The organism is Saccharicrinis aurantiacus, from assembly GCF_947489045.1.
Lineage (GTDB): Bacteria > Bacteroidota > Bacteroidia > Bacteroidales > Marinilabiliaceae > Saccharicrinis > Saccharicrinis aurantiacus.
On the sequence record NZ_CANLCN010000013.1, the window covers coordinates 115344 to 157541 of the forward strand.

Below are 42198 nucleotides of genomic sequence, written 5' to 3' on the forward strand. Positions count from 1 at the left end.
GTAAACACATGCCTAAAGTTGAAATGAGCCTTGCCCTTGAGTTAACAGGGCATATTTAGCAAAAAAAGTGCTTGCCCTTAATGTAAACGCATGCCTAAAGTGGAAAAGAGCCTTGCCCTTGAGTTAACAGGGCATATTTAGCAAAAAAGGTGCTTGCCCTTAATGTAAATGCATGCCTAAAGTTGAAATGAGCCCTGCCCTTGAGTTAACAGGACATATTTAGGAAAAAAAGGTACTTGCCCTTAATGTAAATGAGCCCTTACAGCTTAAACTAGCTTGCCTACGGACTTTATTTGATGCCTTATGGCTCAATTTCCGTAAATATCTTACTAAACTTTGCGTGTATTGGGGCCGATATGCTGAGTGCTTCATTACTAATGGGGTGTTTAAACTCAATTTTAAGCGCATGCAAGTATAAACCCTTCCCCTTAAGGGCTAAATTTTCCTTGGCATAAAGTAAGTCGCCCAAAATAGGATTCCCAATATGTAACATATGCTTGCGCAACTGATGCCTTCTGCCTGTATGCGGTTCTAACTGAACCAAATTCAATTGCGCAAAACGAGGCGATGCTACACTTTGAATAACTTTGTAAGTGGAGTGCGAGGGCTTTTCGTCCACCGGCTCTTTTATTTCGCCACATGCTGATGGCATTGCTCCAATGGTGATGGCTAAATAGTATTTCTGAATTTCTTTGCGTTCAAACATCTTACTGAGCGCAATTACCATGCTCGCCGTTTTTGCAACCATCAGAACTCCGCTAGTGGGATAATCCAATCGGTGCACCGGTTGTGCTCGGTTTAAAGCATCTGATAAATTACTTTTTGAAATGTGATTGGATAGAGCATTTTCGAGCGTCCACTTTTTATTGCCGCTTACCTCAATTCCTGCAGGTTTATTAATTACAGCAAAATATTCATCTTGAAAAAGAACCTGAAGGGGAATATCAATTACTGGTTTGGGTTTTGATAATAAGGGTTCGAGCAGTTGAATACGCTCGCCACCGCTAACAAAATCGGATGTTTTTCCAATTTTACCATTCAATAGAACTTGATTCCTCTTGATGGCTTTTTTTATCCCACTATTAGTGGGATAAGTTTTAAACCTACCCAAAACATATTCAGATAAACGTTGCTTATCTGATAATATTTCAACTATGTGGGTTTCTATTATATTTTGTTTCGAAGCTTCGATAATTATGAGATTACACCTGAACCTATCAACTCATCCTCAACATACCAGGCGGCAAACTGCCCCGGAGCAATACCTCGCTGTGGCTGATCAAATACCACATACATACCATCCTCACGGCGATGAATGATCCCCTCCTGCAAAGGCTGACGGTAACGAATTCGTATTTGTAATCTTCGACTTTCTCCTACCTTTAATTCTTCATCAGGGCGAATCCAATGCAATTCATCTTTATCAACCTTTAAAACTTGTCGGTATAAACCTGGGGTTTGCTTACCCATACCAACGTATATTTGATTGTAATCGATATTTGTACCTATAATAAAAAGCGGCTCAGGAAAACCACCAATATTTAAACCTTTACGCTGACCAATGGTATAGAAATGCGCACCTCCGTGCTCACCAACTTTTGTACCATATTTAGGATGAAACATAAAAGGCTTCGATAACTCTTCTAATACCTCATCAGTAGGGTTATCAATGGCTTGCTGCCAATCTCTTTTGTAAAGATCAGAATCATTATCAATTAAAAAAACCTTCCCTTTTTTAGAAGTTAACTTTTGCTGTAAGAACACTGGCAAGTCAACCTTACCCACAAAACAAATTCCTTGTGAGTCTTTTTTATGCGCTGTAATTAAGTTCAACTCATTGGCAATTCGGCGTACTTCGGGCTTTACAATATCTCCAACAGGAAACAATGCCTTAGACAATTGCTGCTGCGATAACTGACAAAGGAAATAACTCTGGTCTTTATTGTTATCGCTACCTGCCAATAAACGATGGTATTCTTGTCCATCTTTCATAATGGTTTCCTTACGGCAATAGTGACCCGTAGCTACATAATCAGCACCTAATTCAAAGGCTTTATCTAAAAAAACATCAAACTTAATTTCTCTATTACAAAGCACATCGGGGTTTGGCGTTCTACCTTTCTCGTACTCGCTAAACATATAATCGACCACACGCGCTCTGTACTGCTCACTTAAATCGACAAAGTGAAAAGGAATATCGAGCTTTTTAGCTACTGACATGGCATCAAAACGATCTTCAAGCCATGGGCAATCCGACTCAAGCAAACCAGTTGTATCGTGCCAGTTTTTCATAAACAAGCCTATAACTTCATACCCCTGCTCCTTAAGCACGTACGCTGCAACACTTGAATCAACACCACCTGATAAACCTATAACTACCTTCTTCTTTTCCATGAACTTTACTTCTTTATTCTGATAATAAGCCATTAACAAACCAATACAACATGTACCTGTTTGAGAATTAGCGCACAAAGATACAATAATTGAACCAATTACAATCAGCAAGCTATATAAAAGAAAAAGCTTGCTCTAGAATACTAGCAGCAAGCTTTTTATTATCTTTTAAAAATAAGGATACTATTATTGAAGGTATGCAGCTACTTCCATGGCCGACTTTTGGTTAACCTCCAATGCCAATGTTTTATGATTTACTAAATCTACAATTGTTCCTATAAAACACAAACCTCCTGTAAAGAAATACAATAATCCCATTCCAATTTGATTTGCATAAAAACGATGAATGCCTGAAAAACAAACAAATCCGGCTAAAGCCAATAACAAAAACGTTTGTGGATCTTTTCTGCGTACACGATACACATTAGCAAAACTTTTAATTTGCTCATCGTCTTTGTCTTTTAACAAGTTATCTATGAACAGAGCTTCTTCAAGATCAACTTCAGGTAATAAGTTAATAATTTTCATGTTTTTTTTAATTGTTTAAAGTCCGCATAAAACAACCCAAACTTAAATACAAGCACCAACAAGTGCTCAATGGCTTAGAATTATTTCACGATGGTCTGTTTATTTATAAATAATGGGTTTTGCCTAAAAATAATAAAAATACGATACAATAACATAAGAATTGCAAAAGCTCCCAAGGGATGATAACTAAAGGCTTGCAAAAAATCGCCTCTTAATGTACTCGATATGGAATGACCGATACCACAACCCGGACAAAAGTCGAAACCTAAATTGCTTAATAAACAAAAGGTATAATGCTGCTCTGCCGTCGGATCCATATTAGCCAAACTTATCAGCGCTACTATCCAAATCAGTGCTTCAAGGTGAAAGCGCTTAGGTGTAAATTGTAGGTTACTTAATGTCATTTTTGGTGATTGTTTACTAGTAAGAAAAACTACTACCCCCTAAAAACTCCCTAATTATTGAAGTGGGTGGAATATTCTTCTCTGCCATCTGCTTAAAATAACTAAAGAAATAAAGCAGTCTGTTAGCCTCAGCAAATTCAGCTTTATTATTTTCTACCTCTAACAATATAGGCTCGGCATAATGCTTTAAAATTGATAACTCATACAACAAAGCTGTATTAAACATCACATCGGCTTCTTCTTGATAAGGGAAGATATGTTTTTCTTCTCCCCTTCGAACACTTTGCCACCTTGAAATGGTATCTGCCGCAGAATAATTTCGATACCTATAATCTCTTACTATTCGTCTGATTAATCGATTGTCGGTAGTGGGTATCCTATTATGGTCATCAATATTAATAGCCGTTAAAGCAGATACATATATTTTAAATTTATGACTATCCTTAATTGAGTGTGTTAACTGAGGATTTAAACCATGAATCCCCTCAACCACAAGAATTTCCCCTTCGTGTAGCTGCATTTTTGTACCATCGTAAAAACGCTTTCCTGTTTCAAACGAAAATTTAGGCACTTCAATCTCATCGCCCTTAAGAAGACTACTTAGATCGGTATTGAATTGTTCTACATCAATGGCTTCTAGTGCTTCAAAATCAAACTCGCCATTTTCATCAAGTGGTGTGGCTTCTCTATCTACAAAATAATCATCCAACGACAAATTCTTAGGGCGTAAGCCATTTACCATTAGCTGAACAGCAAGTCTTTTGCTAAAAGTTGTTTTACCGCTAGACGAAGGTCCACTTATTAAAATAATCTTCACCTCTTCTTTTCGCTCGGCTACTTTATCAGCAATCTGGCCAATCTTCTTTTCATGAAAAGCTTCAGATACTTTAATTAAAGTCTCAGAATCACCATTCCTGGAAAGCGCATTGAGATCATTGATATTTGTGATATTCAAAACCTTATTCCAATGGCTATACTCCTGAAATATTTCAAACATCTTATTCTGAATCACCAAAGGCTCCACCTCTTCTGGCGAGAAACGCTGTGGTAATAGTAACAAAATTCCTTTATAATATTTTTGTAAATCAAATACTTTCAAATATCCTGTGGAAGGAACCAAATGGCCATAATAGGAAGCCGCCTTTTCTTCTAATGTATAGTAAGTTGAATAACTTTGTCCTCGGCTAGTAATTAAACCAGCTTTATCAATAAATCCTTCTTCAACAAAGATATCTCTAACAGTACTTGCTTCTTCTTCAATACACTGAAAAGGGATATTGCGCTTCACCAAATTACGCATACACTCGTATACTTCAGCTACTTTTTCAATATCAAGTTCATCGGTGTTAGCCAACTTACAATACACCCCTTTGGATACGGAATGCTCAATTCGCAACTTAGCACCTGGAATGGTTTTTTCCAAGGCCACAAATAATAGAAACGATAAACTACGTATATACATGCGCATCCCATCAGGATGTGTTATATCAATAAACTCAATTGTTTTAGGATGAAAGAGCTCAAAATCTAATCGCTCTAACCTATTATTAACTAATGCACCCAGCATATCGCTTTGTAGTGTAATATTTTCTCTGTTAGCGATCTCTTTTAATGTTATTCCACGATCAAGCTCAATATAATTATTACTATTGATGCACTTTACTCTTATATTCTTTGCCATAGTTTAAATCATTTCATTTCAGAAAAACTTTAGAAAAGCAAATTACATAATTTTAGATAGTAAACGGGCAGCTTTGGCATAATTATATCGGTATAAGAACATATATGCCGCTAAACTTTCGCAGAATAAAAGAGCTTTGTACTTTTGCCCATCAAAGCTTTACTGACTGATGAAATAATTAAATCACAGTAAAGGGTAGTTGTAAATAATACCAGGTATCTGGATTTTACTAATTTTAGAGAGATGAGAAAAAGGGTTTTATTGGGTATGAGTGGTGGAGTGGATAGTTCGATGTGTGCATGGTATCTGCAACAAATGAACTTTGAGGTAGTGGGTATCACCTTTAACACACTTTCGCCTCTTTCTTCTGAAAAGTCAACTCAGTTTATTCAGGATGCCAAAGATTTGGCAGCCAAACTAAAAATTGAACATCACACCATTGATGTTTATGATGATTTTAAACGCGAAATTATTGACTACTTTGTTGATGAATATGCTCAAGGTCGCACACCAAACCCTTGTGTACGTTGCAACGTAACTATCAAATGGAAGCTTCTTTTAGAATATGCTACTACATATAATTGTGATAAAATTGCTACGGGCCATTACGTTGATATTGCTGTACGCAATGAGTTCTATCACATCAAAAAAGGTCAGGATCCTAGTAAAGACCAATCGTACTTTCTATGGAACTTATCGCAAGAGATATTAAGTCGCTGTGTTTTTCCCTTGGCTAAGTACAATAAAAAGGAAGTGAAATTGAAAGCTGCGGAACTAGGTTTTGCACGTGTATCTACAAAAAAAGAAAGCATGGGTGTGTGCTTTTTACAGGGCGAAGATTACCGAGATTACATTAAAACTAATAAACCTGAAAGTACGGGAAATATACCCGGCTGTATTGTTAATGAATCTGGAGAAAAGATTGGCACACATGAAGGAGTGGCACATTATACTATTGGACAAAAAAGAGGTTTAAACCTTGAGCAAAACCATGGAGAATACGTAGCCAAAATTAATGCCAACGAAAATACGCTTATTACATCGCCTAAAAATAAACTCATGTCTGATTCCATTATCATTGATGATTTTATGAGCTGTGATCCGAACTACTTTAATAGGGTACAAAAAGCTGATGCGCGTATTAGAGGATTAGATGCTGTAGCTCCAACGCCATGCACTATTAATAAGGTAGAGAATAAACTACATATTAAATTTTCTGAACCAGTTTGGGCTCTCACTCCCGGACAATCGGTTGTGTTTTATAAAAATGATATTGTTATGGGTGGTGGCTTTGTGAATGAGGTGGAATTTAAATAGATAGCAATTGAGATTACATAAAAAAAGGGATATCAACCGTTGTTGAATCCCTTTCTTTTAAAACAAATGTTGGTTATTCTATAGCTCTTCATTAGTGCCGCCAAAAGCTTTAATAACCTGAGGCCTCCGTCGTAAATTTGGTATTAGATCTTCTATTTTTAGGGATGGATGGAGCGTAATTTATATTTGCTTACCGGTAATTAACATCAGCTTATCTGTAATTTATATGAGATGGTTTGTTATGCTAATTAGCTTGCACATAAATCACATGAGCTGGTGTGTATTTTGTATTAGATGTTGCTTAGTTTGCACTGGATGGCCCTCAGTTTAAACTGGATGGTGCGTATTTTGTATTGGCGCTCGCCCTATAAACACTGGTTTTAATGAAAAATGGCTGTTTGCTCTTGTATTGATTATTGCTCGCAACTTATACCTAAAACATCATCAAATAATTGATATTACTATAGGATAGCTAATCTTTACTAGATGGCTTTTGCTAATGCTAAGGCACCAACTTACTGGCTTTATACCAAGTGGTAGCCCTTTTTGGTTTGGGTTTAGGTAGCTTTAAGTGGCGGATGCGACCGAAGGAAGCCCACGCACCGACCATATAAAAGCTGACAACCAAAATATCTACTATAGTGGAAAGCCCGTTAAACTGCCCTGTTAATTAATTTGAAAGGTAATTACTCGTTTTGTTTTAGCGGTAATTTTATATCTATCATCTCCTCTATCGCCAATAATCCATATAATATCACCTCCTGATAGCAATAACCAAGCATCTTCTTTTTGCTTAAGAGAGTATTTTTGATCAATAAAGAAGTCACTTAGTTTTTTAAAGTTCTTCATACCCAAAGGACGAAACTGATCGCCATGTTTCCAACGTCTCACAGTAAGAGGGTATTCTAGTAAATCGGCATCAAACTGGCCAATGGTTGAATCTTTTTTAATAGTATACTCGGCTGCTTCAATATTTGAGTTAATATCAATTTGAAGTGGATCTGTTATGGATTTTACTGAACTGTCAATAAAGAAAAGCGACTCGTCAATACCCTCTTCTTTTGGTAAAACGATGATATTGAAACGATCGATGATTAAACGATGTGTGCGCGAAAAAAATTGTTTACCTGAACTTTTGGTATTGAGGCAAGTGGCAATTTCTTTTATTTGGCTGCTATTAAAAGTAAGTGGTTTTAACAAATCGAATAAAAATAACAGCAAATGGTCTAATTCATTTAAGTGCTTGCGAGAGATGAGCATTTCGCCATCTTGATCAACTACAATTCTGTTGCGAATAGCCTCTATTGAAGAATCTTTTATAGCTTCTACTTGCGATAGAACATCCATGTTTTGCATCATGGTTTCGGCAAATGACGGATTTATTTGTTTGAACAGAGGGAGAATCTTATTTCTTATTTTATTTCGCGTATACACCGACTCAAGATTGCTAGAGTCAGTGACATATTGAATATGCTCTTGCTTACAAAATTCCTCGATCTGAGTACGTGTAAAGGTCAGTAATGGACGAATAATATTCCCAACTTTTGGCTTGATACCCATTAAACCCTTAATACCTGTACCGCGCGTTAGGTTTAAAAAAAAGGTTTCGATACTATCATCTTTATGGTGACCTGTGGCTATATAGTTGGCTCCCTCATTTTCAATTAATTTATTAAACCAAGTATATCGAAGGTCGCGGGCAGCCATTTCAATTGAAACTTTATGTGTTGCTGCATATTCTTTAGTTTCAAAATGCTTTACATATAATTTAATACCTCGATGTTTGCATTGAGTGCGCACAAAACCTTCGTCAGCATCGGATTCTGAACCTCTCAAATTAAAGTTGCAATGCGCTGCAATAACAGGAATATTGGCTTGCGACAATAGATGCAACAACACCATGGAATCAGCCCCGCCACTTAAGGCAACTAATACTTTAGCGGAGTCTTTAACTTGGCACGACTCATGGATATATTTTTTAAACTGCTGTAACACCTTCTGAAAATTTTATTGGTAAAACTACTTAGCACGCAACACTTCAAATATAGCTTTTGCTTTTAACAGACACTCTTCATATTCCTCTGCAGGATTGCTTTTTGCGGTAATTGCACTACCTACCATAAAAGATAAATATTCTTGAGCACTATTGTATAATATACTTCGGATAATTACATTGAAATCAAAATCTTGATTAGGTGTGATGTACCCCATAGCACCTGAGTAGGCCCCACGCTTAGTTTCTTCGTACTTCTCAATTAATTTGGTTGCTCTTAATTTTGGAGCGCCAGTCATTGACCCCATTGGGAAAGTGGCTTTAATTACATCGAATGCCGTATTAGAATGATTAAGTTTTGCGGATACGGTTGATATCATTTGAAACACCTGCTTGAAGGGATAAATTCCGCACAATTCATCAACTTTCACACTTCCTCGTTCTGCTATTTTTGATAAATCATTACGCACTAAATCCACAATCATTATATTTTCTGATTGCTCCTTAATGCTTTCTTTTAGTTTCGACTTGTTCGCCTTATCTACCTCAATATCTGCAGATCTTTTTGCTGTACCTTTTATTGGCTGAGTAATAACCTGCTGAGCTCGTTTACAAATATACCTTTCGGGCGATGCACAAATTATATGCTTATCCTTCATTTTAAAAAATGAAGAAAAAGGTGTTGGCGATACTGAATGTAAAGAGTTATAAATTGAAAATGGATCTATTTTAGTGTGCTCAGCATAAAACTCCATACAGTAATTCATCTCATAGATATCTCCTCGATGAATATGATCTAAAACTCCTTTAACTGATTTTAAATAAGCAGTTTTATTTACTCGCTGTTTTATTTTGATAGATTTATTTTCAGGCTCCTCTGTAACTATATTCTTAATTTCATCAATAATCGAGAGTACCTGAGCTTCTGTATTGTAGTCGTCTAAATATGAAAATTGCCAACTATTGCTATTACATAAAAACAAAAATCGTGGTCGAAAAAAGCTAGTATTCTCAAACTGTAAACCATCGTGATTAACTGAGTATATATGCTCTAATTCATTTTTTAAATCATAGGCAAGGTATCCTAAAGCCCAATCGCCTATATCAAAAGCTTCTTTTAATTTCTGTAATCCGCCAGTGAACGTTTGCAATGCTTCAAAACCCGCAATAAAATCATATGCAGAATAACTTTGAGATGATTTATAATTGCAACTATCATATATAGCAGAAATCTGATGTTTTTTAAGATAAAACAAAAGTTGTTTTTTGAACTGTTCAGAGTCTTCAACTATAAAAGAAACATATTTACGCATGCCGCAAATTTACTTAAAAATGGAGTTGGCACAATAGTTATGCAAATTGAATGCATAAAAAAAGCACCTACTGTAAAGTAGATGCTTTAATATGTATTAAAGATTATCTAATTAGTCTCTTTTTCCTAAATAATCTGAGATTCCTTCTTGTGAAGCTGTTAAACCTTCATCTCCTTTATGCCAATCAGCAGGACAAACTTCTCCATTTTCTTCGAAGAATTGTAAAGCATCAATCATACGTAAAGTTTCATCAACGCTACGTCCTAAAGGCATATCGTTAACTACTTGATGACGAACATCACCTGCTTTATCAATTAAGAAAAGACCGCGGTAAGCCATAGGTGTTCCTTCAAACACAGTTGCTCCTTCTTCGTCATAATCGTACTCACCAGCTAACACATCGTAGTTTAAAGAGATCGTCATTGCATTATCAGCAACTAAAGGGAATTTAACTCCTTTGATACCACCTTCTTTTTTCTCAGTTTGTAACCACTTCCAGTGAGAGAAAGCAGAATCAACAGATACACCAACAACTTGAGTATCTCTTTTTTCAAACTCAGCAATTTTATCTTGGAAAGCAATAATTTCTGTCGGACAAACAAATGTAAAATCAGCTGGGTAAAAGAAAAGAATTACGTTCTTTTTACCTACGAATTGCTCAAGAGAAAATTTCTCAACCATTTCTCCACCATTTACAACTGCTTCTGCACTAAATACAGGGGCTTTTTTTCCTACTAATACTGCCATAATTTCTATTTATTATTTTGTTTGTTAAATCTGTTCATTGTTTAATTACACTTCTCAAACAACACTATTTTGAAAATGTTTTTGTGAAATTCACTTTTTTACAAAAAAAATAAAGCCCTGAAATTATACCTCAACAAATCAACAAAATACACTGAAATTATTTTTGTGGTTGCACCGATAAATCAATAATTTTTAAAATAACTTCTACTGCTTTTTCCATACTTTGCAGTGGTACAAATTCAAAACGGCCATGGAAATTATGACCTCCTGCAAAAATATTTGGCGTTGGAAGGCCCATATAAGATAATCTTGAACCATCCGTGCCACCTCTAATTGGTTTAACCAAGGGATCAACACCTACTAATTCCATTGCTAGTTTAGCACTTTCAACAATCTGAAAAACTGGCTCAATCTTTTCGCGCATATTATAATACTGGTCGTTGATTTCTAACTTCACAGTGCCTGCACCATATTCTGCATTTACTTTATTTACAATATGCTGAAGTTCTTTTTTTCTATCTTCAAATCTATCCGCACGGAAATCTCTGATGATGTACGACATCTCTGTTTTTTCAACATCACCATTAAAATCCATTAAATGATAAAAACCTTCATATCCAGTTGTATGCTCAGGAGTTTCATGACGAGGTAGCATTGTAATAATTTGGTTGGCAATACGTATTGAATTACGCATTTTATTTTTTGCATAACCCGGATGAACCATTCTACCACGTACCGTGATTTTTGCACCCGCGGCATTAAAGTTTTCATATTCCAACTCCCCAATCTCGCCTCCATCAAGAGTATAGGCATATGATGCGCCAAACTTTTTTACATCAAAATAATCAGCACCAGCACCTATTTCCTCATCAGGTGTAAATCCAATTCTGATATCACCATGTTTAATGTGTGGATTATTCATTAAATATTCAGCAGCGCTTACTATTTCTGTCACCCCTGCTTTGTCATCAGCTCCTAATAAAGTCGTTCCATCTGTTGTAATAATGGTTTGACCTTTGTAATTATTAAGCTCTGGAAATTCAGATGGCGATAGGCATATATTCTTTTCTTCATTAAGAACAATATCGCCTCCATCATAATCTTCAACTACTTGAGGGTTTACATTACGACCCGAGAAATCAGGACTCGTATCCACATGTGCTATAAATCCAATTACGGGTATCTCAGCATTTATGTTCGATGGTATGGTTGCCATTACGTATCCATTTTCATCAATACTGGCATCACTTAAGCCAATAGCTTTTAGTTCTTCTACTAAATTCTCTGAAAATTTAAACTGATTGGGTGTTGAAGGAGTCAATCCGGTATTCGGATCAGACTGAGTGTCAATTTTTACGTATTTTAAAAATCTATCTAATATTGTTGTCATGATACAAACTATTATGTAATATTTATAAGGGGTTCGAATGTGTTTCGATAAATGATTATATAAAATTACTTGTTTAAGTAAGAAAACAAAAAAGGGAACAACATAATCGTTGTTCCCTTGATAAATATCATGTAAGTTATGATACTATTAGTATGCTTTTGCAAATAAAACGCGTTGCTCTGAAGGTTTTCCTGAATAAACACAAACACCAGGAGTTTTATCTCCCTCCAAAGGAATACATCGAATGGTTGCTTTAGTTTCCTCTTTAATTTTTTGCTCCGTTTCTGAAGTTCCGTCCCAATGCGCTAAGATGAATCCACCTTTTTCTTCAAGAACACTCTTAAACTCCTCAAAGGTTTCAACCGGAGTTGTTTTCTCTGCTCTAAAATCTAAAGCTTTTTGGTAGATAGTTTCCTGAATCTGCTCCAATAAATCAGCAACGTACTCATCAACACCATCCATATTAACCACTTCTTTGGTTAAAGTATCTCTACGAGCAACTTCTACTGTTCCATTTTCTAAGTCGCGCATTCCAACAGCCAAACGTACAGGAACACCTTTCAGTTCGTATTGTGCAAATTTCCAACCTGGCTTACGATTATCAGAATCATCAAATTTAACGGATATACCTCTCTTTTTAAGATTCGCAACTACAACATCAACCTTTTCTGTGATTTTAGCTAAATCTTCTTCGCTTCTATAAATAGGAACAATGGCTACTTGAATTGGAGCCAATTTTGGTGGTAATACCAATCCATGATCATCAGAATGAGCCATTATTAAGGCACCCATCAAACGAGTTGAAACTCCCCATGACGATGCCCATACATAATCTTCGTTACCCTCTTTTGTTGCAAATTTCACATCAAATGCTTTTGCAAAATTTTGTCCTAAAAAGTGAGATGTACCTGATTGTAATGCTTTTCCATCCTGCATTAAAGCTTCAATAGTATAAGTATCTAAAGCACCTGCAAAACGCTCATTAGCTGTTTTTACTCCCTGCACAACAGGAACTGCCATGAAGTTTTGAGCAAAATCAGCATATACTTGAATCATAGTTTGAGTTTCCTCAATAGCTTCTTGTTTTGTAGCATGTGCTGTATGCCCTTCTTGCCATAAAAACTCAGCTGTACGCAAAAATAAACGCGTACGCATTTCCCAACGAACCACATTAGCCCATTGGTTACATTTTATAGGAAGATCTCTATAAGATTGGATCCAGTTTTTATAAGTATTCCAAATAATTGTTTCTGAAGTTGGACGAACTATTAATTCTTCCTCTAACTTGGCCTCTGGATCAACTACGACTCCTTTGCCATCAGGATCATTTTTTAAACGGTAATGAGTTACAACCGCACATTCTTTAGCAAAACCTTCAACGTGATCAGCCTCCTTGCTTAAGAAAGACTTAGGAATAAATAACGGAAAGTATGCATTCTCATGACCCGTTTCTTTAAACATACGGTCTAATTCTTGTTGCATTTTTTCCCAAATTGCATACCCATACGGTTTAATAACCATACATCCTCTTACTGCAGAATTTTCTGCTAAATCGGCTTTTGCAACTAACTCATTATACCACTGAGAATAGTCGACACTTCTTTTTGTTAATCCTTTTGCCATCTATGTAATAACTTATTATTTCAACATTTCTAATCAACTTTTGCAATCTATATGCAAATGCGAAAAATAAAGCACAAAGAAACAAAATTTAGCGCACTAATTAAACCTAAGTGTTATATAAAAACATATTGCCAACATGATTACTCTTCATCGAGCTAACAAAAAGTTTAATTTAGCTGAAAATTCACCTTTATCCTTCTGCAATGTATATACGTAAAATAAAAGTAAGATAGTAACAAGTACTTTAGGCTGTTTTTATTTTCAATTTAATATATTTACATCGTTCAATGCTATAAATAAAAACCAATAACTTTATGTATATGGTATAATTATTGCATATAAACCAAATGAATCCTATTTTATTTGACCCAAAAACGAACGCTCATGAAAGTTAATTTCTACATATTATCCGTCATAACATTTACACTAGTAAGTGCTTGTTCATCTAGTTACAAGTACTCTTCTGGGGTATATGATGATGATCTATATTATAATGCAAAGGATAAACCTGTAACTGTAGCGGAGTCATATTCTCCTTTGCCAAAACCAGACAGTGAATTAAAAAAAGAAGAAAATCGTAATTATTCACAGCTCCAAAATGAATACTATAGCTCTGATAGAGCTGAAGAAAATGAAGATTTAAGGGATTTTACTGCTATACAAAGCGAATATGCATCTATATTAAATAATGATAGCATACAAGAAGTTGATTCACTTTTATATTACGATGATAATACGGGATATTGGGTAAATGAATTTAACGGATCGCAACAAGATAAAGATTACGCAGAAAGAATAGCTAGGTTCCATGGTCCTATGGTCGGAATACCATATTGGTCACCTATGTATAACGATGTAATATTTAATAGTGGCTTTAATTATAATGTTTATGTGGATGGAGATTACGCTTATGTTTCGCCAGACTGGAATAATAGATATTATAATAATTGGCGCTATGGACCTACATCAAGCTGGGGCTTTTATGGAGGCTTCAATTATGGATGGGGATATCCTGGCTATGGCTACGGTTACCCAAATTATGGATGGGGATATCCAGGTTACGGAATGGGATACCCGGGTTATGGATGGGGTTATCCTGGCTACGGATGGGGACACCCATATCCACCAATGTATGGAGGTGGGAATAATCTTATAGCAAGAGAAAGGGCTCCTCGCTATTCTTCAGGGGCAAGCCATGGGTCAAGAACATCAGGGACTGCTGCTACAAGAGGTAATAGAGTATCAACTGTTTCAAACAGCACGCGTACATCTTCAAGCACTCCATCAAGAGCTACAAGAAGTTCAAGTACGATGCAACAAACTAGGCAATCATCAAATGCTACAGGAAGAGCAACTCGCGCTTCATATACTCCATCAAGTTCAGTAACAAGAACTAGCAATAGTAATGCAAATAGTAGCAAAGCTAGAGTAGGTTATACACCTACCTACACAAGAAGTTCGTCTACAAACTCAAGGAATACGCGTAGCACTTACAATACAAGAAGTTCTAAATCAGAAAGTACTACCACAAGAAATAATAGTTCAACAAGACAAAGTAATAGCAATTACAACACTGGTAGTTCAAATAATTACCAACCTTCTCGCTCAAGCAGAAGTAGTAATACGAATAACTCTAATTCAAGTTATTCAAATCAAAGTAGATCTTCAAGCTACTCGAGTCCGAGTAGAAGCTCATACGGCGGTAGTTCTGGCGGATCATCAGGCGGATCTTCCGGTGGATCAAGAAGAAGTAGATAATAACTAAGTAAAACCTAAACAGTATGATGAATAAAATAAAAACACTAGTGTTGTTATGCATTTTAAGTGTATCTGCATATTCACAAACATATTTAGATGCTTTAAGATATTCGCAACCTCAATACCAAGGTACTGCCCGATTCATGTCGATGGGAGGAGCCTTTGGTTCTTTAGGTGGAGATTATAGTGCTATTGGGGTTAACCCAGCTGGTATAGCAACTTACCGCTCCTCTGAGTTTTCCTTTACTCCATCCTTAATTATAAACTCTACAGATGGTGATTTTAATGGTGGAGACATTACTACAGATGGGAAAACTACGTTTGCCATAAATCAAATTGGATATGTAGGCACCTTCAAGCCAATGCGCGAAGTTAAAAAAGGAATTGTTAGTACGCATTTTGCAATTGGATACAATAGAAATAATAATTTCAATTACAAATCAATGGCGTCAGCAGCTAATTATGGAAATTCAATGACAGATATGTTCATGATTAATGCTAACAATGGTAATTTTGACTATAGAACAGATCTTGCTAATAATACTTATTTGATTCCTTGGGTGGATGACAATTCTAATCCAAATGGAGGATATTATACGAACAACCTTTACGGAGATGATACTGTTGACCAGACACGCATTCTTGAAAAAAGTGGTAACAGTAGCGACCTAAATATTTCAACGGGCGTAAATATCAGCAACGTGTTACAGTTGGGTGCCTCCTTCAATTTTAATATGTTATCCTATAAAGAAAGGTCTAACTATTACGAGCAATATGCACAAAGCAATGGAGAACCTCATCCTGATGTATTTTCTCAATACCGCATGTACGATTATTTGGATGTAAGAGGCAATGGTATTTCTTTAAAAGCAGGATTTATTCTTAAACCTTTACCGTTTCTAAGAATAGGCGGATCTTTCCATTCTCCTACTTGGCACACCATTAATGAAGATTATGGAAGCCAAATTGATGCCGATTTCCATTCTCATACATCAGAAAGCCAAAGAAGTGATTTTTATACAGATTATAAATTTACCTCTCCATTAAAAGCCATTGGTAGCGCATCTTTAATCATAAGTAAATTTGCTATATTGAGTTTTGATTATGAATACATAGATTACACTGCTGCTCAATTTAAAAGTACTACTAACGATTTTGGAGAGATTCAGTATTTAGATAATATCAATAAGGTAATTGAAGACACTTACACTCAAACTAATAATTTTAGAGCTGGTGTTGAAATACGATTTAATCCTCAATTTAGCTTAAGAGGTGGAGCTTCGCTTCAAGCCTCTCCATTTAAAGATGAACCTTATGATAATGAAATCAAAAGCTACACTGGTGGATTCGGGTACCGAGTAAATAATTTCTTTATTGACTTTGCTTACGTTTATTCTCAATATGGATTCAGCCAATACAATTACAATTGGGATACTGAGTACGATGAGGGCTTTGGAGCGCCAACTAAAGGAAATTATAATTCCACCGACCATTATGCAGTGATGACAATGGGTTGGAGATTCTAAATTGTTATGTAACTGCTATAATCAACAAAGGGTATTCATAAAAATGAATACCCTTTGTTGATATAATACTATTTAATTCTAAATATGAATAACTTCATCATAAGCGGCCGCGGCAGCCTCCATAATTGCTTCTGACATTGTTGGGTGCGGATGAATTGCCTTAACCAACTCATGACCTGTTGTTTCTAGTTTTTTAGCCACAACCAATTCCGCAATCATTTCTGTTACATTTGCTCCTATTAAGTGAGCTCCTAGTAACTCTCCATATTTTGCATCAAAAATAAGCTTCACAAAGCCATCTTTATGACCTGCTGCACTTGCTTTTCCTGAAGCAGAGAATGGAAATTTACCAACCTTTAATTCATGCCCAGCTTCTTTAGCAGCTTTTTCTGTCATTCCAACAGAGGCAACCTCAGGTGTTGTATAGGTACAACCTGGTATGTTTCCATAATCAATTGCCTGCACCTTCTCTCCTGCAATTTTCTCGACACAAGTAATCGCCTCAGCTGATGCTACATGTGCTAAAGCCTGCCCTGGAACAATATCTCCAATCGCATACACTCCAGCAACAGAAGTTTGATAAAATGCATCTACCTTAACCTTACCTTTCTCAACTTCGACTCCTACTTCTTCAAGACCAATACCTTCAATATTTGGACTAATACCAACTGCAGAAAGTACCACATCAGCTTCATGAACTTCTTCGCCTTTTTTAGTTTTGATGGTTGCTTTAACTTTAGCACCACTTGTATCTACACTTAATACCTCAGAAGAAACCATCACATTAATTCCAGACTTCTTAAACGATCTACCTAATTGCTTAGATACTTCTTCGTCTTCGAGAGGAACAATATTAGGGAGGTATTCAACAAGAGTTACTTTTACACCAATTGAATTATAAAAGTAAGCAAACTCACTACCTATAGCACCAGAACCTACAACAATCATTGATTCAGGCTTTTTATCAAGCGTAAGTGCCTTTCTGTAACCTATAATTTTCTCACCATCCTGTGGTAAGTTTGGTAACTCTCTACTACGCGCCCCAGTAGCTAAAAGTATATTTTTTGCATTAACATCTTGTTTTGAGCCATCGTCTTTAGTAACCTCAAGAGTTTTACTATCCTTAAGCTTACCAAATCCATTGATAACATCTATCTTATTTTTCTTAAACAGAAACTGAATACCTTTACTCATTCCATCAGCAACACCTCTACTTCGCTTAACCATAGCATCAAAGTCTGCCTTTGCCTCACCTTCAAATTTAATCCCATAATCTTCGGCATGTTGTAAATATTCGAATACCGATGCACTTTTAAGTAAAGATTTTGTAGGTATACACCCCCAATTCAAACAAATTCCACCTAGCTCAGCTCTTTCTACAACAGCTACTTTCATTCCTAATTGAGAAGCTCTAATGGCTCCAACATAACCTCCTGGGCCACTTCCTAGTACTACTAAATCGTATTGCATATTATTCTATTTGTAATTATTTTGATTAAAATGATTTCCTCATTTTTGGGATATCAATAAATTAACAATGTGTTTATAAAAAGGTTGATTGATTTAATAAAAAAGTCGGGAGATTTTATATTTCCCTCCTCAATTAATCACAAGGTTAAGAGATCGCAATTTATATTTAAAAGTTAAACCTATTTAATTTTATTAGCAGAAAAAGTTAAAGAGATGCTAAAATACAATCTAGTAATTTGTTTTTCTGATGCTTTTAGTAGATTTGTGTAACTAATTCAAAAAAATAACCTCTTTGAAATAAAAGGTATTAGAAAAATAAAATCATATGAAACACCTAATTTTAAGCCTAATGGCTTTATTTATTGTGTCAACAACATGGGCACAAAGCGCTAAACCTTCATTCTCATTTAATAAAACGTTACACGATTTTGGTGCAATAAAAGAAGCTGATGGTAAAGTCTCTTACAAGTTTACCTTTAAAAACACTGGTGCTCAACCTCTAGTAGTCCATAACGTAAGAGCCAGTTGTGGTTGCACAACTCCTGATTGGTCAAAGCAACCTATTGCTCCTGGTGCTAGTGGTTTTGTGAAAGCTACTTTTGATCCGAAAAATAGACCTGGTAATTTTAACAAAACTATTACTGTTACTGCAAACACAGAACCTAGAAACACCGTTTTAAGAATTACAGGAAACGTACAACAGAGAGAAAAGACTTTAGCTGATATCTATCCAAGAGAACTTGGTCCTCTTAGGCTTAAAACATCTCACCTAAGCTTCACAAAAATCACTCCTCAAGGAAAAAAAACAGAAGAAATAGAAGTTATTAACGATTCTAAAGAGGCAATTAGTATATCTTTTGGTAGAGTACCTGATCACATCACGATAACTGCATCTCCTGCGAAATTAGCACCAGGTCAGAAAGGAAAGTTTATTGCAAGTTACGATGCTTCTAAAAAACAAGACTGGGGTTTTGTTTACGATCAAATATTTGTGAACATCAATGACGAAGTTGACTATAAGAAACGTATTAGTATTAATGCTAACATTCAAGAAGACTTTGCTAACTGGACGGATGATCAGAAAGAAAATGCTCCTAAAATTAGTATTGATAATAAAATATTTGATTTTGGCGAAATCAAACAAGGAGCCAAAGCAGAACATACATTTGTTATTACAAATAGCGGAAAATCAAACTTGATTATTCGTAAGGTTAAAGCATCTTGTGGGTGTACAGCCGTTACTCCGGATAAAAAAGTAATTGGTCCTGGAGAAAGCACAAATGTGAAAGCTAGCTTTAATTCACAAGGAAAAACAGGTCGACAAAATAAGTCCGTAACTGTTATTACCAACGACCCCATGGCTAGTAATATATTACTTAGGGTACAAGGTAATGTAAACTAAAACATCTTTTAAAACATAGCTTAGGGAGTAATACATTCTTGTGTATTACTCCCATTTTTGCTTTATAGTACAATATATTAATTATAGCATGTCAAAAATAAATATTGAACTTAAAAGGGTTTCTGAACTTCTCCTCCTTGAAAAAGAAGAAGACTTAAAACAGTATCAACATAAAATGGCGAGTACATCAATTGTGCAACGCCGAAAAGAAGGTGTATGTTGGTATCCCGTCAATATTGAGCGAACGAGCTATAATGCAGGAGAACGTCTTTTAATTAGAATTACCAGACCAATAGAACACAAAGACAGCCATATTTTTCAATCGGGTAAACTCGTAAGTCTTTTTTCTAATAACGGCACAAACTCCGAAGCTAAAAATGCAGTAAGCGGTGTTATTAACCGAGTAAAGAAAAATGAAATGATTATCACCATTAATGGTGATAATGAACCTGATTGGATCAGAGATGGCAATATAGGGGTACAACTCCTGTTTGATGAAAACGCCTACTTTGAAATGATGCGAGCACTAAATATCGTAATCAATACAGAAGACGAAAGATTAACTACTCTTAAAAAAATCCTCTTATCTGATTCCGAGGCATATTTTTCAGACGATTTTACCATAGAACAAACGGAAAATAAACTTAATAGCAGTCAAACTGCGGCTATCAACCTTGTCCATAAAGCTAAAGATATTGCCATAATACACGGCCCTCCAGGCACCGGAAAAACAACTACTTTAGTAGAATCGATAAAACAAACTTTGAATTACGAAAAGCAAGTGTTGGTATGCGCTCCTAGCAATGCTGCTGTTGATTTACTTGTTGAAAAACTTCATAATAAAGAATTAAAAGTAGTAAGAATAGGACATCCTGCACGAGTAACAGAGGAGATTTTAGACCTAACTATTGATGCTAAAATTGCCAATCACAATAGCTATAAAACACTTAGGGCAATAAAAAAACAAAGTAATGAGTGTTACAACTTAGCACACAAATACAAACGTAACTTTGGCTCTGAAGAGCGCGAACAAAGGCGCTTACTTTTAAAAGAATCTAGCAAACTAAAAGACGAAGCGAAACAACTAGAATATTATATCACTAATGATGTTCTGGACAAAGCGCAAATAATTGCATGTACTTTAGTTGGGGCTTCCAACTTTCAAATTAGAGATAGAAAATACAACACCGTATTTATTGATGAAGCAGGGCAAGGTCTTGAACCGGCTACCTGGATTCCGATTACAAAAGCGAATAAAGTGATTTTTGCTGGAGATCACTTTCAACTACCTCCTACCGTAAAGTGCTTTGAAGCTGCAAAAAAAGGACTAAGCGAAACCCTTTTCGAAAAAGCTATTAAACGAAATAATGCTGATGTAATGTTGCAAGAGCAATACCGAATGAATAAAAACATTATGCAGTTTTCGAACCAGTACTTCTATAATAATAAACTAGAAGCCAATGAAGCTGTACAAAACTGGAAGTTATTCCCTGAAGATTCTGAAATTGAATTTATTGATACAGCAGGTTGTGGATTTCAAGAACAATCACATAAAGAAAACAAGAGTTCTTTTAACCCCGAAGAAGCCAATCTATTATTAAAGCACTTTACTAACTATATAGAGAACCTTGAGGCGGTCAACTATGAAGAAGAAATTTCAATTGGAATTTTATCACCTTATAAAGCACAAGTAAATTACTTACAGAATATATTTGAAGGAATTAACACAATACATCCACAACTTAAACTTTCCATCAATACTATCGATTCATTTCAAGGTCAAGAAAAAGACATAGTTTATATAAGCTTGGTAAGAAGCAACGACAAGTGTGAGATAGGATTTCTATCGGATTACAGAAGAATGAATGTAGCTTTAACAAGGGCAAAAAAGAAAATGGTAGTTTTAGGAGATAGTGCGACTATTGGAAATGATAAGTTTTATGGCGCATTTCTCGACTACATTAATGACATTAGCGCATATAGAAGCGCCTTTGAATACTTATCTCTTTAACGCCATTTGCGCAAATATTTAACTTATCCCACCATAATCTGTATTCAAATAATGGATTTCTTTTCAATGTTCTAAACAATACTGATATTCCGCTCATGAACGACAATGAGGGTAACAGGCATTAATTTTCATTTCGCTTTATACTGTAACTGCACAGCTGCTCAAATATACATTGTTATCAAATTATAAAGGAATAATATTGACCCAAAATAACAAATGCGCTAATTATAACAGACATAACCAGAATGACCTAAGCATGATGTTTAACAACATGTTAATATATGTAATTTTGATTGTTTAATTGGATTCATTTTAAAATATTGCAAGAGAATTCATCACACAATCACCACCTATTCCTATTTTCTATATCAAGCTAATAGGTGATCATATATCAAGAATAGAATATCATAACCTGCCCTTATTTCAACTCTGTTGATTCTCATTTTACTATTGGTAATTGTATAACACCAAAGTGTTATTGTACAACAAAACCACTAGTAGTATTTTTGTATCAAACAAGTGAAATAATAATATACTTTAGTCTAAAAAGAACCTGTAATGCTAACGAATATAAAATTCAGTATTTAAAACCATCATTTCGGTTTTTATTATTGATGTTTCAGTATTATTTAATGAAGATTTAGTAACAATTACTATAAATTTCGGGATAAGATTTATAATTAAAAATAAGCAATCTTTTTGATGAACTAATATTGTTAAAAAATGTTTAACAGATCGATTAACACATAGGATTATATCTTTTTTTTATATCAACCTATAAAAAGATTGTTTATTCATTATCAAATTTATAATTTGGAATCTGATTTAAAATTGTTGAGAACGAGTGAAATAAAAATACTTGTATTATTTAAATTTAAATAAATATCATGCAGTCAAAACTCCAGGAACTTACTGATAAACTTTATGCCGAAGGGGTTCAGAAAGCCCAGTCAGAAGCTGAAGCAATTTTAGCGAAAGCTAAAGCTGATGCTGAAAAGGTATTAGCAGAGGCTAATAAAAAGGCAGAAGAAGTAGTAAGCGAGGCTAATACAAAAGCCGCAGAAATTACTAAAAATGTTGCATCAGAGTTAAAAATGAGCTCACAACAAGCCATTTCATCACTTCGACAGCAAATTGAAACCAGCATTACATTAAAAGTTGCAGAACCTTCAGTAAAAGAAGTTTTTGGAAATGCTGAGTATCTCAAAGAAATTATTGTAAAAGTTGTAGAAGGATGGACAAAATCTGGAAACTTCGACATTAATTTAGCTTTAGCTGAAGCAGATAAAACTGAAATGGATAAATATATCTCCAACAGTTTGTCTAAAGAATTAAACGCAGGTTTATCATTCGAATTCAACAAAGGAATTAAAGCAGGTTTTAAAGTTGGACCTAAAGACGGGAGCTACGTAATCAGCTTTACTGAAGGCGATTTCCAAAACTTCTTTAAAGGATTCCTTCGTCCAAAAACAAATCAGTTATTATTTGAGGAGTAATTAGTATGGCAAATAAATACTATTGTTTGGTTGCCGGATTACCTGATATATTATTGGGTGATAAAAAAACTACGTATACTTCATTAACGCTTCTAGAAGCCTTAAAGGAAGAGCTTGCTGCCAAGGATATTGATATGGTACAAGCACTTTACTTACCTTTTGATCATAGAAACTTGCTTAACCTTATTTATAAGGAAGAGAAAGAACACGATCCGCGAGGTGTGTACACCACTTTAGAGTTAGAACCATTAACAGATAAGAAACATCTTGATACACTCGAAGATGTATCCTTTCCCTCATACATGGTAAGTTTTGCCAATGAGGTTCTTAATGCTGAAGAAGCAATTGATAAAACGCAAGCCGAGATACTATTAACACAAAAGTATTATGCTTACTTGCGCAATTTCAATAACCTTTTCTTAAATCAATATTTGGATTTTGAAGTCAATCAAAAAAATATTTTCACAGCCTTAAACGGTAGAAAATATCAGATAGATGTAGAAAAGGAGCTAATTGGTGGTGGAGATATTGTAGAGGCATTGGCAAAAAGTCGCTCGCGCGATTTTGGTTTAGCCGGAGAATTAGAATATATAGAGCCTATGATTCAATTATTTGAGGAGTCAAATATTTTGGATCGTGAACTAAAGATAGATCAATTAAAATGGGATTTTATTGAGGATGCTACATTCTTCAATTACTTTACTGTTGAGCGCATTATGGCCTTTGTTTATAAACTATTTATGGTGGAGCGTTGGTTATTACTATCTGAAGAAGAAGGCAGAAAGCTATTCAAGAGATTATTAAATGAATTGGAAACAAGTTACGAGTTTCCTGAAGAATATAAATTAAGCCATGGAAAGAAATAATAAAACCATCGGTAAGGTAGCCGGTATTATTGCCAACCTCGTTATTGTAGAGGTTGATGGACCTGTGGCCCAAAATGAAATCTGTTTTATTCAGCATCCAGAAAGTAACCTGATGGCTGAGGTAATTAAGATCTTGGGTAAAAACGTTTACGTTCAGGTTTTTGAAAGTACCCGTGGGCTAAAGATTGGTACAAATGTGGAGTTTGAAGGACACCTTCTTGAGGTAACTTTAGGTCCTGGTATCCTTTCTAGTACATACGATGGACTTCAAAACGATTTGAATAAAATGGAAGGTGTTTTCCTTAAAAGGGGAGACTACACCGATCCGTTAAATCGTGAAAAGAAATGGGATTTCACGCCAATTGCTAAAGCAGGAGATGCTGTTGTAGCGGGAGATTGGTTAGGAGAAGTTCCTGAAAACGGAATGCCACACCGCATTTTAGTGCCTTTTAAATTAGAAGGTTCTTACACTGTTAAAAGTGTTGTTGCTGCTGGCGAATATACTGTTGATGAAGAAATCGCTGTGATTACCGATGAAGAGGGTAATGACATTAAATTAACTATGGTTCAGAAATGGCCTGTTAAAAAAGCGGTTAAAACCTATAAGGAAAAGCCACGTCCGTTTAAATTATTACAAACGGGAACACGCACAATGGATACCTTAAATCCAATTGTTGAAGGTGGTACTGGTTTTATTCCTGGTCCTTTCGGTACTGGTAAAACTGTATTACAGCACAGTATTTCTAAGTTTGCCGATGCTGATATTGTAATTATCGCAGCTTGTGGTGAGCGTGCCAACGAGGTAGTGGAAATCTTTACTGAATTCCCTGAGTTAGAAGATCCAAAAACGGGTCGTAAACTGATGGAGCGTACCACTATTATTGCCAACACATCTAACATGCCTGTTGCGGCTCGTGAAGCTTCTGTTTACACAGCAATGGCCTTAGGAGAGTATTACCGTGCAATGGGACTTAAAGTATTGTTAATGGCCGATTCCACTTCGCGTTGGGCACAGGCACTTCGTGAGATGAGTAACCGTTTGGAAGAACTTCCAGGACCGGATGCCTTCCCGATGGATTTAACAGCAATTATCACAAGTTTCTACGCTCGTGCAGGTTTTGTATACTTAAATAACGGAGAGTCAGGTTCTATTACATTTATTGGTACGGTATCACCAGCAGGGGGTAACCTTAAGGAGCCAGTAACAGAATCTACGCGTAAAGCAGCTCGTTGTTTCTATGGTCTTAACCAAACACGTGCCGATGGTAAGCGTTATCCAGCAATCGATCCTATCGATAGTTATTCTAAATATTTAGAGTATCCAGAGGTAGTTGAAAATTTGAAGGAAACAATTGGCGAAAACTGGTTAGATAATGTCAACAAAGCCAAAACACTTCTTTTAAGAGGTAAAGAGGCGCAAGAGCAAATCAATATTTTAGGTGATGATGGTGTACCATTAGAATTTCATGAGCGTTTCTGGAATTCAGAATTAGTAGATGCCGTTATTCTTCAGCAAGATTCATTCGATAAAGTTGATGCTAACTGTCCTTTACACCGTCAGAAATTCATGCTTGAGAAAGTATTAGATGTTACCGAAATGAAGTTCAGCTTTGATTCTTTCGAAGATGTAAATGTATACTTCAAACGTATCATCAATACATTCAAGCAAATGAATTACTCTGAGTGGGAGTCTGATACATTTAAGACTTATTCTGAAGAGCTTGAAGGAATCATCAAAGAAAGATTAAATTAATTTTTGAAAATTATACATGCATGGAAACTCAAGCATTTCAAAAAGTATATACTAAAATTACGAACCTTACCAAGGCTACCGTAACACTTACAGCAACTGATGTAGGTAACGAAGAAATGGCTTTGGTGCACGGACGTATGGCTCAGGTAGTAAAAATCATGAAGGATGAAGTTATTCTTCAGGTTTTTGAAGGTACTGAGGGTATTCCTACTAATGCCGAAGTGGTATTTTTAGGCCGACCACCGCAAATTAAAGTAGGTGAGCAACTAGCCGGACGATTCTTTAACGCATTTGGTGATCCTATTGATGGTGGCCCAGATGTAGATGGAAAAGTGATTGATACAGGTGGTCCATCGGTGAACCCAGTTCGTCGTAAACAACCATCCGATCTTATCGCAACAGGTATTGCGGGGATCGATTTAAATAACTCATTGGTAACAGGACAGAAGATTCCGTTCTTTGCAGACCCCGATCAGCCATATAACCAAGTAATGGCAAACGTGGCCCTAAGAGCCGAAGCGGATAAAATTATTCTTGGAGGTATGGGATTATCTAACGATGATTACCTGTATTTTAAGAATGTATTTGATAACGCTGGTGCCTTAGATCGCATTGTGAGTTTTGTAAATACAACAGACGATGCTCCGGTAGAGCGTCTTCTAATTCCTGATATGGCACTTTCTGCAGCAGAATATTTTGCTGAGGAAAAGCAAGAGAAAGTATTGGTTCTGTTAACAGATATGACGCTGTTTGCCGATGCCTTATCTATCGTATCTAACCGTATGGATCAAATTCCATCGAAGGATAGTATGCCAGGTTCACTGTATTCTGATTTAGCTCGTATTTACGAAAAAGCAGTACAGTTCCCACATGGTGGTTCAATTACCATTATTGCGGTAACAACGCTGAATGGTGGAGATATTACTCACGCTATTCCGGATAATACAGGTTATATTACCGAGGGACAATTATTCTTACGTATGGATTCTGATGTAGGTAAAGTAATTGTAGATCCATTCCGTTCTCTATCTCGTTTGAAGCAGTTAGTAATTGGTAAGCAAACACGCGAAGATCATCCACAAGTGATGAATGCCGCTATCCGTTTATACGCCGATGCTGCTAATGCAAAAACAAAACAGGATAATGGTTTTGATTTATCAGATTACGATGAGCGTACTCTGAAATTCGCGAAGGAATATTCTGAGCAAATATTAGCTATTGATATTAATATTGACACAGAAAAGATGTTAGATACCACTTGGGATTTATTCCAAGATAACTTCAAACGAGAAGAGGTTGTTGTACGTCAAGAATTTGTTGATAAATACTGGAAAGAGAATTAGAATTTAGACTTTGAGATTCTAGATGATAGACTCTGTTTAAGGTCTAAAAGTCTCTTATCTCTTATCTAATTAATCTAAAAAGTTAATATGTCCGTAAAGTTTCAATATAATAAAACCTCTCAGCAAATGCTGGATAAGCAGCTCAAGATTCGTGAGCGCGCTTTACCCACGCTTCAGAATAAAGAAGCAGCATTGCGTATTGAGGTGAAGCGAGCCAAAAAGCAAGCCACAGAGCTTGAAAAGGAGCTTGAAACACAAATGGCGGACTTAGATAAAATGTCTCGTTTATGGGGCGAGTTTGATACCGATATTATTTCTATTGAGGATGTAATTCTCGAAAGTAAAAAAATAGCCGGTGTGCAAACTCCTGTTTTAACAGACGTAGTATTTAAAAAAGAGCCATTTGCGCTGTTTAGTAAACCAGTGTGGTTTTTAGATGGAGTAACAGTTGTAGAAAAACTGGCAAAAATTGCCATTGAGCGCGAAGTCTTTCTTAGAAAGATGGAGTTGCTTGATGTAGCTCGTAAAAAAACTACTCAGAAAGTGAATTTATACGAAAAAGTACAGATTCCAGGATATAAAGATGCCATCAGAAAAATTAAACGATTCCTTGAGGATGAGGAGAATCTTTCTAAATCGGCACAGAAAATTGTGAAAAACCGACAGGCTGCACAAGCCGCATTAGCAGAAATGGAGGCGGAATCATGATTCAAGCAATGAAAAAGTATTCGTTCTTAGTTTATCACAAAGACTATACGCCTTTTTTAGAGAAATTGCGTTCTCTAGGCGTGCTTCATATCGAAGCGTCGGAGAGTGAATTAAGCGACGAAAATGCAGCCAAAATAACTCGAATAAATCACATCAAAGGTATTGTGCGCGATCTCGAATCTCGTGGAAGCGAGAATGAGACTAAAGCTCTAATTACCGATGCTGATGAATTATTAAAGGTTATTGAGGATAAACAAGAGGCATCAAACAATCTATCTCAAGATATTGCATCTCTCGAAAAGGAATATGACAACATGATTCCTTGGGGAGAATACAATCCGCAATCTCTAGCAGGTATTAAGGAAGCTGGGTACAATATTCAGTTTTTTGTTTGCGAAGAGAAAAATTGGGATGATGATTGGGCTTCAAGTGCTGACATAGAAGTAGTAAATCAAGATAATGGTGAACTGTTTTTAGTTGCGCTTACCAAGGGTGATCAGAAATTGCAACATGCCAACTTAGATGAGGTAAGCATTGAGTATCCGATTTCACATTTTCAAAAGCAAATTGCGCAAGAGCGTGAAGAGTTTGAACGATTAAATCGCGAGTTGGATGATATAAGTGCTTATGCTCCCGAGATTCTGAATAATAGTATTGCTGGTATTGAAGCAGAACTTGATTTCTCGAAAGCGGTAAATAGCGGTGATAAAGTGGCTGACGATAAGTTGGTAGTTTTATCGGGTTGGATACCTGCCGAAAATGAAACAGAGTTCGACGCAGAAGTAGATCAATTGGGTGTTATCTATTTATCTGAAGCACCAACGCCAAAAGATGAGATGCCTATTAAGTTAAAGAACAACTGGTTCTCGCGTTTATTTGAACCAATTGGAGATTTATACACACTGCCTAAGAGTAGTGAGTTAGATCTTACGCCGTTCTTTGCGCCTTTTTACATGCTGTTTTTTGGTTTTTGTTTAGGCGATGCAGGTTACGGTGCTTTAATTATGCTAGGTACATTATTTGGCATGAGTAAAGCAAGTCAAAAGGTAAAACCTTTATTGTGGTTAGGCTTCTTTTTAGGACTATCTACTACAATTATGGGAATACTTGGAGGTACTGCCTTTGGTGTTATGTTTGCCGAGATGGAAGCAACAGCAGGTTGGCTTAAATCATATCAAACATGGATTTTATCTACGGATAACTTAATGGTACTGTCCTTAATTTTAGGGTACTTCCAGGTTATATTTGGTATGGTAATTAAAGCCGTAAACTTAAGTAAGGGATATGGTTTTAAATATGCCATTTCACAAATTGGATGGATATTAATTATTGGTATTGCATTACCAGCCTATGGTTTAGGTATGCAAGAAATGATTGATGTTTCATTGGCCAATACTATTGCAGCAGCAGTAGGTATTATTGGAGCAATACCGGCACTTTTCTACAATACTCCAGGTAAAAATCCATTATTAAATTTAGGATCTGGATTATGGGAAACATACGGTATGGCATCAGGTTTATTGGGCGATGTTTTATCTTATATCCGTTTATTTGCCTTAGGTTTATCAAGTGCAATTTTAGGTAATGTATTTAATATGTTGGCCTTTAATTTGTCGCCAGATATTCCAGTGGTAGGTATTTTAGTAACAATACTTATTTTAGCTTTTGGTCATAGTTTAAATTTCTTTATGGCACTGCTTGGTAGTTTTGTTCACCCATTACGATTAACATTTGTAGAGTTCTACAAAAACGCCGGTTTCGAAGGTGGAGGCGAAAAATACGCACCTTTCAAAAAGTAATTTAGTTTAAGAATAATATAAAATTTATAAAAAATAGAAATTATGGAAGCAATCGTTTTAGCTTACATCGGAATTGGTTTAATGGTAGGTTTATCAGGGATTGGTAGTATCTACGGAGTATCTATCAGTGGTAACGCTGCAATTGGTGCAATGAAAAAAGATGCATCTGCTTTTGGTAACTATATGGTACTTTCAGCTTTACCATCAACACAGGGTCTTTATGGTTTCGTAGGATTCTTTATGATGCAACCAATGGTTACTTCAGGTGATGTTTCATGGACAACTGCTGCAACTGTATTTGGTGCTTCTTTAGCAATGGGACTTGGAGGTTTATTCTCAGGTATCCGTCAAGGTCAAGTTTGTGCTAGCGGTATTGCTGCAATTGGTTCAGGACACAAAGTATTTGCTAACACTATGATTTTAGGTGTATTCCCTGAGTTATATGCAATTTTAGGTCTTCTAGTTGTGATTTTATCGGCAGCTTAATAAGCTTATAAAATATTCTTTTTTATTAACCTCGATGGCTTTAGTCATCGAGGTTTTTTTGTTTATAACAAATCGGTCTTATAGATAAAGTGTATAAGAATCTGGCATGCAATACACATAAGAAGAACCAGATCATAGCCTATTGATTTACAATACCTTTACCACATTATCACTCAAGACAAACAGCAGATTTACTATCAGCAAAACTGTATGCTATTCCCCTGCAGTGTGTCATATGCCTATCTGCAAAAACGGAAACTAACAGGAAGCTATTAACTCCAATAAAAAAGCGAATTGATTAATGAAACCAATTCGCTTTTGAACTATTTATAAATTCTATAATATTTTATCTTATTCTATCCATTGACTTTATTAATGCTTCATCGTTAATGATACCGCGCATTGCTAAGAAATTTAATATTGCAGAGGCAATAGGAAATACCATTGTCACTCCGTAAGTTTTACTCGTTGCCATTAACTCTTTCATACCAACAATGCCAAAATAATATACCATGGCAGTTACCCCTAATAACAATCCTATATTAGCTGCACACAAACGAATTTGCACCATTCTTTTTTTAAATAAAAAGATATTAACTAATGAAATTAAAGGAGTTATAAATAAAAGTATACTGAGAGCTAATGTTGAAGTCACCTCAGGCATTGCAGTATTAGTAACTGAATAAAACCCTTTAAAATTAAGAGCATAATTAGCTGTTTCACTCACAAAATCAATTTGATTAGCAAACAGCATTGAAAGACCAAATAATGTGGCTATTAGTAAGTAAATAGATTGTATTCTTTGAATCATAATTTTAAATTTTGCCAAAAATAAATATAATACTCAGAAGTAAAAAGATAATATCTCTAAAGTATGTATAGATTGTTGATAAAAAACCGAATTATATGTGATATCATCATTATTCTATTTGCTACTATTTATTAACTTTCAAGCTTCAATCAATAATTAATCATTTAAGGATTCAGTATGGACAGAAGAATTGAAGAATCTGAACTTATAATAAACCCTGATGGGAGTGTTTTTCATTTACACTTAAAACCAGGTGAAATAGCTCAAAATATAATTTTAGTAGGTGACCCTGGAAGAGTTGAAACGGTAGCTTCGTATTTTGAAACTATCGATATCAAACGTCAAAATAGAGAATTTGTTAGCGTTACAGGAAGCTATAAAGGCACTAAATTTACCGTAGTGGCAACTGGCATTGGCACTGATAATATTGACATAGTTATAAATGAGTTAGATGCTCTAGTTAATGTGGATTTCAATACTCGATTCGTAAAAGAAGAGAAAACCACACTTAATTTTGTTAGAATAGGTACTTCGGGTTCCTTGCAAAAAGATTTATCTGTTGATAGCTGCCTACTGTCAACTAAGGCAATTGGCTTTGACGGTTTACTTAATTTTTACGCTAATAGAAATGAAGTTACTGATATAAACTTTGAGCAAGCCTTTAAATCTGAATTAGATTGGAGTCATTATTTAGCATCACCTTATGTGGTAGAAGCCTCACAAACACTTTTAGATAAGTTCTCAGAAAACAATTTTGAACAAGGAGTAACTATATCTGCACCTGGATTTTACGGACCTCAAGGTCGTGTAATTCGCTTACCCCTTGCCGATGCTGATATCAATGAGAAAATATCTAACTTTAGATTTGATGATGACCGCATTACAAATTACGAGATGGAATGTTCTGCAATTTATGGGCTCTCAAAACTATTAGGACATAATGCAGCCACCGTATGTGCTATTATTGCCAACAGAAAAGCAGGAACCTATAGTAAAGATTATAAACCCGTAATATTTGACTTAATCAAAAAAGTATTAGATAGTTTGGCACAATAACAAAAAAATATTCATATTTGGTATTAATATAACAATTAGCTGTAAACCAAACGTCAACAACACATAAGTATAAATGCAGTAAATTATGGATAAGAGTAAAGTAAATGCATTAATATATTTATTGGATGATCCAAGTAAAGACGTGTTTAGCTCGGTTGAAAAAGAATTACTTAAGTCTGAAATAGACATAGTAGATGAACTCGAAAAAGCTTGGGAACATTCTCACGATGACGTTTTTCAACGAAGAGTAGAAAATATAATTCATAGCCTACAGCTAAGAGACGTTAAGCGCTTGCTTGAAAAATGGCACATTGAAGGTGGAAAAAGCTTATTTTACGGAGCCTTTTTAGTTGCTAAGTTTCAGTACCCCGAGCTTAATTACGACGATCTTAATACTAAAATTGAAAAATACAAAAAAGACGTTTGGCTTGAGATAAATGATCATCTAACATCTCTTGAGAAAGTAAGAATTATAAATCATGTTCTTTTCGACCTGCATAAGTTTGTTAGAAATAGTACAAACTTTTACTCTCCGAAAAATTCATTTATTAATGATGTTCTTGAAACAAAAAAAGGTAACCCAATATCTCTTTCAATTATTTACTCTGTAATTGCACGCAGACTAGGGTTGCCAATATTTGGCGTTAATCTACCTAAAAACTTTATACTTTGTTTTTTAGATGAAAATGCAAGTTTAAATTTCAACCGGAAAGATAAGGTTATGTTCTACATTAATCCGGTTAATAAAGGAGCCATATTAGGCCAACGAGAAGTTGAGTATTTTATAAAGCAGCAGAAATTAGAACAAAACGATAGCTATTATTTGCCCTGCACAAACATTGATATAATTAAACGTGTGCTTCTTAACTTGCTTTATGCCTATAAAAATGAAGGCAACGATAATAAATCAGATGAGATAAAAGATTTACTGACAATCTTTCAATAGACTGATTTTAGCCATTTTCTTATTGTCTTTATACGATTACCTTTGAGGTTAAAACTCAATTATAATTATGTCTGTATTAAATTCACTAGAGCCCAAAGTAGTTTGGCATTACTTTGAGGAAATATGCCAAATACCCCGCCCTTCAAAAAAAGAAGAAAAGATTATTTCATATCTCATTTCTTTTGCAAAAAATCAACAATTAAAATATAAGCAAGATGCCATTGGCAACATACTCATATCGAAACCTGCTACACAAGGTTTTGAAAAGATGAAATCTGTTTTATTACAATCGCATATTGACATGGTTTGTGAAAAACATAGTTGGGTTAATCATGATTTTGAAAATGATGCCATTAAGCCTCAAATAGTTGATGGATGGGTAAAAGCAACAGATACTACACTTGGTGCTGATGATGGGATTGGCGTTGCTGCTCAATTAGCTTTATTGGCATCTGATAATATACAACACGGCCCGATAGAATGCTTATTTACAGTTGATGAAGAAACTGGCTTAACCGGAGCTTTTAACTTAGAAGAGAATTTCTTTGAAAGCTCTATCCTACTCAATTTAGATAGTGAGGACGATGGTGAGTTGTTCATCGGATGCGCAGGAGGTATTGATACAGTTGCTAAATTTAAAATCGCCAACCATGCAACACCGAAGAATATGTTCCCATTTAAAATTAGTATCTCAGGCTTAAAGGGTGGCCATTCGGGCGATGATATTGACAAAGGTTTAGGAAATGCAAATAAGATATTAAATAGGTTTCTTTGGAAAGCTTCCAAGGAATTTGGACTACGTCTTAGTAAAATTGATGGCGGTAACTTAAGAAATGCAATTGCCAGAGAAGCCTTTGCTATAGCTGTTATTCCCCAGCATCAGAAAGAACCTATTCGTGTAGCTTTTAATATTTTTAGTGATGAGATTCAAACTGAATTGAATCAAATTGAACCTACGGTAAAATTAGAACTAGAATCTTGTGACTTGCCGGCAAGTGTAATCTCCGAAGAAGATCAACATAAGTTACTGAATTCAATTTATGCATGTCCGCATGGAGTGATATCCATGAGTAAAGATATCAAAGGTTTAGTTGAGACATCGACAAACCTTGCTGCAATCAAACAAAATGATAATCAGATTGAGATTACAACAAGCCAACGTAGTTCTGTAGAATCTGCGAAGTATGATATTGCATCAATGGTACAAAGTGTATTTGAATTAGCAGGAGCAAATGTTACACATGGTGATGGTTATCCAGGCTGGCAGCCAAACACAAATTCGGAAATACTGAATATTACAAAAAACTCCTACGAAAGACTCTTCAAAGAAAAACCAATTGTAAGAGCAATTCATGCAGGATTAGAATGTGGTTTATTCCTTGAGAAATATCCTAATTTAGATATGATATCAATAGGCCCAACTATTAGAGGTGCCCACTCTCCTGATGAAAAGATAGAAATAGGTACAGTTAAAAAGTTTTGGGAACATTTATTAGATATTTTATTAAACATTCCAAAAGTCTAGAAATTATTAGGTTGACATTGCTGTCAACCTTTTTTTTATGCTCAAGTGTACCTCCCTATATTAAAAGTCACATTAAAACGCTTAAATACGGCTTAATTAGCCAGTATTGTCATGATTTAATCAAACAAAAATACAGAGTAGTCTTAATAATGCTTTCATTCGTCAAAGCCAAGTTGGATAACAGGCGCACCTCACACCGCTTAATATACTGATTTATTGATACTTAAACAAGGGCGCATTCTTGTTTAGGATTTCCAAATTAAAGAGTATTCATTGACTTTAGTAATACCTAACCCTAAATTGCGGAGGTAAGTAATTAAAAATGTAATTAATTAAAAAACCTGAGAAATATGAAAAAGTTATTTTTATTAGTTGTAGCTGTAGCTATGATAGGAATGTATTCTTGTACAAAGGATAATGATGGTACTTCAAGCGGAAGCGAAGTAGGAGGTATTGCTGGAATGGGTGATAGAGTTGCTGAAGATGTTGAGATAGCAAATAAATTCTTACTTCCTGAGGGAGTTGAATTAGTAGGTGCTGTAACTGGTGTTGCTCCTGTGAATGCCAATCTTAAAAGTGCTAGCACTACTGATGCATTGGGTCTAGGTGGGCAGTTCATAACAGTAGTTATGGAATTTTTAAACAATTCTCAAAATGCTCAACAAATAGTATTTGAACCAGGTCTAATATTTCAATTAGCTGAAGATCAGGGCGTAGACATAAATGCATTTCAAAGAGGGATTGTATTAACTCAAATGATTGTTAACCTCGATAACGTAGCAGGAACTACTAAAGTAACTTTAAATTTATTTTGTGTAAATGAAGGTTTCGAAGGAAGTGCTATTGGAATTGAATATGAAATAGTAGGAACAACGAGTGATCCTCAATTGTTAAGTCTTATTGGGTTTATTAATAACACACCAGTAGGAGAATTTAACGGTGACGAAGATGACGTTCAATTTATAACAAATCCTGCTTACCTTGCTACTTTAACTCCTGCAGAACAAGAGGATTTAATTGTTGCTCTTCAAGAATTAATATGGTGGATAACTGACAATACACACCCATATGCATATACAAAAGAACAAATCCAGGCTAAAATTAATGAGGTTTTGGGAACTCTTTAATGCGTATTAATTTAAAATATTTAGGCAGGTTATTAAAAATAACCTGCCTTTTTTTTGTTCAAGTCTAGCCCTAAAGTTTCTATTAAAAATTACTAAATAGTAATTTCAAATCTTCCAACGAAAGTAATGGTTCTATCCTTTATTTAATTCTGAATATTTCTTATTGTAACAATAAATACCTGTGATTACTTCTATTTAGGCACTCCCATTTTTGTTAATATATCAGTTAGAAAACACCATCGTGTAATTGATGATTGAATTAAATTAATAGCCACAAAACCGGCTAGATACAACCAGCTTACATTTACCATTATTGCTAAAAGTAAACTTATTAAAACCATCACTCCTGCTACAGCTCTTACAATTCTTTCTTGCATAATATTGTCTTTATAAAATTATTGTTTATACTATTTTACTTCTATAGCTTTATTTACTTCGAGAATATAAACACTAAATACTTTATTTTTAGCTGAATCTTTATATTCCGTTAATACCTTAAACAAACTACTTGCTTGTTCTTCTGACATTAGAGAAACAAAGGCAATATTCTCAAGACCAGCAGTTCCTGTTCCAAACCAATTACCCAATCGATGTTGGTCTACCATTCGCTTAACTCCCTTCATTTCAATTTCATTATAATAAGGTACCTTATATTCGCTAAATATTTCTTGCAGTTGCTCTCTGTACTCAATAACTGTTGTTGCGATTAATAATTTCATAGTTAAATGTTTTTATGTTTGATTATTGCTCTTCAACGCTCTCTTCTTCTCTTTTTTCTAAAAGCTGTTCTCCTCCATTTTCCAATTTATTTTTCTCTGTCATATAGTAAATAAGAGGTACTATTATTAAAGTCAGAACTGTTGAGGCAATAGTTCCTCCCATTAATGAAATAGCTAAGCCTTGAAATATTGGGTCGAACAAGATCACCACAGCCCCAATTACAACTGTTCCTGCTGTTAATAAAATAGGGGTTGTACGCACAGCACCTGCTTCAATTACAGCCTCTCGCAGTGGAGCTCCTTCAGAAAGCCGGATATTTACAAAATCAATTAACAATATCGAATTCCGAACCATTATACCTGCTAGCGCAATCATACCAATCATTGAAGTTGCCGTAAAGAATGCTCCCATCATCCAGTGTCCCCCAATAATCCCAACCAATGAGAGAGGTATCGCAACCATCATAACAAAAGGCACCTTCAGATTCTGAAACCAACCTACAATTAGCATATATATTATAATCAGCACTACGGCAAAAGCAGTTCCCAAATCGCGAAATACTTCATAGGTAATTTGCCATTCGCCATCCCATTTAATACTATAATTATCCTCTGTAAAGGGTTGTCCATTATAAAATTCCTTAATAGAGTAGCCCTTGGGAAGTTCTATTTCATTCATTCGCTCACTCATATCCATAATAGCATAAACAGGACTCTCAAGGTCTCCTGCTACATCTGCAGTAACATAAACCAATTGTTTTTGATTTTTTCGAAAGATGCTCTTTTCCTTAATACTTTCTTTTATTTTCACCAAATCTCCTACTGATACCATTTCATCTCGCTGAGACTTAAGTGTAATCATTTTTAAATCATCAATACTAGTTCTACTATTCTCTGCTAAACGAAGTGTAATTCCAACCTGTTGATGATCATTTTCTGCATATAGGTGTGAAATAGTTGAACCACGAAGCGCCATATTCATAGCCTGAATTATTTGCTGAGGAGCTACTCCTGCCAACATCGCCTTTTCTTTATCCACATCAAACAAGAATTCTTTCTGATCATCCTCAATCATCCAATCAACATCAACTACACTTTCTGTAGATTTAAACAGACTTTTTACTTGCTTGGCTACGTCCATCTGAGCTTCGTAATTTGGACCATATATTTCGGCTACAAGTGTTGACATTACAGGTGGTCCTGGTGGTACTTCAACTACTTTTACATTAGCATTATATTTTGTACCAATCTCTTGCAAACCAGGACGAAGCTCTTTCGCAATATCATGTGATTGAAGATCACGTTCTTTTTTTGAAACCAAGTTAACCTGAATATCAGCAACATTTGATCCTCGCCTTAAATCATAATGACGAACCAATCCATTAAAATTAATCGGAGCTGAACTTCCAACATAAGTTTGATAATTTAATACCAAATCATGACTTCTAACATAAGCAGCCAACTCCTTGGTTACATTGGCTGTTTGTTCTAAAGTTGTTCCTTCAGGCATATCAATTACTACCTGAAATTCGTTTTTATTATCAAATGGTAAAATCTTAACGGTAACGGCTTTAAATAAAAACAAGCTAACGGATGCAAAAAGCAATAATGTGACTCCTCCAATAAATATCCAACGCTTTGCTGGACTTTCAATTAGAGGACGCATTGTTCCATTATACAATTTATATATAATTGTTTTTTCAAGGGAATAATCTTTCGTTTCATCTTCCTTCCCATCATCATGCCTTAATAAACGATATGCCAACCAAGGCGTTATCATTAAAGCAACTAATAAGGAGAACAACATGGCAATAGATGCACCAATAGGCATTGGGCTCATATAAGGCCCCATCATACCCGATACAAATACCATAGGTATTACAGCAGCTATAACGGTAAATGTTGCTAAAATAGTAGGATTACCAACTTCATCGATAGATCTCAGCGCAGCTTGCCAAAACGGTAATTGACGCATTTTAAAATGCCTATGCATATTTTCAGCGATAATAATTGAATCATCAACAACAATACCAGTTACAAATACCAAAGCAAATAAGGTAATTCTATTCAAGGTGTAATCCATAAAATAGTAACTGAACATAGTCAATGCAAATGTTATTGGTACAGAAATAAATACCACTAATCCACCACGCCATCCCATGGCTAACATTACAACAAAAGTTACAGCTACAATTGCACCCAATAAATGCATTAACAATTCCCCTACTTTATCAGAAGCTGTTTCACCATAATTTCGAGTAACACTTACATTAATATCTGAAGGAATCAATTCGTTTTGAAGCACTTCTATTTTTGCCTCAATCTGCTGTGCTAAACGCATGGCATCAGCTCCTCTCCTTTTAGCAATGGAAATAGTTACAGCAGAATACTCATCCTGATATTTAACCATTTCATCACTAGCTTTACCATACCCAAACGCTACATAAGAATTTGGTAATGCTGGCCCATCAGTAATAGTAGCAACCTGATGCAGATATATAGGGGAATTTTGATGTACACCAATTATTAAATTGGCCACCTCTTCTGATGTTTCGAAAAACCTACCTGTTTGAACTAAATACTCTTGGTTATTCTGGTTAAACTTCCCTGAAGAACCTTGCTGATTTGATGCTACTAATTGCTGCGAAATTAACAAAGGATCGACATGATAAGCACTCATTTTATCTCTATCTAAAATAATCTGAATCTCGCGATTACGACCACCAATAACCTTTGTTTCTGATATATCTGTAATCTTTTCAATCTCTGATGTTAATTCTTGAGCAACACGCTTTAATTGATAATCATCATAAGAGCTGCTCCACAAAGTCAAGCCCATTGCCGGAACATCATCAATAGAACGGGTTTTTATTAAAGGAAGTGTAACACCCGCAGGCATACCATCCATATTTTTAATAATCTCGTTATAAAGTTTTACTAAACTTCGTTCTACATCCTCGCCTACGTAAAACTGAACAATTAACATGGCTTGTTCAGACATTGATTGAGAATATACATATTCAACTCCCTTAACATTTGAAATAACCTTTTCAATGGGAGTTACAATTTTTGATTCTATTTCTTTTGGGCTGGCACCAGGGTAGCCTATAAAAATATCAGCAATTGGAACATCAATTTGAGGTTCTTCTTCGCGTGGGGTTAGATATGAACTGTAAATACCAATTATCATAAACGCTACCATCAATAATGGTGTGAGTTTAGATTTTATAAACATGCGGGCTAGTGTCCCGGCAAATCCTGTTTTCATAATGATTCTGATTTTATGTGCGGAATTCTAGTTTACCTGAATTTTTGTACCATCAAAAAGTCTTTCTGTTGATGATGTTATAAGTATATCATTAATTGAAAGACCTGATATAACCTCTACTTTAGCACCGTAGGTTTTTCCTAAACGAACCCAACGTAATAAGGCCTGATTTGATTTACTTATGGTCCAAACTCCATTTAGTTGACCTCGCTCTATTACTAATTTTTCATCTACCAACAACTTTCTTTCCTCGCCTTTCAAGTGATTTACTCGAGCAAATAATCCGCTTCTTATTAACGATTGTTGAATCTCGTTTGGTTGTAAACTGATACGAACCTCGAATTGGGTACCAGAAAAACGACTTGAAGGACTAATATGGGTTATAGTTCCTGGGATAGCCTGATTACTAGCATCAATCCACACCTCTGCCTTATCACCTTTCTCTATTTTATAAATTTCTATTTCCGGAACTTTAGCTCTTACTTCATAAAGACGTGGTGCCTCAATTGCTAACAAAGGCATTCCGGGATTTGCCATATCTCCAGATTCGATAAACTTTTGGGTAATTACACCTGAATAAGGCGCAGAAATATTTGCATAAGAAAGCATTTCGTCAACCTCATCCTTGGCCTTTTTTGCCACTTCAAGCTGTGCTTTAGTCATTTCATAATGCACTGTGATGTCATCTAATTCTTTTTGAGTGGCACTATTACTCGAAAATAAATTATTGATTCTCTTAAAGTCAACTGTTGCATGCTTAAAAGCCGATTCTGCTTGTAAAATATTAGCTTCTACTTGCTGCTTTTTTGCTTTAATATCATTGCTTCTAATAGAAACCAATAACTGTCCTTCTTTAACCACATCGCCTTCGCTAACATAAACTTTCTTTACTTGCCCTAGCAAACGAGTGCTCAATGTTGACTGGTTAACTGACGCAACGGTTCCGGTATACTGAGATATTTTAGGAACGGTTGATAATTGAATAATTTCGGAAGTTACCAACGTAGCTTTGGTATCCTTTTCTGATTCTGAGGAGTTTCCTCCACAAGCTTGAAATAATACAGCAAGCGTTGTGAATATGATTACATTTAGAGTTCTCATTTTTATAATATTTTTCATTTTTACATAAGAATTATTCAATAGCTGATTCTGAAGAGAGTAATTGGTAATTAAAAACAGCCACATTATAGTTATAGATAGCATTCAGTCTTTTTAAAAGACTCTCTTCGGCTTTTGTTTCTGCCATTAATAGATCTGAAGTTTTCTCCAAGCCTTCTTTATACCTGTTGGTACGAATTCTTAAGGATTCAATTGCTTCATCAGAAGCCATGTTGTAGCTTATTAATTGGCTTTCGGCAACAATTATTTCTCGTGCAGCCTGCGATAGCTCAAGGTTTCCTTTATCTAAAAACTCCACATAAGAGATTTGAGCTTTGTTGTAGTTGGCTTTAGATAATTTATATTTGCCAATGTTTTTTCCTCCATTAAAAATACGCCACTGCAACTTAACACCTACCAAATAACTATCAGAGCCAAACTGGCCGAAATCAGCGTCGTACATATTATAGGCACCAAATGCATTGATTCGAGGAGCAAACTTAAACGATTCACTTTTCCTTATACTTTCATAGACTCCCAAGCCATAACGCATTGCAAGCACATCTGATCGATTATTTACGGTAGTTACATTGTTAAAAGAAAAGTGTACTTGCACAATAGAATCAGATACTAAAACTGGCGTATTAATATCTCTCCCAATTAAAAAATTTAGTGATTCTTGTACTGATTTAACCTTATTTTCAGCTTCAATAAGCTTGGCTTCTTGCTCATACTTAATTACTTTAATTGACATTACATCAGCATCTTTTAAGTATCCCTGCTTTATATTATTTTCTGCAGTTTCCAGATACAATTCTGTTGTCTTTTGAGCTTTCTTTAAAACATCAACTCTATTTAGTGCCAATTGTAAACCAAAATAAGTCTGCTTAACCAAAAGGTTAATGTATGCTTTGGTATACTCCGATTTCATTTCAGTAGCTTTTAGTTGGTTACTCGTTGCTTTTCTTCCAGCCCAAGCGTCGAGATTAATCAATGGTTGTTCTACTAAAACCTGTGTGTGAAAATTATTGTTAGAACCAGGATTGTTTAATATAGCCGGATTAAAATCTTCAGCACTCACAGTCTGTTGTTGTAACTTGAAGCCAAATGCATTCAGTGGATCATTGGTAGAAAAGTAAGCGCTAGACACATCAACTGATGGCAAAAATGCTGCACTTGTTTGCTGGTTATTTGCTTTTGCAATATCAACCTCAGCAAGAGATTTTTGAATTACCCTATTATTAGCAGAAGCTAGGCTAATTGCTTGCTCTAAGGACAACAACCTTTCAGTTGCTGCTTCTTGAGCTTCTGCAACTATTCCAATACATAACATGCATGTAATAGCAAATTGTGTTATTAGTTTTGATTTCATACTTAATGTTTGTTATTTATTTAATCAAGCTTCATTGTCACTTGATAATTTAAATACAAACATATATCTAATTTTCTACATATACAACTTTCTAGATGTTTAGATATTTTAAGACTACCATATCTAACTATAATGCAATATTTTAGATCGATAAAAAAAAACTTGAAGGTCCCTAATCTTGAGAATATGTATTAAATAACGTGAGTTCGATCTAAGCAGCCTTATTAATATGGTCATTATCTATGATGTCTATATTTAAAGAGGGTTT

Annotated in this window: 33 protein-coding genes; 16 read left to right on the top strand and 17 right to left on the bottom strand. The window is 35.3% G+C overall.

The genetic code is table 11. The annotated features are described in order from the left end of the window. Positions 1-301: 301 nt before the first annotated feature. From QMO11_RS15080 to QMO11_RS15100, 5 genes are all read right to left on the bottom strand, one after another. Positions 302-1111 carry an RluA family pseudouridine synthase gene (locus tag QMO11_RS15080; protein ID WP_282038048.1) on the bottom strand — a complete coding sequence of 270 codons (810 nt, stop codon included), beginning with the start codon at positions 1109-1111 and terminating at the stop codon, positions 302-304. Between the two features lie 83 nt (positions 1112-1194). Beyond that, positions 1195-2427: a tRNA 2-thiouridine(34) synthase MnmA gene (gene mnmA, locus QMO11_RS15085; protein ID WP_282038049.1), complete on the bottom strand. Its 1233-nt coding sequence runs from the start codon at positions 2425-2427 to the stop codon at positions 1195-1197. Positions 2428-2580: 153 nt separating this feature from the next. Then, positions 2581-2922, bottom strand: coding sequence for a TM2 domain-containing protein (locus QMO11_RS15090; protein ID WP_075601754.1), 342 nt, complete (start codon positions 2920-2922; stop codon positions 2581-2583). Positions 2923-3002: 80 nt separating this feature from the next. Then, on the bottom strand, positions 3003-3326 hold the full coding sequence (locus QMO11_RS15095; protein ID WP_075601753.1) for a DUF2752 domain-containing protein: 324 nt from the start codon (positions 3324-3326) through the stop codon (positions 3003-3005). A gap of 16 nt (positions 3327-3342) precedes the next feature. Next, entirely contained in the window at positions 3343-5007 is a 1665-nt protein-coding gene (locus QMO11_RS15100) for a nucleoside kinase (RefSeq protein ID WP_282038050.1), read from the bottom strand. 243 nt (positions 5008-5250) lie between these two features. Here QMO11_RS15100 and mnmA (QMO11_RS15105) point away from each other — a divergent pair, with 243 nt between their 5' ends. After that, the gene (mnmA, locus tag QMO11_RS15105; RefSeq protein WP_282038051.1) at positions 5251-6324 is read left to right on the top strand and encodes a tRNA 2-thiouridine(34) synthase MnmA; all 1074 of its coding nucleotides are present in this window, start codon (positions 5251-5253) and stop codon (positions 6322-6324) included. A 666-nt stretch (positions 6325-6990) separates the two neighbouring features. On the opposite strand, the gene tilS is transcribed toward mnmA (QMO11_RS15105), so the two are convergent. The 5 genes from tilS to proS form a co-directional block, all read right to left on the bottom strand. Next, the gene (gene tilS, locus QMO11_RS15110; RefSeq protein ID WP_282038052.1) at positions 6991-8319 is read right to left on the bottom strand and encodes a tRNA lysidine(34) synthetase TilS; all 1329 of its coding nucleotides are present in this window, start codon (positions 8317-8319) and stop codon (positions 6991-6993) included. Positions 8320-8343: 24 nt separating this feature from the next. Further along, entirely contained in the window at positions 8344-9630 is a 1287-nt protein-coding gene (locus QMO11_RS15115) for an anthranilate synthase component I family protein (RefSeq protein WP_282038053.1), read from the bottom strand. Between the two features lie 111 nt (positions 9631-9741). Next, positions 9742-10377 carry a peroxiredoxin gene (locus tag QMO11_RS15120; protein WP_075601747.1) on the bottom strand — a complete coding sequence of 212 codons (636 nt, stop codon included), beginning with the start codon at positions 10375-10377 and terminating at the stop codon, positions 9742-9744. A gap of 157 nt (positions 10378-10534) precedes the next feature. Next, positions 10535-11767, bottom strand: coding sequence for a peptidase T (pepT, locus tag QMO11_RS15125; protein WP_282038054.1), 1233 nt, complete (start codon positions 11765-11767; stop codon positions 10535-10537). A gap of 147 nt (positions 11768-11914) precedes the next feature. After that, on the bottom strand, positions 11915-13390 hold the full coding sequence (proS, locus tag QMO11_RS15130; protein WP_282038055.1) for a proline--tRNA ligase: 1476 nt from the start codon (positions 13388-13390) through the stop codon (positions 11915-11917). Positions 13391-13774: 384 nt separating this feature from the next. On the opposite strand from proS, the gene QMO11_RS15135 reads away from it, so the two are divergent. Both QMO11_RS15135 and QMO11_RS15140 read left to right on the top strand, forming a co-directional pair. Beyond that, on the top strand, positions 13775-15148 hold the full coding sequence (locus QMO11_RS15135; protein ID WP_282038056.1) for a hypothetical protein: 1374 nt from the start codon (positions 13775-13777) through the stop codon (positions 15146-15148). A gap of 23 nt (positions 15149-15171) precedes the next feature. Then, entirely contained in the window at positions 15172-16674 is a 1503-nt protein-coding gene (locus QMO11_RS15140; RefSeq protein ID WP_282038057.1) for an OmpP1/FadL family transporter, read from the top strand. Between the two features lie 78 nt (positions 16675-16752). On the opposite strand, the gene lpdA is transcribed toward QMO11_RS15140, so the two are convergent. Next, complete coding sequence (gene lpdA, locus QMO11_RS15145) at positions 16753-18144, bottom strand: dihydrolipoyl dehydrogenase (RefSeq protein ID WP_282038058.1); 1392 nt, start codon at positions 18142-18144, stop codon at positions 16753-16755. Between the two features lie 325 nt (positions 18145-18469). Here lpdA and QMO11_RS15150 point away from each other — a divergent pair, with 325 nt between their 5' ends. The 9 genes from QMO11_RS15150 to QMO11_RS15190 all read left to right on the top strand — a co-directional run bounded on the left by QMO11_RS15150 (position 18470) and on the right by QMO11_RS15190 (position 30008). Continuing rightward, positions 18470-19546, top strand: coding sequence for a DUF1573 domain-containing protein (locus QMO11_RS15150; protein ID WP_282038059.1), 1077 nt, complete (start codon positions 18470-18472; stop codon positions 19544-19546). An 88-nt stretch (positions 19547-19634) separates the two neighbouring features. After that, positions 19635-21557, top strand: coding sequence for an AAA domain-containing protein (locus tag QMO11_RS15155; protein WP_282038060.1), 1923 nt, complete (start codon positions 19635-19637; stop codon positions 21555-21557). Positions 21558-22444: 887 nt separating this feature from the next. Next, the gene (locus QMO11_RS15160) at positions 22445-23053 is read left to right on the top strand and encodes a V-type ATP synthase subunit E (RefSeq protein ID WP_282038061.1); all 609 of its coding nucleotides are present in this window, start codon (positions 22445-22447) and stop codon (positions 23051-23053) included. Between the two features lie 5 nt (positions 23054-23058). Further along, positions 23059-23919: a DUF2764 family protein gene (locus QMO11_RS15165; protein ID WP_075601738.1), complete on the top strand. Its 861-nt coding sequence runs from the start codon at positions 23059-23061 to the stop codon at positions 23917-23919. Further along, positions 23906-25672, top strand: a complete 1767-nt coding sequence (locus QMO11_RS15170; RefSeq protein WP_075601737.1) for a V-type ATP synthase subunit A — start codon at positions 23906-23908, stop codon at positions 25670-25672. The genes QMO11_RS15165 and QMO11_RS15170 overlap by 14 nt, the downstream gene beginning before the upstream one ends. 20 nt (positions 25673-25692) lie before the next feature. Beyond that, positions 25693-27015: a V-type ATP synthase subunit B gene (locus QMO11_RS15175; protein ID WP_282038062.1), complete on the top strand. Its 1323-nt coding sequence runs from the start codon at positions 25693-25695 to the stop codon at positions 27013-27015. 87 nt (positions 27016-27102) lie between these two features. Further along, positions 27103-27723, top strand: a complete 621-nt coding sequence (locus tag QMO11_RS15180; protein WP_282038063.1) for a V-type ATP synthase subunit D — start codon at positions 27103-27105, stop codon at positions 27721-27723. Between the two features lie 8 nt (positions 27724-27731). Further along, positions 27732-29522 carry a V-type ATP synthase subunit I gene (locus QMO11_RS15185; protein WP_282038064.1) on the top strand — a complete coding sequence of 597 codons (1791 nt, stop codon included), beginning with the start codon at positions 27732-27734 and terminating at the stop codon, positions 29520-29522. A gap of 42 nt (positions 29523-29564) precedes the next feature. Beyond that, positions 29565-30008, top strand: coding sequence for a hypothetical protein (locus tag QMO11_RS15190; RefSeq protein ID WP_075601733.1), 444 nt, complete (start codon positions 29565-29567; stop codon positions 30006-30008). Between the two features lie 346 nt (positions 30009-30354). On the opposite strand, the gene QMO11_RS15195 is transcribed toward QMO11_RS15190, so the two are convergent. After that, a complete protein-coding gene (locus tag QMO11_RS15195; RefSeq protein WP_282038065.1) occupies positions 30355-30819 on the bottom strand; it encodes a DUF4293 domain-containing protein in 465 nt (154 codons plus the stop codon). 177 nt (positions 30820-30996) lie between these two features. On the opposite strand from QMO11_RS15195, the gene QMO11_RS15200 reads away from it, so the two are divergent. The 4 genes from QMO11_RS15200 (at position 30997) to QMO11_RS15215 (ending at position 35473) form a co-directional block, all read left to right on the top strand. Beyond that, positions 30997-31875 carry a nucleoside phosphorylase gene (locus tag QMO11_RS15200; RefSeq protein WP_282038066.1) on the top strand — a complete coding sequence of 293 codons (879 nt, stop codon included), beginning with the start codon at positions 30997-30999 and terminating at the stop codon, positions 31873-31875. 85 nt (positions 31876-31960) lie between these two features. Continuing rightward, entirely contained in the window at positions 31961-32821 is an 861-nt protein-coding gene (locus QMO11_RS15205; protein ID WP_075601730.1) for a transglutaminase-like domain-containing protein, read from the top strand. A 67-nt stretch (positions 32822-32888) separates the two neighbouring features. Beyond that, on the top strand, positions 32889-34346 hold the full coding sequence (locus QMO11_RS15210; protein ID WP_282038067.1) for an aminoacyl-histidine dipeptidase: 1458 nt from the start codon (positions 32889-32891) through the stop codon (positions 34344-34346). Positions 34347-34696: 350 nt separating this feature from the next. Beyond that, positions 34697-35473 carry a hypothetical protein gene (locus tag QMO11_RS15215; protein WP_282038068.1) on the top strand — a complete coding sequence of 259 codons (777 nt, stop codon included), beginning with the start codon at positions 34697-34699 and terminating at the stop codon, positions 35471-35473. 191 nt (positions 35474-35664) lie between these two features. On the opposite strand, the gene QMO11_RS15220 is transcribed toward QMO11_RS15215, so the two are convergent. From QMO11_RS15220 to QMO11_RS15240, 5 genes are read right to left on the bottom strand one after another with little or no spacing between them, the layout of a single operon-like run. Further along, complete coding sequence (locus tag QMO11_RS15220) at positions 35665-35850, bottom strand: YgaP family membrane protein (RefSeq protein WP_282038069.1); 186 nt, start codon at positions 35848-35850, stop codon at positions 35665-35667. Between the two features lie 30 nt (positions 35851-35880). Next, positions 35881-36192: a hypothetical protein gene (locus QMO11_RS15225; RefSeq protein WP_282038070.1), complete on the bottom strand. Its 312-nt coding sequence runs from the start codon at positions 36190-36192 to the stop codon at positions 35881-35883. A 22-nt stretch (positions 36193-36214) separates the two neighbouring features. Further along, on the bottom strand, positions 36215-39460 hold the full coding sequence (locus QMO11_RS15230; RefSeq protein ID WP_282038071.1) for an efflux RND transporter permease subunit: 3246 nt from the start codon (positions 39458-39460) through the stop codon (positions 36215-36217). Positions 39461-39487: 27 nt separating this feature from the next. Beyond that, positions 39488-40561: an efflux RND transporter periplasmic adaptor subunit gene (locus QMO11_RS15235; protein WP_282038072.1), complete on the bottom strand. Its 1074-nt coding sequence runs from the start codon at positions 40559-40561 to the stop codon at positions 39488-39490. A gap of 31 nt (positions 40562-40592) precedes the next feature. Beyond that, the gene (locus tag QMO11_RS15240; RefSeq protein WP_282038073.1) at positions 40593-41930 is read right to left on the bottom strand and encodes a TolC family protein; all 1338 of its coding nucleotides are present in this window, start codon (positions 41928-41930) and stop codon (positions 40593-40595) included. Positions 41931-42198 lie beyond the last annotated feature (268 nt).

What these genes read in the sequence shown, in the direction of transcription:
- mnmA (WP_282038049.1), bottom strand. Translation starts at nt 2,427, where the DNA reads ATGGCTTATTATCAGAATAAAGAAGTAAAGTTCATGGAAAAGAAGAAG.
- QMO11_RS15090 (WP_075601754.1), bottom strand. Translation starts at nt 2,922, where the DNA reads ATGAAAATTATTAACTTATTACCTGAAGTTGATCTTGAAGAAGCTCTG.
- QMO11_RS15095 (WP_075601753.1), bottom strand. Translation starts at nt 3,326, where the DNA reads ATGACATTAAGTAACCTACAATTTACACCTAAGCGCTTTCACCTTGAA.
- QMO11_RS15100 (WP_282038050.1), bottom strand. Translation starts at nt 5,007, where the DNA reads ATGGCAAAGAATATAAGAGTAAAGTGCATCAATAGTAATAATTATATT.
- mnmA (WP_282038051.1), top strand. Translation starts at nt 5,251, where the DNA reads ATGAGAAAAAGGGTTTTATTGGGTATGAGTGGTGGAGTGGATAGTTCG.
- QMO11_RS15115 (WP_282038053.1), bottom strand. Translation starts at nt 9,630, where the DNA reads ATGCGTAAATATGTTTCTTTTATAGTTGAAGACTCTGAACAGTTCAAA.
- QMO11_RS15120 (WP_075601747.1), bottom strand. Translation starts at nt 10,377, where the DNA reads ATGGCAGTATTAGTAGGAAAAAAAGCCCCTGTATTTAGTGCAGAAGCA.
- pepT (WP_282038054.1), bottom strand. Translation starts at nt 11,767, where the DNA reads ATGACAACAATATTAGATAGATTTTTAAAATACGTAAAAATTGACACT.
- proS (WP_282038055.1), bottom strand. Translation starts at nt 13,390, where the DNA reads ATGGCAAAAGGATTAACAAAAAGAAGTGTCGACTATTCTCAGTGGTAT.
- QMO11_RS15135 (WP_282038056.1), top strand. Translation starts at nt 13,775, where the DNA reads ATGAAAGTTAATTTCTACATATTATCCGTCATAACATTTACACTAGTA.
- QMO11_RS15140 (WP_282038057.1), top strand. Translation starts at nt 15,172, where the DNA reads ATGATGAATAAAATAAAAACACTAGTGTTGTTATGCATTTTAAGTGTA.
- lpdA (WP_282038058.1), bottom strand. Translation starts at nt 18,144, where the DNA reads ATGCAATACGATTTAGTAGTACTAGGAAGTGGCCCAGGAGGTTATGTT.
- QMO11_RS15150 (WP_282038059.1), top strand. Translation starts at nt 18,470, where the DNA reads ATGAAACACCTAATTTTAAGCCTAATGGCTTTATTTATTGTGTCAACA.
- QMO11_RS15155 (WP_282038060.1), top strand. Translation starts at nt 19,635, where the DNA reads ATGTCAAAAATAAATATTGAACTTAAAAGGGTTTCTGAACTTCTCCTC.
- QMO11_RS15160 (WP_282038061.1), top strand. Translation starts at nt 22,445, where the DNA reads ATGCAGTCAAAACTCCAGGAACTTACTGATAAACTTTATGCCGAAGGG.
- QMO11_RS15165 (WP_075601738.1), top strand. Translation starts at nt 23,059, where the DNA reads ATGGCAAATAAATACTATTGTTTGGTTGCCGGATTACCTGATATATTA.
- QMO11_RS15170 (WP_075601737.1), top strand. Translation starts at nt 23,906, where the DNA reads ATGGAAAGAAATAATAAAACCATCGGTAAGGTAGCCGGTATTATTGCC.
- QMO11_RS15175 (WP_282038062.1), top strand. Translation starts at nt 25,693, where the DNA reads ATGGAAACTCAAGCATTTCAAAAAGTATATACTAAAATTACGAACCTT.
- QMO11_RS15180 (WP_282038063.1), top strand. Translation starts at nt 27,103, where the DNA reads ATGTCCGTAAAGTTTCAATATAATAAAACCTCTCAGCAAATGCTGGAT.
- QMO11_RS15185 (WP_282038064.1), top strand. Translation starts at nt 27,732, where the DNA reads ATGAAAAAGTATTCGTTCTTAGTTTATCACAAAGACTATACGCCTTTT.
- QMO11_RS15190 (WP_075601733.1), top strand. Translation starts at nt 29,565, where the DNA reads ATGGAAGCAATCGTTTTAGCTTACATCGGAATTGGTTTAATGGTAGGT.
- QMO11_RS15195 (WP_282038065.1), bottom strand. Translation starts at nt 30,819, where the DNA reads ATGATTCAAAGAATACAATCTATTTACTTACTAATAGCCACATTATTT.
- QMO11_RS15200 (WP_282038066.1), top strand. Translation starts at nt 30,997, where the DNA reads ATGGACAGAAGAATTGAAGAATCTGAACTTATAATAAACCCTGATGGG.
- QMO11_RS15205 (WP_075601730.1), top strand. Translation starts at nt 31,961, where the DNA reads ATGGATAAGAGTAAAGTAAATGCATTAATATATTTATTGGATGATCCA.
- QMO11_RS15210 (WP_282038067.1), top strand. Translation starts at nt 32,889, where the DNA reads ATGTCTGTATTAAATTCACTAGAGCCCAAAGTAGTTTGGCATTACTTT.
- QMO11_RS15215 (WP_282038068.1), top strand. Translation starts at nt 34,697, where the DNA reads ATGAAAAAGTTATTTTTATTAGTTGTAGCTGTAGCTATGATAGGAATG.
- QMO11_RS15220 (WP_282038069.1), bottom strand. Translation starts at nt 35,850, where the DNA reads ATGCAAGAAAGAATTGTAAGAGCTGTAGCAGGAGTGATGGTTTTAATA.
- QMO11_RS15225 (WP_282038070.1), bottom strand. Translation starts at nt 36,192, where the DNA reads ATGAAATTATTAATCGCAACAACAGTTATTGAGTACAGAGAGCAACTG.
- QMO11_RS15230 (WP_282038071.1), bottom strand. Translation starts at nt 39,460, where the DNA reads ATGAAAACAGGATTTGCCGGGACACTAGCCCGCATGTTTATAAAATCT.
- QMO11_RS15235 (WP_282038072.1), bottom strand. Translation starts at nt 40,561, where the DNA reads ATGAGAACTCTAAATGTAATCATATTCACAACGCTTGCTGTATTATTT.
- QMO11_RS15240 (WP_282038073.1), bottom strand. Translation starts at nt 41,930, where the DNA reads ATGAAATCAAAACTAATAACACAATTTGCTATTACATGCATGTTATGT.